Annotated in this window: 53 protein-coding genes (1 of these 53 only partly in view); 43 read left to right on the forward strand and 10 right to left on the reverse strand. The window is 64.7% G+C overall.

Features of this window, described 5'->3' with window-relative positions; translation table 11 throughout:
• Together ACW9J6_RS11985 and ACW9J6_RS11990 are read right to left on the reverse strand one after the other, a co-directional pair.
• Positions 1-690: the 5' end (the start) of an ATP-binding protein gene (locus ACW9J6_RS11985; RefSeq protein WP_457116697.1), read on the reverse strand. It extends 876 nt beyond the left edge of the window; 690 of the gene's 1,566 nt are visible here — the first part of the coding sequence; the start codon lies at positions 688-690; the stop codon falls past the left edge of the window.
• Positions 690-2,561 (reverse strand): PIN-like domain-containing protein, encoded by a 1,872-nt coding sequence (locus tag ACW9J6_RS11990; RefSeq protein ID WP_457116698.1) that lies wholly within the window; start codon positions 2,559-2,561, stop codon positions 690-692. The genes ACW9J6_RS11985 and ACW9J6_RS11990 overlap by 1 nt, the downstream gene beginning before the upstream one ends.
• 1,314 nt (positions 2,562-3,875) lie before the next feature.
• Between ACW9J6_RS11990 and ACW9J6_RS11995 the strand changes: the two genes are divergently transcribed.
• Both ACW9J6_RS11995 and ACW9J6_RS12000 read left to right on the forward strand, forming a co-directional pair.
• Entirely contained in the window at positions 3,876-5,522 is a 1,647-nt protein-coding gene (locus tag ACW9J6_RS11995; protein WP_457116699.1) for a radical SAM protein, read from the forward strand.
• Positions 5,522-7,027: an ATP-binding protein gene (locus ACW9J6_RS12000; RefSeq protein ID WP_457116700.1), complete on the forward strand. Its 1,506-nt coding sequence runs from the start codon at positions 5,522-5,524 to the stop codon at positions 7,025-7,027. The genes ACW9J6_RS11995 and ACW9J6_RS12000 overlap by 1 nt, the downstream gene beginning before the upstream one ends.
• Before the next feature lie 7 nt (positions 7,028-7,034).
• Here ACW9J6_RS12000 and ACW9J6_RS12005 read toward each other — a convergent pair whose 3' ends face one another.
• Positions 7,035-9,422 carry a DGQHR domain-containing protein gene (locus ACW9J6_RS12005; RefSeq protein WP_457116701.1) on the reverse strand — a complete coding sequence of 796 codons (2,388 nt, stop codon included), beginning with the start codon at positions 9,420-9,422 and terminating at the stop codon, positions 7,035-7,037.
• 1,780 nt (positions 9,423-11,202) lie between these two features.
• Here ACW9J6_RS12005 and ACW9J6_RS12010 point away from each other — a divergent pair.
• The 8 genes from ACW9J6_RS12010 (at position 11,203) to ACW9J6_RS12045 (ending at position 17,723) form a co-directional block, all read left to right on the forward strand.
• Positions 11,203-11,748 (forward strand): hypothetical protein, encoded by a 546-nt coding sequence (locus ACW9J6_RS12010; RefSeq protein ID WP_457116702.1) that lies wholly within the window; start codon positions 11,203-11,205, stop codon positions 11,746-11,748.
• 21 nt (positions 11,749-11,769) lie between these two features.
• Positions 11,770-12,141: a hypothetical protein gene (locus tag ACW9J6_RS12015; RefSeq protein ID WP_457116703.1), complete on the forward strand. Its 372-nt coding sequence runs from the start codon at positions 11,770-11,772 to the stop codon at positions 12,139-12,141.
• Positions 12,138-13,451: a terminase large subunit domain-containing protein gene (locus ACW9J6_RS12020; RefSeq protein ID WP_457116704.1), complete on the forward strand. Its 1,314-nt coding sequence runs from the start codon at positions 12,138-12,140 to the stop codon at positions 13,449-13,451. Before ACW9J6_RS12015 ends, ACW9J6_RS12020 begins: the two co-directional genes overlap by 4 nt.
• Complete coding sequence (locus ACW9J6_RS12025; protein ID WP_457116705.1) at positions 13,451-15,091, forward strand: DUF4055 domain-containing protein; 1,641 nt, start codon at positions 13,451-13,453, stop codon at positions 15,089-15,091. Before ACW9J6_RS12020 ends, ACW9J6_RS12025 begins: the two co-directional genes overlap by 1 nt.
• Entirely contained in the window at positions 15,088-16,071 is a 984-nt protein-coding gene (locus tag ACW9J6_RS12030) for a hypothetical protein (RefSeq protein WP_457116706.1), read from the forward strand. The genes ACW9J6_RS12025 and ACW9J6_RS12030 overlap by 4 nt, the downstream gene beginning before the upstream one ends.
• Before the next feature lie 111 nt (positions 16,072-16,182).
• The gene (locus tag ACW9J6_RS12035; RefSeq protein WP_457116707.1) at positions 16,183-17,271 is read left to right on the forward strand and encodes a minor capsid protein; all 1,089 of its coding nucleotides are present in this window, start codon (positions 16,183-16,185) and stop codon (positions 17,269-17,271) included.
• Entirely contained in the window at positions 17,268-17,486 is a 219-nt protein-coding gene (locus ACW9J6_RS12040; RefSeq protein ID WP_457116708.1) for a hypothetical protein, read from the forward strand. Before ACW9J6_RS12035 ends, ACW9J6_RS12040 begins: the two co-directional genes overlap by 4 nt.
• Positions 17,487-17,495: 9 nt before the next feature.
• Positions 17,496-17,723: a hypothetical protein gene (locus ACW9J6_RS12045; protein ID WP_457116709.1), complete on the forward strand. Its 228-nt coding sequence runs from the start codon at positions 17,496-17,498 to the stop codon at positions 17,721-17,723.
• Here ACW9J6_RS12045 and ACW9J6_RS12050 read toward each other — a convergent pair.
• Complete coding sequence (locus tag ACW9J6_RS12050; protein ID WP_457116710.1) at positions 17,720-17,929, reverse strand: hypothetical protein; 210 nt, start codon at positions 17,927-17,929, stop codon at positions 17,720-17,722. The genes ACW9J6_RS12045 and ACW9J6_RS12050 overlap by 4 nt on opposite strands.
• Positions 17,930-18,077: 148 nt before the next feature.
• On the opposite strand from ACW9J6_RS12050, the gene ACW9J6_RS12055 reads away from it, so the two are divergent.
• From ACW9J6_RS12055 to ACW9J6_RS12105, 11 genes are all read left to right on the forward strand, one after another.
• The gene (locus ACW9J6_RS12055; protein WP_457116711.1) at positions 18,078-18,953 is read left to right on the forward strand and encodes a hypothetical protein; all 876 of its coding nucleotides are present in this window, start codon (positions 18,078-18,080) and stop codon (positions 18,951-18,953) included.
• Positions 18,954-19,113: 160 nt separating this feature from the next.
• Positions 19,114-20,154, forward strand: a complete 1,041-nt coding sequence (locus ACW9J6_RS12060) for a hypothetical protein (RefSeq protein ID WP_457116712.1) — start codon at positions 19,114-19,116, stop codon at positions 20,152-20,154.
• Between the two features lie 58 nt (positions 20,155-20,212).
• Entirely contained in the window at positions 20,213-20,749 is a 537-nt protein-coding gene (locus tag ACW9J6_RS12065; RefSeq protein WP_457116713.1) for a hypothetical protein, read from the forward strand.
• 61 nt (positions 20,750-20,810) lie between these two features.
• Positions 20,811-21,329, forward strand: a complete 519-nt coding sequence (locus ACW9J6_RS12070) for a DnaT-like ssDNA-binding protein (RefSeq protein WP_457116714.1) — start codon at positions 20,811-20,813, stop codon at positions 21,327-21,329.
• A 7-nt stretch (positions 21,330-21,336) separates the two neighbouring features.
• Positions 21,337-21,729, forward strand: coding sequence for a hypothetical protein (locus ACW9J6_RS12075; protein ID WP_457116715.1), 393 nt, complete (start codon positions 21,337-21,339; stop codon positions 21,727-21,729).
• Positions 21,729-22,145, forward strand: coding sequence for an HK97 gp10 family phage protein (locus tag ACW9J6_RS12080; RefSeq protein WP_457116716.1), 417 nt, complete (start codon positions 21,729-21,731; stop codon positions 22,143-22,145). The genes ACW9J6_RS12075 and ACW9J6_RS12080 overlap by 1 nt, the downstream gene beginning before the upstream one ends.
• Positions 22,142-22,576 (forward strand): phage tail terminator-like protein, encoded by a 435-nt coding sequence (locus ACW9J6_RS12085; RefSeq protein WP_457116717.1) that lies wholly within the window; start codon positions 22,142-22,144, stop codon positions 22,574-22,576. The genes ACW9J6_RS12080 and ACW9J6_RS12085 overlap by 4 nt, the downstream gene beginning before the upstream one ends.
• 57 nt (positions 22,577-22,633) lie before the next feature.
• Entirely contained in the window at positions 22,634-23,128 is a 495-nt protein-coding gene (locus tag ACW9J6_RS12090) for a hypothetical protein (RefSeq protein ID WP_457116718.1), read from the forward strand.
• A gap of 14 nt (positions 23,129-23,142) precedes the next feature.
• Complete coding sequence (locus tag ACW9J6_RS12095; protein ID WP_457116719.1) at positions 23,143-23,472, forward strand: hypothetical protein; 330 nt, start codon at positions 23,143-23,145, stop codon at positions 23,470-23,472.
• Complete coding sequence (locus ACW9J6_RS12100; RefSeq protein ID WP_457116720.1) at positions 23,469-23,882, forward strand: hypothetical protein; 414 nt, start codon at positions 23,469-23,471, stop codon at positions 23,880-23,882. Before ACW9J6_RS12095 ends, ACW9J6_RS12100 begins: the two co-directional genes overlap by 4 nt.
• Positions 23,883-23,899: 17 nt before the next feature.
• On the forward strand, positions 23,900-24,178 hold the full coding sequence (locus tag ACW9J6_RS12105) for a phage tail assembly chaperone (protein WP_457116774.1): 279 nt from the start codon (positions 23,900-23,902) through the stop codon (positions 24,176-24,178).
• A 2-nt stretch (positions 24,179-24,180) separates the two neighbouring features.
• Here the strand turns inward: ACW9J6_RS12105 and ACW9J6_RS12110 are convergent, their stop codons facing one another.
• Together ACW9J6_RS12110 and ACW9J6_RS12115 are read right to left on the reverse strand one after the other, a co-directional pair.
• Positions 24,181-24,477 carry a helix-turn-helix domain-containing protein gene (locus tag ACW9J6_RS12110; protein WP_457116721.1) on the reverse strand — a complete coding sequence of 99 codons (297 nt, stop codon included), beginning with the start codon at positions 24,475-24,477 and terminating at the stop codon, positions 24,181-24,183.
• On the reverse strand, positions 24,477-24,851 hold the full coding sequence (locus ACW9J6_RS12115) for a type II toxin-antitoxin system RelE/ParE family toxin (protein WP_457116722.1): 375 nt from the start codon (positions 24,849-24,851) through the stop codon (positions 24,477-24,479). The genes ACW9J6_RS12110 and ACW9J6_RS12115 overlap by 1 nt, the downstream gene beginning before the upstream one ends.
• 570 nt (positions 24,852-25,421) lie before the next feature.
• Here ACW9J6_RS12115 and ACW9J6_RS12120 point away from each other — a divergent pair.
• The 18 genes from ACW9J6_RS12120 to ACW9J6_RS12205 all read left to right on the forward strand — a co-directional run bounded on the left by ACW9J6_RS12120 (position 25,422) and on the right by ACW9J6_RS12205 (position 45,398).
• Positions 25,422-28,985: a phage tail length tape measure family protein gene (locus ACW9J6_RS12120; RefSeq protein ID WP_457116723.1), complete on the forward strand. Its 3,564-nt coding sequence runs from the start codon at positions 25,422-25,424 to the stop codon at positions 28,983-28,985.
• A 21-nt stretch (positions 28,986-29,006) separates the two neighbouring features.
• Positions 29,007-29,282 carry a hypothetical protein gene (locus ACW9J6_RS12125; protein ID WP_457116724.1) on the forward strand — a complete coding sequence of 92 codons (276 nt, stop codon included), beginning with the start codon at positions 29,007-29,009 and terminating at the stop codon, positions 29,280-29,282.
• Positions 29,283-29,352: 70 nt separating this feature from the next.
• Complete coding sequence (locus ACW9J6_RS12130; RefSeq protein WP_457116725.1) at positions 29,353-29,703, forward strand: hypothetical protein; 351 nt, start codon at positions 29,353-29,355, stop codon at positions 29,701-29,703.
• A gap of 25 nt (positions 29,704-29,728) precedes the next feature.
• Positions 29,729-30,130 carry a hypothetical protein gene (locus ACW9J6_RS12135; RefSeq protein WP_457116726.1) on the forward strand — a complete coding sequence of 134 codons (402 nt, stop codon included), beginning with the start codon at positions 29,729-29,731 and terminating at the stop codon, positions 30,128-30,130.
• 10 nt (positions 30,131-30,140) lie between these two features.
• Positions 30,141-30,506: a phage tail protein gene (locus ACW9J6_RS12140; RefSeq protein WP_457116727.1), complete on the forward strand. Its 366-nt coding sequence runs from the start codon at positions 30,141-30,143 to the stop codon at positions 30,504-30,506.
• Positions 30,503-31,234 carry a phage minor tail protein L gene (locus tag ACW9J6_RS12145; RefSeq protein ID WP_457116728.1) on the forward strand — a complete coding sequence of 244 codons (732 nt, stop codon included), beginning with the start codon at positions 30,503-30,505 and terminating at the stop codon, positions 31,232-31,234. The genes ACW9J6_RS12140 and ACW9J6_RS12145 overlap by 4 nt, the downstream gene beginning before the upstream one ends.
• Entirely contained in the window at positions 31,212-32,054 is an 843-nt protein-coding gene (locus ACW9J6_RS12150; RefSeq protein WP_457116729.1) for an NlpC/P60 family protein, read from the forward strand. Before ACW9J6_RS12145 ends, ACW9J6_RS12150 begins: the two co-directional genes overlap by 23 nt.
• Complete coding sequence (locus tag ACW9J6_RS12155) at positions 32,038-32,613, forward strand: tail assembly protein (RefSeq protein WP_457116730.1); 576 nt, start codon at positions 32,038-32,040, stop codon at positions 32,611-32,613. The genes ACW9J6_RS12150 and ACW9J6_RS12155 overlap by 17 nt, the downstream gene beginning before the upstream one ends.
• A gap of 7 nt (positions 32,614-32,620) precedes the next feature.
• Complete coding sequence (gene gpJ, locus ACW9J6_RS12160; RefSeq protein ID WP_457116731.1) at positions 32,621-40,033, forward strand: TipJ family phage tail tip protein; 7,413 nt, start codon at positions 32,621-32,623, stop codon at positions 40,031-40,033.
• Between the two features lie 48 nt (positions 40,034-40,081).
• Positions 40,082-40,474, forward strand: a complete 393-nt coding sequence (locus tag ACW9J6_RS12165) for a hypothetical protein (protein ID WP_457116732.1) — start codon at positions 40,082-40,084, stop codon at positions 40,472-40,474.
• Positions 40,474-40,896: a hypothetical protein gene (locus ACW9J6_RS12170; RefSeq protein WP_457116733.1), complete on the forward strand. Its 423-nt coding sequence runs from the start codon at positions 40,474-40,476 to the stop codon at positions 40,894-40,896. Before ACW9J6_RS12165 ends, ACW9J6_RS12170 begins: the two co-directional genes overlap by 1 nt.
• A 4-nt stretch (positions 40,897-40,900) precedes the next feature.
• On the forward strand, positions 40,901-41,329 hold the full coding sequence (locus ACW9J6_RS12175; protein WP_457116734.1) for a hypothetical protein: 429 nt from the start codon (positions 40,901-40,903) through the stop codon (positions 41,327-41,329).
• 2 nt (positions 41,330-41,331) lie between these two features.
• Complete coding sequence (locus tag ACW9J6_RS12180; protein ID WP_457116735.1) at positions 41,332-42,078, forward strand: DUF4376 domain-containing protein; 747 nt, start codon at positions 41,332-41,334, stop codon at positions 42,076-42,078.
• Between the two features lie 55 nt (positions 42,079-42,133).
• On the forward strand, positions 42,134-42,934 hold the full coding sequence (locus ACW9J6_RS12185) for a glycoside hydrolase family 19 protein (protein WP_457116736.1): 801 nt from the start codon (positions 42,134-42,136) through the stop codon (positions 42,932-42,934).
• A gap of 86 nt (positions 42,935-43,020) precedes the next feature.
• On the forward strand, positions 43,021-43,584 hold the full coding sequence (locus ACW9J6_RS12190; RefSeq protein ID WP_457116737.1) for a 3TM-type holin: 564 nt from the start codon (positions 43,021-43,023) through the stop codon (positions 43,582-43,584).
• A gap of 22 nt (positions 43,585-43,606) precedes the next feature.
• Positions 43,607-44,113 carry a hypothetical protein gene (locus ACW9J6_RS12195; protein ID WP_457116738.1) on the forward strand — a complete coding sequence of 169 codons (507 nt, stop codon included), beginning with the start codon at positions 43,607-43,609 and terminating at the stop codon, positions 44,111-44,113.
• Positions 44,113-44,475 (forward strand): hypothetical protein, encoded by a 363-nt coding sequence (locus ACW9J6_RS12200; RefSeq protein ID WP_457116739.1) that lies wholly within the window; start codon positions 44,113-44,115, stop codon positions 44,473-44,475. The genes ACW9J6_RS12195 and ACW9J6_RS12200 overlap by 1 nt, the downstream gene beginning before the upstream one ends.
• A 62-nt stretch (positions 44,476-44,537) precedes the next feature.
• Positions 44,538-45,398, forward strand: a complete 861-nt coding sequence (locus ACW9J6_RS12205; protein WP_457116740.1) for an autoinducer binding domain-containing protein — start codon at positions 44,538-44,540, stop codon at positions 45,396-45,398.
• A gap of 292 nt (positions 45,399-45,690) precedes the next feature.
• Here ACW9J6_RS12205 and ACW9J6_RS12210 read toward each other — a convergent pair whose 3' ends face one another.
• Complete coding sequence (locus tag ACW9J6_RS12210; protein ID WP_457116741.1) at positions 45,691-46,665, reverse strand: ABC transporter substrate-binding protein; 975 nt, start codon at positions 46,663-46,665, stop codon at positions 45,691-45,693.
• 315 nt (positions 46,666-46,980) lie between these two features.
• Here ACW9J6_RS12210 and ACW9J6_RS12215 point away from each other — a divergent pair, with 315 nt between their 5' ends.
• From ACW9J6_RS12215 to ACW9J6_RS12225, 3 genes are all read left to right on the forward strand, one after another.
• The gene (locus tag ACW9J6_RS12215) at positions 46,981-47,163 is read left to right on the forward strand and encodes a hypothetical protein (protein ID WP_457116742.1); all 183 of its coding nucleotides are present in this window, start codon (positions 46,981-46,983) and stop codon (positions 47,161-47,163) included.
• A 1,200-nt stretch (positions 47,164-48,363) separates the two neighbouring features.
• Entirely contained in the window at positions 48,364-48,567 is a 204-nt protein-coding gene (locus ACW9J6_RS12220) for a hypothetical protein (protein ID WP_457116743.1), read from the forward strand.
• Positions 48,568-50,209: 1,642 nt separating this feature from the next.
• A complete protein-coding gene (locus ACW9J6_RS12225) occupies positions 50,210-50,833 on the forward strand; it encodes an acyl-homoserine-lactone synthase (protein WP_457116744.1) in 624 nt (207 codons plus the stop codon).
• A 625-nt stretch (positions 50,834-51,458) separates the two neighbouring features.
• Here the strand turns inward: ACW9J6_RS12225 and ACW9J6_RS12230 are convergent.
• Both ACW9J6_RS12230 and ACW9J6_RS12235 read right to left on the reverse strand, forming a co-directional pair.
• The gene (locus ACW9J6_RS12230) at positions 51,459-51,827 is read right to left on the reverse strand and encodes a hypothetical protein (protein ID WP_457116745.1); all 369 of its coding nucleotides are present in this window, start codon (positions 51,825-51,827) and stop codon (positions 51,459-51,461) included.
• A gap of 645 nt (positions 51,828-52,472) precedes the next feature.
• A complete protein-coding gene (locus ACW9J6_RS12235) occupies positions 52,473-52,727 on the reverse strand; it encodes a hypothetical protein (RefSeq protein ID WP_457116746.1) in 255 nt (84 codons plus the stop codon).
• 784 nt (positions 52,728-53,511) lie between these two features.
• Between ACW9J6_RS12235 and ACW9J6_RS12240 the strand changes: the two genes are divergently transcribed.
• On the forward strand, positions 53,512-55,125 hold the full coding sequence (locus ACW9J6_RS12240; protein ID WP_457116747.1) for a hypothetical protein: 1,614 nt from the start codon (positions 53,512-53,514) through the stop codon (positions 55,123-55,125).
• Positions 55,126-55,354: 229 nt separating this feature from the next.
• Here the strand turns inward: ACW9J6_RS12240 and ACW9J6_RS12245 are convergent, their stop codons facing one another.
• On the reverse strand, positions 55,355-56,221 hold the full coding sequence (locus ACW9J6_RS12245) for a hypothetical protein (protein WP_457116748.1): 867 nt from the start codon (positions 56,219-56,221) through the stop codon (positions 55,355-55,357).
• Positions 56,222-56,451: the final 230 nt, after the last annotated feature.

Consider the following 56,451-nt stretch of genomic DNA (forward strand, 5'->3'; position numbering starts at 1 on the left):
TGGAAAATTGTCACCGCGCGCGCGTTCCAAGATCGCGTCGCCGTGCGGGAATTCAGGGCTGTAAGGTAATGGCGAGACCTGGCTCACAAAGGTCTTCAAAGCTTCGCGACTCCTGCATTCGAGAGGGGGATTGAAGAAGCCTCGGAGACTCACTTCGAAAAAGTGGTGCATCGCATTCGGATCATCCTCATATTTAGCGGTAACGCAGCTCTCTAAGGTCTGCGCTGCGTCCGCTTCAGTTGACGCCTCGGGGGACATCTTCTCGCGCAATTTTCTTGCGTCGAACGTGACTACGGTCCTACGGGTCTGTCCCACAGCTTTCGTCGTGAAGCTCAGCGTGTCGCAGAAGACAATCCCGGCAAGCCGACCAATGCCGCGAAAGCCCGCGTTGCGCCGGTAATCTTTATTCGACGCGCCAACCGAAGCCAGAACTGACACGGCGTTCTCAGTGCGTAATCCACCGCCGTTGTCCCGTATCGTAAGGCCGTTCAGGTCATCATCGAGGACGATTTCGATCTTAGCCTCTGTGTCAGAGATCAGGTGGTCCGCGACTGCCTGGCGAAGCGAATCGAATCCATTCTGAATGTACTCGCGTATGGCGTTTCGAGACTCACCGTACATGCCAAGCGTGAGTGTTTCCAGAACGAAGGCGCCGAAGTGAGGTTTGAACGGTACGTTTTCAGTGGCCATCACTCCTCCTCGACGAGCTCGTCGTCCTCTTCATCTTCGTTACGATCGTCGTCAGCATCGTCAGCTGCTTCGTCGGTTAAATTTATCAGCGGAGGTGTGTGAGCCTCGGCTTGATCAAAGCGGCCAAGGTCGCGCAGACCCACTAGGTCCGGGATGAAGCGGAGGTCGTCGGCGTCCCCGCCTCGAATGTTGAGCGATGCGAACGGTAGGCCGTAGAAGCGCGAGACAACTCTCGCTAGATCACGAACCGTCGCTTTTGACGAACCAACGAGTTTCCGGAGCTGGTATTCCGGCCGAAGCTCGCCTTCGACGAGTAAGCCGTGCTGCTTGATGTAGATTTGGGTCAGGACGATCGGGTCCTGCTGCTGCTCGGCATTATGCTCGAATCGAGCTTCAAGCTCTTCGGGTTTGCCGCTCGGAATATAAAGTGCCGCGGACCGAAGCCGCTTGAGTTTGAATGCGAAACTTCGTAGCACGCAATACATTGCAGGGTCGGTTTGCCAATCAAAAATATCCTCAAGAAAGGGGCTTCTAGGTCGAGCAACAGGAGTTCCGTCGGTGAGGTAGGCGGAACAAAGGAAGCCCATATAGCTTGCTGCCGCAACGTCTGCTGTCATCTCATCAAGAAGGTTTAAAACCTTGTTCGTAGCGGCTACTACCGGACCGGTCTTCTCCCTAGCCTGATCGTGCAGCAGCCTCGTTAGGTTCGCTGCCTCATGCAAGCTCAACGGGGCGAGAGTATCGACCCCTAGTTTCTCGATGAAAGCGTCAATCTCTGGCGCGTCTTGGTCCAGGTCAGCCAGAAGTCCGGAAACGCGCTCGGCCGGGGTCGAGAGCGCTGCATCGAATAGGCGATTGGCGTCGGACAGGCCCAGCGTGGCCTGCTCGCGCCGCTTCTGCGCGCGCACGCTAATGGGACGGGGGGGAGGATCTACCCGTTCGAAATGTTCTGACTCGACAGAGATTGCGACCGCTGCAAGCCGCTCAAACCGCGGGCGACCGAATTTCCAGAGAAGCGCACCAAGATACAGCTCATCGAGGAGAAGAAGTTCGGCATTCGCTTCAGTCATAAGTTCGAAGGCGAGTGTTGGGTGGGGATCTGGTACCGGGAGCCACTTCGCTCGAACCCGCTTCCAGGCGAGGTCCAGCTCGGGTTCAGTGCCACCTACAAACCAATCCTCTTTGCGGTCGCGTGTCACCACGACAACCGCATCTGCACCTACGCTCTTCGCGTGCTTTACGACCTCCTGCCAGAATAGCAGATCTCCGTATCGATTGCTTCCTCTGAGTGGAGTGTCCTCTTTCGTTCGATCTAAGAAGCCTGGTGGAACGTCTTGCGTGTAACGAGCTGCTCCCACTGCACCTAGCGATGCCATAGACCTGAAAACAGTTCGGGCTTGGCAAGCGCGAGAATTCATCCAAGTGAGAACCTCAATCGCGCACTGCTCGTAATTCCATCGCTTTGCGGCGTCGCTCAGCTCCTTTAACGTTTCAAGGGCGTTGCCAAGTGAGTCCTGGTAGGCGGCCGCCGACTGGCCGGGGAGAAAAGGCTGATCGAAGTACTTGCGCGCCTCTTTCTGAAATTCCTTACCGGCAGCCGTCAGCTCGTCGGCCAGTTTCACCAGCTCCGAGCGAAGAGTGCCGTTGGCATGGTGACGGTAATATTCATGCATTGACCATAAGGGAACATGTGTGCGTTGATCAAGGGTATTTGCCCAATCCACGAACTGCGAGCGCGCTTGGCTTCCGACTCTAGTCAGCCACGTTAGGAATGATGTGTCGAAATATACGTGTGTGCTGCTTGCCGCGAGCAGACCGGCAGCACGCTTCGTAAATTCCTCTGGCGTTTCTGCCTTTGTTGTGATTCTCATTCACTCGTCTGCCCGACCTACAAGCGTCCATGTTGAAGTTGCCCGTGATCCGACCGGACACGATGCAAGCTGATTTTGAGCACAGATAAACTCGTGAGGCGAGCGCGTGCGCAGCCCTCGATGTGGATGGCGCTTGTCGTAGTCGGTGTTCCAAAGACCGTTCGCGCGAGCACGGTGGCGGCATTAAAGCAAGGCTGCATGCAGGGGTAGTCCCGTTTAAGCGTTTTCACGAAAGCCTCGTTCGCTCCGTTGCTCTCGGGAGAGCGGACAGGCGTAAGGCAAGTACGCGTGGTTCGCCCGCTTTCGCCACCTGCCCATCGGCTACGAGCATCGCACGGATATCGCGGGCATCTACGAGGGCTTCACCTCCTTCGCCGTTTGCCTCATCATCCCGCGCCAGATCAGACGGTTCGATAGGCACTCTTGTGCACGACCGGCCAGCTTGCCCCCGGGCTGGGTCGGCGCGATCCTTTCGGAATGCCCGACGACGACAGCTATCCGCCAGAGATCGTACGCGCTCTTGAAGGGGTGAGCCCGCCCGGGCGGCCGGCCAGCAACGTTGAGGACCGTGTCGTGATAGTCCGCCTGCGCGCAGACGGCGAACTGGTCGTCTCGTTGCCGGGATGCTTCCGCACGGTATCTTCGCGGCTCGGTCGAAGCAGGCCCGAGCCGCCGGGCAGTGGGTCGCCGCACTCGTCGAGGAGGCCCTGCAGGCGAGGTAGCGACCCGATGGCGGTGAGCACTGAGCAGCGCGCCGCCGACCGCGTCCCGCTAAAACGGCCCGGAGCGCGCTGGTCCGCCCCCCTAGCCTCTTCGACACGAAGCCTCTGCACCGCCTCACCCGGAGGACAGAGCGTTACCGAGGGGCTCCGGGTGCGATACCGGTACCTTGTCGTTGAGGGCTATCTCGAGAGGTCTTGGCACGCTGACGCCGTAGCCGCCTGACACCTCGGCCGGCGAGCCTGCCACCTACCGGAACCTGGGCAGCGACGGCGTGAAGGCGGCACACTGTAAAGTTCGCGTTGCCGCGGCAAGGGCCTGCCATCTAAGCCCCAATGTGGAACACCGGGAGAGTTTGGCGCCCCCTCCGCATCAAGGATTTTTTCCGAAACAGCCTCGATTGTGTCGCCAGCGGCACGACCGGCCAGGGAAGCCTTTGGCCTAGTTGGCCTGGGGTTGGTACGCACTTGAGCTTCGGCTTGCGGCGGTTTCTAAACGTTGGGGACAGGGCGCCGGACCGGCGCCTCGATGGAAGAGGTTCGGCTGGATCGGCACCGCGATTGAGCCTAAGGTGCCGCGTGGAGCGCTGATTGAATGCCAAACAAGAAAATTCTTCTCCTAGAGCCAGGGTACCGGAATAAGTACCCGCCGCTGGGTCTGATGAAGATTGCCCAGTATCATGGGCCGAATGGCAAGAAGGATCAAGTCCATTTCGTGAAGGGCGTCGACAGGTCGCTCATGATGACGGCCTGGGATCGCATATACATCACCACGCTGTTCTCGTTCGAGTTCAAGGCGATCGCGGAGACCGTTGATTTCGCGGTCGACCTCGTCCAGGGACAGACGCAACGGATCTTCGTCGGCGGCATCGCTGCATCCCTGATGCACGAGCGGTTCTTGGCCGAGCCGAGGTGGCGCGGAATCCGGTTCATCAAGGGCCTTCTAGATAGGGCGCCCGCCACCGCACTCGATCTCGACGCCTTCGACGGCGACTTCTACGCCGACGACACGGCGGGCAAGCCAATCGAGGACCTCATCCCCGATTACGACATCCTCGACCAGTCGAGCTACAAGTACCCGGTCCGCGACGCTTACTTCGCCTATGCGAGCCGCGGCTGCATCCGGAAGTGCCACTTCTGCGGTGTGCCGAAGCTGGAGGGGGCACAGCGGGACGCAACGCCGCTTACGGAGTTCGTCCGCGGGGTCGACGCACTATACGGGCCGAAGCGCGACCTCATCCTCATGGACAACAACGTTGTCGCCTCGGCGCGCTTCAAGGAGATCATCGCCGAGATCCGCGACCTGGGCTTCCTGCCGGGCGCGAAGCTCAAGCGAGAGGATGAGCGGGTCCCTTCCCAGCGGCGGGTTGACTTCAACCAAGGGGTCGATGCTCGCATCCTGAGCAAGGACAGGATGTACCTGCGCGAGCTGTCTTCGATCTGCCTCAGCCCCCTCAGGATCGCGTTCGATCACCTCGGTCTGAAGGATCCCTACGAGAAGGCTGTCCGATACGCGCATGAGTTCGGGTTGAACGACCTGTCGAACTACATGCTCTACAACTTCCACGACAGCCCGCAGGACCTGTTCGAGCGCATGTTCCTGAACGTGCGCCTAAACGAGGAACTCGGCATCCGGATTTACTCGTTCCCGATGCGATACCAGCCGACGAACCTGCCGGACCGGTCGCACATCGGAGCCAAGTGGAATCGGTACTACCTGCGCTCTGTCCAAACGGTGCTTCAGGCCACGCATGGCGTGGTCTCGGGGGAACCGGACTTCTATAAGGCTGCGTTCGGGGGCAGCCACGAGGCCTTCGAGGAGATCCTCTCCCGCCCCCACCACATGATCTTCAACCGTCACTACTACGAAAAGTACGAGGGCCAGGGCGAGTTCAACGAGTTCCAGGCCGCGTCCGCTAAGCTCTCGTCCTCGGAGCGCACGGAGCTTCTCACCTTCCTATCGGACCGCAACCCGGCGGAGTATGCCCGCGATCTGAGGGACCTTCCGCCAAACATCGCGCGCGTCGCACGCTTCTACCCGCCCCTTCCGAAGGACCGGGAACTTGCGATACGGCGAGTGCAGAAGTCGCGCCTGAAGAACGAGCCCGTGGTCGACATCCGCCTCACTATCGAGGAGGTCGTGGAGGACGCGGGCCTAGACGATGACGGCATCCTGCCGGCAGAGACCTCACCGCCCGAAACGACACGCCGCCGTCCGAGGCAGGCGAAGGAGGCCGCCTGATGAAGCCCAGCGTTGTTCAGGGGCGGGACCCCGCTCACACCCCGACGCGCGTCGAGGAGGACGTCGTCCGGATCGGGAAGGACGTCATAGAACTCATCACGTCCGGAATGTACGTCTCGCCGGTCACGATCTACCGCGAGTACCTTCAGAACAGCGCCGACGCCATCGACGCAGCCCGGAAGGTCGGGTTGCTGGCCCCCGATCAAAGGGGCGACGTCGTCATCAAGATCGACCACAGCACCCGCTCGGTCACCATCCGCGACGACGGTATCGGCATCGCTCCGAAGGAAGCCGTCCCGGTGCTTCTGGCCATCGGCGGCTCGCCCAAGCGCGGCTCGTCCGCGCGCGGCTTCCGGGGCGTCGGTCGCCTGTCCGGCCTCGCCTATTGCCGTGAGTTGGAGTTCCGCACGAAGGCCGCGGGCGAGACCTCGATTGTCTCGGTCACCTGGGACTGCCGGCTCCTCCGCAGCCGGCTCGCGGACGGGACGTTCGGGGGCGATCTGCAGCGGATCGTGGCCGACGCAGTCTCGATCCACTACGAGATGGCCTACGAGCCCGACGACCACTTCTTCGAGGTAGTCATGCGCGACGTCGCCCGGCATCGCCAGGACATGCTCCTGAACGAGAAGCTGATCGGGCAGTACCTCGGCCAGGTCGGTCCCGTGCCCTTCAATCCCGGCTTCTCATCGACAGAGATCGACGCGCACCTCGCGCGACATGGGGCTCGGGTCCCCCCTGTCAACCTCACGATTCAAGGAGAGCCGATCTACCGGCCCTATCTCGACGAGATGACGGTCCCGGGGACAACTGCCCCGCTCCGGATAGAGAACATCGAACTGCTGGAGTTTGCCGACGTCGACGGCGAGGTCGGAGCGGTCGGATGGCTCGGACACCACGAGTACACCCGAAGCATTCCGATCGGCCTCGGCGTGCGCGGTCTCCGTGGCCGGATCGGGGACGTCCAGATCGGCGAGGCCAATCTCTTCGAGGACGTCTTTAAGGAAACTCGGTTCAACGGCTGGACAATTGGCGAAATCCATGTCCTGGACCGCCGCATCGTTCCTAATGCCCGGCGTGATAACTTCGAGGTGACCCACCACTCCTATAACCTGCTCGCGCAGATCGGCCCGGTCACGTCGCAGATCGCTCACCGATGCCGCACGTCTTCCGTGTCCCGGAACGCGGCGCAGATCATCCGGAACGTGCTCGCCGAGGTCGACGCTCGCCTAGCTGAGGAAAGGCCCTTCGACCCGGCCGAGGCCTCACGGCTTCGCTCTTCGGTGTTGCGGGCGCAGGTCAAACTGAAGGGGATAGCGGAAGAAAACGACCGCGCGGATTTGGCCGCCGGGCTTGATCGAGCCGCCTCCGACTTGGGCGCGATTCGTCCTGCCGCCGGCGCGTCGGTGATCGCGCTCGACGAGGCCCTCGCGCTAATCACAAAGACGGTCACGAACAGAGAGCAAGCGAAGAAGCTGGCGGAGTTGTTCCGCCAGCTCTGCGGCTGACCGACCCTCACTCCGCCGCGGCCGAGGGCGCGGCGACCTCGTCGGGGGAGGGATCCGGGGCGGGCTCGCTGAGATAGCGCTTGCCCGTCACAAGCTTCTCACCCTCGCCGATGTGCTTCTTCACTAGGGCATAGACTTCCCGCACAAAATCGACGTCGACCTTGGAGAGTGGCCCCTTCTCGGCGTGGTGGGTAACCGTGCGGGCCTTATTCAGGCGTCCGAGCCAGCGGACCAGCGTCGCCTTCTTACCCTTCCCCATGAAGTTGTAGTGGTCCTTGAAAAGGTCCCAGTTCTCACCGTAGATCACGATATCGGAGTAGTTCGCGAACGTTAGGAATTGCCAGCGATCGTGCTCCCCTTGCTGGTCGTTGTAGCGAGCGTCACAGTCTTTTCGGATCGACGACGGCACGCCCTGTAGCCACCATTTATCCTTTGCCAAGCCGTACTTGGTTTGAAGACGTTCCAGCACATCATCGTAGATGATCTTGTTCATCTCATCGATCATGTCCTTGGCTTCCTTCGTGCCCTCCACATCGCGGCTCGCCATGTAGGCCACGACCTCAGGCAGTCGAAAATCGTCCTTTGCCTCGTGGATTAGGCTCATCATCTGGAAGCAGTTCTGGTCGACGCTCTGCAGCGAACTGCCGCGGTTGCGGAAGCGGCTGATGCTGCCCGCGTCGGCCGTCTTGAAGAAGTCAACGACCGGTTGGACGTAGGGCTCGACGAGCTCGATGATGTCCTGAGCGTCCAGGCTCTCGCAGTTGGTCCCTTCCTTGTGCTCCGCAAAGGCCATGAGCCTGCGGAGCATCTGCAGGAGCGCCCGGATGCCGTTGTTGGTGCAGAGGAACCCGCCCTTTGAATCCCCCAGCTCCCAGTGCGAGGGCAACTGGGAAGCAAACAGGTTCAGGTAAAGGGAGACAGTCTTAACAGCCTTCTCCATGGAGGCTTTCGGATCACCGGAAGCGTCGGAAAGGCGCCCCGCCTTGATGCTCGCGGTCTGCCGGTGGATAGTTCCCAGCAAAGACTGGTTGCCCATGCCGTCGGAGATCGACGGGAGCGAGAGGCACCTGAACGACGTCCGCTCCTGGCCGGTAGTGGCGATCCGCCCCTTGATCGGCGACCGTTTGTCCTTGTTCAGCTGAAGGGCGATCCGGGCGAGGAGGGCGTCGAGCTGCCGCTTGGGATCTGGATCCTCGATGTTCAGGCCGGATATGATCTCCTCGACGAGCGAGCGCTGGACCCGTACTTGCTGAGTGTTGATGTCGACGAACAGCTTGATCTCGTCCTTAATAGGTAGGTTCTCGTACGCCAAGACCGTGATGACTGACTTGTCGTTCTCAGGTTCGCGGCTGGCGTGCGCGTATCCGTAGAGCCTGTGCTGGCCGTCGATCACCCAAGCCGACCCATACTTGCCGGGTAGGGTCAGGATCCCAGTGGAAGTGTCGTCGAATTTTTCCTTGGGATCGAAGTTGAGCTTGCCATCGACCTTTAGGTTGATGACGATGTTGGTCGGAAATTTGCCGCCCTCATCGATGTAGGCGCCAATTGCCTTCAGCCGTGGGGCCTTCACCATTCGTTGGTAGGTTTCGAAGTCGTCGTTTGAAACCGCCGAACGATGGCTGATGTAGGATATCTTGAGAAGATCGTGCGGAGAGATTAGGAAATTGTAGAAGGTCGCCCCGCCCATGAACCCTTTGGTGGCTGGGACTTGCGTCCGAAGCCCTTCGACCTTTTCTCCAAAGAAGTATCTCCCAAGAAACTGATAGCGAGCAGCGTACTTCAGTAGTCCGGTAAGTTTTGCATAATATTCGAAGTCAGCATCATCGATGATTCCTATGTTGTTTTCGGTCGCACGGTCTCGGTCGGCCTTCCGCCAATCAACGTTCCGGGTAGCAATAGCAAATTTTACCTTTAGTTTCGGGTCTTTGCCGAATTGCTTGTGAACGGCATTGATGACCTCCTGCCGGAACCCGCAGATCTTGTCGATGAGTGCCTTGACCGACTTGGACCCCGCCTCCTTGGAGTGGGTGCATTCGACGATCAGCGCGGTCTCATCATCCTTAGCGAACACGTCCAACTGGCGCGCCGGGGCATTTGGTCCCGTCTGGATGAGGAACTGGCGCCCCTCGTTGAGAGTTTTGAAGCCCATCCGGTACAGCATGCACCAGATGTCGTCTTCGAGCTGGCGGTCAACAGGCTTTTTTTTGTAGAGGCGCACAGATCTCGCGTTTTCGCGAAGCACCTCCCAACCATCAGCCTTCTCGCCGGCGACCTTGAGCTCCAACGCTTCTGCGCTAGTTGCCCCGACAGTCTTCTCGTCGTACGCCTTGGACTTGAGATTATAAACTCTCTGCAGCTCCTCGCTATCGACGAGACCGACCAACACGTCCGGCATGAAACCACCTTTGTCCCCCCGACGCGACTCTCGCGTTCGCTTGGGCTGCAACCTTAGATGTAGAGCTTATCCGAGGTCGATGGCGCTACTCTGTAGCAGCATATCCACAACGATCATCGTTTCTGCAGAAAGGCAACTCGGCCCCCGCAATCCAGTCGCGTTGCTTGGTGCCGCGCCAGTTTGGGCTGTTTCCGTGCCGCGACCAGGGTTTCGGCAACCGACGCTGTCAGTGGCCCTTGCCTACCCGGGTAGCCCAGGGCGTCGTGGGCTCGCCACTCGCCCGGAGGGCCCCTGGAGTTGCCTCCGTCACCGGACACGAGGCATGTTGGGTTTGAGCACGGATGAACTCGCGGGGCGAGCGCTTGCCGAGCTCTCGGGGGAAGATGTTCGTTATATTCACCAATCCCGATGCCTAGGCACGCCAGCACGGTGTCGGCGTTGGGGCGAGGCTGCATGCGAGCGTAGTTGCGCTTCAGCGTCTTGACGAACGCTTCGCTCACTCCGTTGCTTTCGCGGCTGTACACGGGCGTGAACCAGGGCACGAGGCCCAGCGCTGCCGCGGAGGAGGGGTCTCGGCTGCCGTGTACGCTGAGCCGTTGTCGGCCAGCCACTGCACGGGATGGGGTGCGCGCAGGCCGCAAAAGCAGGCCTCCATGCAGGCCAGCATCAAGTCGCGCATCATTTGACCGCTGATCCCGCCCGGCGAGTCCCGCCCGGCAAGGCGACAAAGGTCAGGACCTTGCGGTCGTGGGTGTCGAAGGCAAAGGCCACTCGCACCACCTTGCCATTCAAGCACCTGATCTCCGGCGCGTCCGATGACCAGCGCTGATTAGAGCCGGGAGCGATCACACGGCCGTTGTGGGTGCGAACGGGCCGTTCGCCCGCGTGGAGCTGAGGCAGGAGGTTGTCCTTCCTCAGGAGGCGGAACACGCGCTTGTGGTTCAGCGCAGTCTAGCCAGTCCCGCGCCGCGTTCGGTTCAGGATCGCTTTTAGGCGCCGATAGCCGTAGGCAGGGCGCACGTCCGAGATGGCCCGGATGTCAGTCAGCGTTGCGCATCGTACTAGATATTCAGCAAAATTTCTAGTAATTGTCTTCCTATTACCTGAGACACGAGCGTGTAGACAGATATCTGCAATATAGTGACGGCTGATCGCAAGGGCCTTTTATTTCTGGCCGCCAGGAGCCACAGCGTTTGCGTCGTTATCCATGTCTGACCAGCTTGCCGCCTTAACCTCGGAGCCGGCCCATGATCCTTCATGTCTCGCCCTCGAACTGAGACCAAGATGTGAGTTGGTTCCATAGGTCGCCCTTATGCGAGTTGGCGGGATTGCTAGAATGGCATCGCCGACTTCGAATGAGCGCTGTCAGCGTGCTATCGTACATGTTCGTTGCGTCAGTCGCTTAATAGCGCTATGGTTGATTATGGACGCCCACACTGCGTGTGATCCGCGGTTCCCGCGTGCATCTCCAGTGTGGCCCAGGCCCGGAAGCCCCGTGCGCCGCGATGGGAGGACTGCGTCCGAAATTCTCGCTCATCGCGAGCGTCTCGGCGGCTATCTCTCGATGTGGTCGGTTCGCTGCCCATGCCTGTGATCAAGCCTGTTGGAGGGATCAGCTCGATCAAGGGAGCCGGACCCTTCCGCTGCGTCGCGTCAGGGCGTCCCCATCCAGAGAGCTTCTTCAGAATGACGAAGCCGGAACGCGTTAAGGCTCGGCCGCGCGCGACTCGTTCCAATGGGCCAGGGCCGGTTCATCCTAAGCTCTGATCGGAGACGCCGTATGCAGCATCCGGTCATCGATGTCCGCGAGGTGGCAATCGGCAAGAGCGGCACGCTTCGAACGCGCCGCGGTGCGCGGCTCGCTACGTCGGAACGGCAGTGGACGCGGGACCTGGTCGCCGCGCGTCCGCAATGGCTTGACCTGCTTGAGCTTCCCGTGGTGGTCCGTGCTGATCTGGAGTATCGCATCGCGCCAGCGGGTCTCCGCAACGCGCCCACCAGTCTCGGATTGCCCCGCATCGACGCGGTGTTGTGGCACGGGGACGATCATTGCTCCATCCTGGAGGCCAAGGTCACGTCGTCGCTGTCCGACATCATGGGGGGCGTCGGCCAACTGCTCTACTACCGAACGCTGCTCGGCCTCTGGCGCGGCATACACGTCGAAGCTCTGATCCTGGCGGCACCGTACCTGCCGCCCTTCGTGCTGGAGACGATCGCGCAGGCCAGTGCGCCCATCCGATACCTCAAGGCCACGGACGAAGAGTTCTCCGGCTTGGTGCCCGACAGCGAGCTGACCGAGGCTGAGCGCGCAGTTCGCCGGCTTTGAAAACAATCATAGGAATTCAGAATGGCCCGCGGTGGCAGGCGCGTGGGCGCTGGCCGCAAACCTGGCTCCGCGACGCGCAAGACGCGGGCGATCGCCGACCTCGCCAGCGCGAGCGGCCTGACGCCCTTGAGTGTGATGCTCGAGGCGATGCGCTTCCACCACGCCCTCGCCCGATCCGAGATCGCGAAGGGCGATGGGATGATGGCGAAGGTCGCGTCCGAAGCGATGGTGGCCGCGGCGTCTGTCGCGAAGGATGCTGCGCCGTACATGCACCCGCGGCTGGCACCGGTCCCGCCCCAGGGCTCCGAGACGGCCGACGACGTCGCCCGCAAGATCCGCGAGGCGCTCGCGCGAGCTAATGCGATCGAGGAAGGCGAGGGCGGGGACGCGTGAGCCTCCTGACGCCGCGGTGGTATCCGCTGCGGGCGCATCCTGAGCAGCGTCGGCTGATCACCTCGCCGGCACGGTTCTGCGTCGTGCCGGCGGGCCGGCGCTCCGGCAAGACAGAGCGCGCGAAGCGGAGTCTCGTCCGGCGGGCGATCCGCGAGACGGGGTACGCCGACGCGCGGTTCTTCCTGTCGGCGCCGACCCGGGATCAGGCAAAGGCGATCTTCTGGCAGGACCTGAAGGCGCTCCTGCCGCCCTGGCTCGTGCGCGATACCCGCGACGGCGAGCTGATGGTCCGGCTCGTCACCGGTACGGAGATCTGGGTCATCGGCCTCGACAAGCCGCAGCGCATGGAGGGCCGCTCCTGGAATGGCGGGGTCATCGACGAGGTCGCCAACGTCAAGCCGAGCGCGTGGCCGGAGAACATCCGACCAGCGCTGTCCGACCGCCGGGGCTGGTGCTGGCTCATCGGTGTGCCGGAGGGGCGGAACCACTACTACGACATGTGGAGGCGGGCGATCTCCGGCGAGGACCCCGAGTGGGCCGGCTTCACGTGGCCGTCCGCCGACATCCTCCCGCCGGAGGAGATCGCTTCCGCCCGCCGCGACCTCGACGAGCTGACCTTCCGCCAGGAGTACGAGGCCTCCTTCGTCAACTTCGAGGGCCGGGCCTACTACCCCTTCACCGAGGCCACGCACTGTCGGCGCCTCACCTACGACCCGACCCGCCCGATCGCGATCTGCCTCGACTTCAACGTGGACCCGGGCGTCGCGGTGATCTGCCAGGAGCAGCGGCTCCCGAACGGCCAACAGGGCACCGGCGTGATCGGGGAGGTGCACATCCCGCGCAACTCCAACACGCCCGCGGTCTGCAGTCGCTTGATCCTCGACTGGGGCCGTCACCAGGGGAGGGTGGTGCTCTACGGCGATGCCACGGGCGGCAGTCGCGGCACCGCGAAGGTGGCGGGCTCGGACTGGGACCTGGTCGCCACGGCGCTCCGGCCCGTCTTCCGCGACCGGCTCGTGGTGGCGGTGCCGCGGGCCAACCCGCCGGAGCGCGCCCGCATCAACGCCGTGAACACGCGACTCAAGGCCGGCGACGGCACCGTGCGGCTGATGGTTGACCCGGTCCACGCTCCTCACGTGGTCAAGGACCTCGAAGGCGTCCGCCTCCTCAAGGGCGGCTCGGGCGAGATCGACAAGAAGGCGGACCCGATGCTGTCTCACCTGTCGGACGCGCTCGGCTACATGGTCGCCGCCGAATTCCCGGTGGCGGATCGCACGACGCGCACCGGCGTGACGGTCGGGCTCTACTGATGGCGCTCGACACCCGGCACCCCGCCTACATCCAGCGGGCGCCCGATTGGGAGGTCATGGCCGACACCCACGCCGGCGAGCGCCGCGTGAAGGAGCGCGGCACGGTCTACCTGCCGGCGACTTCCGGCATGGTCGCAGCCGGCTTCTCGGGCGGATCCGGCCTGTTCACCGAGCCCGACGAACGCGGGCACGTGGAGATCGCGAGCGCGATCATCGCGGAGAACCCCGGGGCGGCGCAGTACCGGGCCTACCTCGCCCGCGCCGTCTTCCACGAGCTCGTGCAGGCCTCGGCCGAGGCGCTCGTCGGCATCATGCACGCCAAGCCGCCGACGATCCTGCTGCCGGATGTGCTGGAGCCGCTGCGGGAGGACGCCACCCAGGACCGCGAGAGCCTCGCGACCCTGCTGAGGCGGGTCAACGAGGAGCAGCTGCTGAAGGGCCGCATCGGCCTCCTCCTCGACGTCCGCGGCGAGCAGGGCCCGACCGCGCTGCCCTATCTCTCGACCTACGCGGCCGAGGCGATCCTGAACTGGGGCGTCGACCGGGTGGCGGAGCCTGGTCGGCTGCTGTTCGCCGTGCTCAACGAGACGGCGCAGGAGCTGCAGCCCGATCTCTCCTGGGAGGAGCAGACCCGGTACCTCGTCCTCGGCGATGTTCGCTTCGCCGCGGTGCGCGGGCTCGCGGAGGATGCGGGCGCGCTGCCGCCGGCCGGACCGGACCGGGGCTACGTGGCGGCCACCGCGACCGATGCCGATGCCGAAGCGCTGCCTTTCGCCGAGGTGCAGATCGCCGGCCGCGGCCTCCCCGAGATCCCCTTCGTGACGATTGGCGCGAAGGATCTGCAGTGGGATCCCGACCAGCCGCCGCTCTTGCGGGTCGCGCGCATGGCGCTGGCGATCTACCGCGGCGAGGCCGACTACCGCCATGCCCTGCACATGCAGGGCCAGGACACGCTGGTCACGATCGGCGCGAAGCAGGACACCGGCTACGCCGCGGCGGGCGAGGCCGTGAAGGGCCGTCCCCTGCTGCTCGGCGCGAACGGCCGCATCGACCTCGACATCGGCGGCGACGCCAAGTTCATCGGTGTCTCGGCGGCCGGGCTCGCCGCGCAGAAGGAGGCGATCGAGAACGACAAGCGCGCCGCCGCGGAGATGGGCGCGCAGATCCTCGATCGGGGCAAGGCCGCCGAGTCGGGCGACGCCCTCGATATTCGGGTGGCCGCCCGGACCGCGACCCTCACCACGGTGGCGCTCGCCGGCGCTCAGGGGCTGGAGCGCATCCTGAAGCTCGCTGCGGTCCTGAAGGGCGCGAACCCGGACGAGGTGAAGGTCACGCCCAACCTCGACTTCGGTGGCGCCGCGCTGACCGCGCAGGATCTCCTCTACGCCATGCAGGCGAAGAGCATGGGCGCGCCGTGGTCGATCAGGTCCATCCACGACTGGATGCGCACGAACGACCTCACGACGCGCTCCTTCGAGGAGGAGGAGGGCGAGATCGGCGAGGAGGGGCCGACGCCCGGCTCGGCGTTGGGCGGGGCCGGACATGGCATGGGCGCCGACGGCGGCGTCGATGTGACGGACCAGGATCTCGCCGACCTGTTCGCGCCCGAGCTGCTGCGGTCGGAGCCAAAGGCGACATGAGCGCCCGCCTGGCGCTGGGCCGCGGCCTCGCGTCGTTCGATGAGGATCTGCACCCTCGCGGGACGGGTGGGCTGTTCGCGAGCAAGGGCGGCGGCGACCACCGCCCGACGAAGACGACCGGGCTGACCGGCTCCGATGTCATCGAGGCGCTGCAGGGTTCGGCGCGCCGTCTGCACGGCCGCACGATCGGCGATGTGCTCGCCCGAGCCGACGACCCGCAAGCGCTGCTCCGCGCGCTGGCGCAGCGCTTCAAGGCGGGCGAGATCCAGTTCCGGGATGGCGGTGCCGGCGAGGCCCTCTCCACTCCGCACCTCGGCACGCCCTACACGGTCTCCCATGACGAGATCCACGACCCCGGTCGGCATGACACCGAGGAGTTCGAGGCGCATCTGGAGCGGCAGGCCGGCAAGGCGCGGTCGGACCAGATCGTGGTGTCCGCCGAGCTGCCGTTCGACAACCGCGGCCGTGTCGACCAGGCGGCACTCGTCGAGGATTTGCTGACCGATGCGCAGTCCGGTCGCAACCGGCCCTCGTTCATGCGGGGCGAACTCGGGCACGTCGAGGATAGCGCGCTCCGCGAGGCCCTGACCAAGCACGTCAAGACGCTGCGCAGCCTCACCGTCGAGGACCATGGCGGCGACACTTATATGGTCACGCTCGATCGGCCCGCGGACGCGCCCTACCACAAGGCTCGCGCGGCTGCCGAGAGGGCCTTCCGGGCGCAGGGGCTGTCCGAGCACGATATCGCCCGGGAGATGAACGGCACGGCCGAGCATGAGCGGGACTTGGTCCGCTCTCGCGCCGAGGCCGCTGCGGCGGAGAAGACCTACGCCGAGACGACGGAAAAGCTGCGCGAGTACTTTCCCGACGAAGTCGACATGCTGCCAAAGATGTCGCACCGCAATCGCTTCGTCATGCGCAGCCGGTTGCTGAAAGAGTACAAGAAGAAAACCGGCGTGGATCTCCCTTACGGGTATTAGGGTTGCGATGTCTGACTGCGTCGGCGGCTGGGGCGCGATCCCGGCCGTGTTCCTTGCGATCCTGTTCCTCGACGGCTCGTGGCTTGCGGGCGGCGGCGTGGGGCACGGCTGATGCCCACCGTCAACGAGCAGCTCGCGGACGCCCAGGTCAGCCACGCCATCGGCCTGCAGCGGCTCGGCAGCGGGATCCTGAAGCGGATCCTGGCGCTGCTGAACCGGACCGACGGCGACATCGAGGAGCAGATCCGGCGGCGCCTCGACGTCGTGGCGCCGGGCTCGTTCGGGGACGACTTCACCACCGAGCGGCTCAAGGCTCTCCTCGACGCGATCCGCGGCCTCAACGCCGCGGTCTACCAGCGAATCCAAGCGCTGCTGCTCAAGGAGGGGCTCGACCTCGCCGAGTACGAGGCGGAGTTCCAGGTCGGTGCGATCACCGATGCCCTGCCGATCCGCTTCGACATCGTCACGCCGACGGCCGAGCAGCTGCAGGCCATCGTGATGAAGCGGCCATTCCAGGGCCGGCTCCTTCGCGAGTGGGCGCAGAACCTGGAAGACGGCCGCTATGCCAAGGTGCGCGATGCCATCCAAATCGGGATGGTCGAGGGAGAGAGCGTCGACCAGATCGTGCGGCGCGTCCGCGGCACGGCGGCTATGGGCTACAAGGACGGCGTGCTGGAGATCAGCCGCCGCGACGCCGAGGCGGTGGTGCGGACCGCGGTCGCGCATATCGCCAACGGGGCGTCGGAGGTCACCTACGCGGCGAACTCCGACCTGATCGACAAGGTGAAGTGGTTGAGCACGCTCGACAGCCGCACGACGGCGGTGTGCCGCGCCCGCGACGGGAAGGTCTTCGAGGTCGGCAAGGGTCCGCGCCCGCCCGCGCACTGGAACTGCCGGAGCGTCATGGCGCCGGTTACGAAGTCCTGGCGTGACCTCGGCATCGACCTGGACGAGATCCCGGCCGGCACCCGGGCGAGCATGGATGGGCAGGTGCCGGCGGATCAGACCTACCAGGACTGGCTGCGCAAGAAGCCCGCGACATTCCAGAATGACGTGCTCGGCGTCACGAAGGGCAAGCTGTTCCGGGATGGCGGGCTGACTCTCGACCGGTTCGTGGACCGGAAGGGGAAGGAGTACACCATCGAGCAGTTGCGGCGGCGCGAGCGCGGGGCTTTCCGGCGGGCGGGGCTGGCGGCATGAGCGACTTGGCGTCGTTTCCGGGGCCGACCACGGCCGACATGTCGCCGGAGAAGGTGCTGGCGGCAGCCGTTGGCAAGATCAATCCCGCGATCGTCGTCGGCTTTGATCAAGGCGGGAAGCTCTACGTCGCTAGTTCGATCGGCGACAGCGACAGGGCCATCGCGCTGCTGGCACGAGCGCAGGTCTGGCTTTGCAATCAGGCCGACGCCGAATAGCCTCGCGGCATGGCTGACACCCGCCGCGCCGGAAAGCCCGAACGCCCGATCCAGCACCTCCAATGGGAGTGCCGGACCTGCGAGGCCATCGAAGGCGTGGCGAGCACCATGACGATGAAGGTGCGCAAGGGCGGGTTCGTCAGCCTGAAGTCGGGCCGCATGGTTGGCGGCACGTTCTTCGAGGTGTGCGCGATCTGCCTGGTGAAGGGCCGGACGACGATCGTGGCGAACGGCTAGACGCCGCTGAACGCGCTCACGTACTCCTCGCCATGCTCATCAAAGACCAGTGGCTTGGCGTCTTCCTGCGAGACCTTGGTGGCCTCTGCCAATATTTGTTCAACGTCGACTCTGTCGAGAATACCCTTCTCGGTGAGCTTCGCGAGCAGCCGAGAGAACATGGCGGACGTAATCTTGGCCGTCGCGTCGGCATTCGTCTGAGACATCTTCCGTCTCCTTGCCTGCCGAAGAAGTTAGGGCCCTCGGAGACGGCCGCCACCACCTGAATTCCGCGGTTCGAGCCGCGGTCACCGGCCGGCCACCATGAGGCGCGTCCGGCCCCTGCGCCATGGGGCGCAGCCATCGGAGTCCACCATGAAGATCAGGAAGACGTACGAGATCGAGGACGCGATCCCGTCCGAGGTCCGGGACTTTTACGAGGAGCGGGATGGCGCATGGCATCTCACGCTCGAAGTGGAGGGCTCGGCCAGCCAGGACGACGTGACCCGGCTGAATGGTGCGCTCACGAAGGAGCGCAACGACCACCGTGCCACGAAGGAGAAGCTCCGCGCCTTCGGCGACCTGGATCCGGCCCGCGCCCGCGAGATCGTGGACCGCGTCAGCGAACTCGGCGACTGGGACGAGGTGCAGGGCAAGCTGCACCGCCTCGACGACACCAACGGCGACCAGGGCGCGGCCGCGATCGAGCAGCGGGTGCAGAAGGAGATCGAGCGCCGCGAGAGCGCGATCAAGGCGCCGCTGGAGCGCGAGATCAAGCAGCTGCGGGAGCGCGCCGAGGGCGCGGAGCGCGAGCGTGACGAGACCCAAGGCACGCTGCGCGGGCGCACCATCGCCGACGAGGTCCGGGCGGCGGCAGCCCGCGCCAAGGTGATCGACAGCGCCCTGGACGATGTCCTGCTCTACGGGGACCGCATCTTCGAGATCGCCGAGGACGGCACGGTCCAGACCAAGGATGGCGTCGGGGTCACGCCCGGCCTGAAGCCGGAGGCGTGGCTCTCGGACATGAAGGAGCGCCGCCCCCACTGGTGGCCGACCTCACAGGGCGCCGGGAGCCAGGGCAACCGCGGCGGCACGGGCGGCGGGTCGAACCCCTTCTCGGCGGAAGGATGGAACATGACCGAGCAGGGCCGTCTCTTCCGGGAGGACCCGGCGAAGGCCGAGCGCCTCGCCAAGGCGGCCGGAACGACGGTCGGCGGGCCCAGACCTCCGGCGCGCACCCGCGCTGCCTGACACCTTCCGGGCGGCCATGGGGCCGCCACTCATCATCGCCGCCGACACCATGGGGTGATCGGCGCTCTTCTCCCCACCCCTGAACACGACCGGCCGGCCATGGGGTCCGGCTTGGCGGTGCTGACGGACCACACCCTCAAGCCTCCCTCAGGAGATCCCCATGACCACCGGTGTTCTTCGCCTCTCGGACGTCGTCGTCCCCGCGATCTTCGTCCCCATGGTCCGCCGCCTTTCCATCGAGAAGACGGCGCTCATCCAGTCCGGCGCCGCCGTGGCGGATCCGCTGCTGGACCGGTTCCTCGCGGGCGCGGGCCTGACCACGAACATGCCCCGGCTCAACCCGGTCGACACGACCGATGTCGAGAACGTCTCGTCGGATGATCCGACCGTTTTCTCGACCCCGAACAAGCCCGGCGAGGGCAACGAGATCGCGGTCCGGCTGTCGCGCAACAACTCGTGGTCCCAGATGGACCTCGTGCGCTCGCTGCTCGCCGACGATCCGCTTGCGGCACTCGCCGAGCAGGTCGCACTGTACTGGGCTGTGCGGCGCCAGCGCGCGATGATCGCGCACCTCAACGGGCTGTTCGCGAACAATGCAGCAGCAACCGACGCCTTCCACGTGCAGAACGATATGCTCGTCGATCTCTCGACGATCAACAACGGCGAATATTCGAAGGGCATCACCGATTTCCACGGCTCCGCCTTCATCGACGCCTTCGTGACCATGGGCGACAACATGGGCGGGATCGCGCTCGTCGCGATGCACTCCCTCGTCTACGGCACGGCGTTGAAGAACAACCTGATCCAGTTCCGCCTGGACTCGGACGCGAACCCGACGATCCCGACCTACATGGGCAAGGACGTCATCGTCGACGATGCGATGCCGAACCCGTCGGCCGGTGTCTTCGACACCTACCTCCTCGGGCGCGGCTCCATCCTCTTCGGCACTGCCGATCCCGACGTGCCGAACGAGGTGCTTCGCATCCCGGGCGCGGGCAACGGCGGCGGCCAGGAGGTCATGTGGTCCCGCATCGAGTGGGCGCACCACGTGCCGGGCACGTCCTACGTCGGCACCGCGCCGAGCGGCGGCCCGTCGAACACGGCGACCACGAACAATCTCGCGGCCGCGGCGTCCTGGCAGCGCGTCGCGCCCATGCGGAAGATGATCCCCATCGCCCGCCTGCGCACCCGCGAGTTCTGACGCGGCCCTGGGGCGCGGTCGCGCGCCCTCCCATCCCTCGCACCGACAGGAGGCCGGAATGGCCGACCATCCGAACACCGAGAGCCGCACCCCGAACGATACCGGCACCGAGCAGGCCCGCACGGCCTCGGGGGGCGATCCGGCGGCCAACGCCAGCGACGCGGAGGGCCGTGCCGAGCCTCGCACACACCTGCAGTCGCGGCGCCGCGCGGCTACCGACAGCACGGTTTCGCCGAAGTCCTCGACCCTGCAGAACCTCGACGCCGAGCTCCACGCGGATCTCACCCAGGACGTGCTGACCGCCAATCGCGAGCGGATGGTGGCCGAGATCCGGGCGTCGGGCGGCTCGGCGGTGGATCTGCAGCGCCTGCAGGATCTCCACCAGGCGGTGGTGGACGCGCAGGCCGAAGTCGATGCCGCGATCGCCAAGCGCAACGCGGCACGTGACGCTTACGACCGGGAGGCCGAGGCGCAGGCCGTCGGCGGGCACGCCACCCACGGCGAGCAGGTCACGGCCTACATCGCGGCACAGAACGAGCTGCGCGAGCGGCAGGCCAGGATGAACGCCGCGGCCGCGCAGAGGGCCGGCGCGTAACCGCCATGGCAATGCAGCGCGTCAGCCCTGCCGTCCCGATGCTGGTCGCAGCGTGATCCCCATGCCGCTCATCGTCGAGGATGGCTCGGGGCTGCCGTCGGCCGAGAGCTACGTCTCGGTCGCCGCCTCGGATGCGTACCACGCCGCCCGGGCGAACACCGGTTGGGCGGGAGACGACGCGATCAAGGAAGCCGCGCTGCGCCGGGCCACCGAGTTCCTCGACAGCCTGTTCGAGGGACGCTGGATCGGTCGGCCGGCGATCCGGGGGCAGGGGCTCTGCTGGCCCCGCCAGCGGGCCTACGACGCCGGTCTCACGCTCCTGCCGGCCAACATCGTACCGCGGGGCGTGATCCGCGCGACCTGTGAGGCCGCCCTGCGCGAGCTCCAGTCGCCGGGCTCGCTCCAGCCCGACGTCCATCCGGGCGAGCGGATCGTCTCAGAGACGGTCGGCCCGCTCTCCGTCGAGTATGGCGACCAGGGCGTGGGCGGCGATGTCCTGCCCGTGGTCACCATCGTCAACCGGCTCGTCGCGCCACTGCTGCGCTCCGTCGCGGGCGCCGGCCTCGTGCTGAGGGCCTGACCTCCTGATGCCCGGCACCTTCGATTACGGCCGCGCCCGCCGCTCCGCCGACCGCCTCATCGCACGCTTCGGTGGGCCGGGCGCGATCCTGCGCGCCAGCGACGCCGGCAGCGGCGAGGACATGACGAATGGCCGGTCCGCCGCCGCGGTCGCCGCAGCGGATCCGAGCGCCTACCCTTGCACGCTCGCGGTGATCGACTACGACGAGCGGGACCGCGACGGCACGCTCATCCGGCAGCAGGATCGCCGGGCGCTGATCGCAGCGGGTGGCCTCGCGATCGAGCCGACCGACGCGGACCAGCTGCGCGACGCGAGCGGCGACGTCTACGCCATCGTCACGATCAAGCCGCTGGCGCCCGCGGGTATGGTCGTGATGTACGACGTCCAGGTGCGGCGCTGATGGCCGACCGAACCTTCGCGCTCAACATCGCTGCCTTCGTCGAGAAGGTGCAGGCCCGGGCCGACCTCGTCGTCCGCAAGCTCGTCCTCGACATGGGCACACGCATCGTGATGCGCTCACCCGTCGACACCGGTCGCTTCCGCGCGAACTGGCGCTACGGCCTGGGGCAGATGGATCGAGCCGTCAGCGACGACGTCGATCCCTCCGGACAAGAGACCATCGGCCGGCTGACGGCCGAGGTCACGACCGCGCGCTTCGGTGACGTGATCTACCTGTCGAACTCGCTGCCCTACGCGCTCCGCCTCGAGAATGGCTGGTCGAAGCAGGCGCCCGCCGGCATGGTTGGGATCACCGTGGCGGAGTTCGAGGCGCTGGTCGATCGTGCGGCCGATGCCGCGAAGGCCGAGATCACGTGACGACGGCGATTTCGGCGATCCAGGCCGCCCTCTACGCGCACCTGAAGGCCGCGCCGCTGCCGAAGCCGATGCGGATCGCTCCGGAGGGCAGGAACTTCGATCCGAACGGGACAGCCTACCTGCGGCCGACGTTCCTGCCGGCTGAGCCGGTCGGCGCATCCATCCCGTTCGATGGCGCCGTGGACCACTCGGGCCTCTACCAGATCGATGTCTTCTGGCCAGAGAACCGGGGCATCGGAGACCCGCTGGCGGTCGTCGCCGCGCTCTGCACGCACTATCGCCCGGGCATCACCCTGGCAGCTAGAGAGCAGCGTGTGCTGATCCTTCGCCCACCCGCGGTGCAGCCGGCGCTTCAGGAGCCTGGCTGGCTGCAGATCCCGGTCCGCGTGACCTGGACCGCCTACGTCGACGAGCCCGCCGACGCTCTCTGATCCCTCCATCCCGGCCGCCCCGGGGCGGTCTTTCCGCGCGCCTGAAAGGATACCACGATGCCGAGCCGCTACCCCGTCGCGGGCTGCAAGTTCTACATGACCTCAGCCCCCATGGCCGAGCCCGACGAGACGCTTGACGCAACGGCCTTCGCCTCGGTGAGCTGGACCGAGGTCAAGAACTGGAAGGAGATGGGCACCTTCGGCGATGCCGCGCAGGTGATCACCGACCAGATCATCGGCGACGGGCGCGACCACAAGGCGCTCGGCACCAAGAACGCGGGCTCGATGCAGAACGTGTTCTCGAACGATCCCACCGATCCGGGGCAGCAGGCGCTTGCCGCGGCGGCTGGTACGAACGTGAACTACGGTTTCAAGATCGAGTTCAACGACAAGCCCGCGACCGGGTCATCGCCGAAGAACTCGCTGCGGTACTTCGTCGGCCTCGTCGCGACCGCGCCGGAGACCGGCGGGACCGCCAACACCATCCGCAACCTCAACGCCACGATCGAGATCAACTCGAAGATCGTGCGTGTGGCGGCGTCGGCGAGCTGATCGGAGGCTGACCCATGGACGAACAGCGCGAGAGCGGCGCGGACGCACCGCAGGACGGGACCGTCGCGCTGCCGCAGGACGGGCTCGCCGAGGTGGCCCTGCGCGACGAGCGCGGCGGCGAGATCGGCGTCACGCTGAAGGTTGGGCCCGCGCCCGATACTCCGGAGGCCGAGGACCCGACCGGCATCAAGACGCTCGCCGGGCGCATCCGCAGCTGGACGAAGCTCGTCGTCGACGGTGAGCCCTACCCGTTCTCGACGGCGCGCGCGCTCGCGCTCCTCCAGCGCTTTCCGCATTTCCATCGCCAGGTCGCCGAGGCGACTGCAGACCAGAGCCGCCAATGATCGACTTCGGCCTTGATGCCTACGACGACCTCCAGGCCGCGCAGGAGGCTGGCATCGACGTGCCCGTCTTCCGCCCGGGCACGGACGAGGTGATGTTCACGATCCGCGTGCACGGGCCCGACAGCGCGCAGCAGCGCCGGGCCGTGGAGCGAGGGCAGGAGGAGAGCGCCGCCCGCGGCGAGCAGCTCCCGCTCACCCGGGACGAGATCACGGCCCAGAGCTGCCTCTTCCTGGCCCGGTGCTGCTCGGGCTGGACGCACCCGTCGGTGTCGTTCACCGAGGAGGCCGCGGCCGAGATGTTCCGGCGCTACGGCGCCATCCGGCAGGCCGTGGACGCAGCGGCGGCCGCCCGCTCGCGTTTTATCAGGCGGTCGCCGACCGCCTCTGCCGCGCCGTCCGCGACGGTCTGAACAAGCGCCCGATTGCACTGCCCCCGGCCGGGGCTCACCTCTGGCGGTGGTTCTGGGACCTCTCCGCCCAGCGCACCGGCAGCGGGTTCGGGCCGAATCCGCTCCAGTTCTCCGAGATCTGCGCCTGGCAGGCCCTCGCGGGTGTGCGGATGAAGACTTGGGAACGCCGGAGCATCTTGAAGATGGATGAGACGTTCCTGGTCGAGCAGGGCCGACGGATCGAGACCGGGGCGAAGGACGAGGAGGCGCTCGGGCCGAACCTGACGCCGGAGATGATGGACAAGGCGTTCGGGTGAGATCAGGCCGCGACGCTCGATAGCGCCCGCTCGACCGCGTCAGGTTCCTTGTCGATGACGATGAGAAGGGTGCGGGCCGCCGGATCGGGGATGCGTCGCTTCTGCTCCCAATCCCGCACCGCGGCAGGTGACAGGCCGAACCGCTGCGCGAACCGCTCCTGCGAGAGGCCGGTCTTCTTGCGGATTGCGGCCACGTCGATCGGGGGAGGCGTGAAGACGCGTGCGGGAGCCATCTCGCCGCGGGCAATAGCCCTGGCCTCCTGTGCGCTCTTGAGAAGGCGCTCGCCAAGTTTCGTCATCATAGCCTCCGCTTCAAAGTTGCAAGTTTTGTCTTAACACCGCTACGATAGTCATCTGCCAGGCAAGACAATTCTGCAGCAAGGGCGTTGCGTTCCGCTTTCGTGAGGTTGTCCCGTTCGCCCTTGTCGATGAGGGCCAGGAGAAACAGGGGAACGTCGTCTCCACCGTAGTAGTGGATCGTCCGATAGCCGCCGCTCTTGCCTTTGCCCTTACCGGCGAACCGCACCTTGCGGGCGCCGCCAGTTCCGGCCATCACGGCGCCCGCCAGCGGGTTGGCCGAGAGCCAAGCCGCCATGGCGAGCACGTCCTCATCGGAGAGCCCGGCATCCGCCGCGTCGGCCTCGAAAGTGGGAGTGGTCAGGACGCCGTGCATGGCCGTTATGTACGGCATTGCCGTAGTCAGGTCAAGGTGAGTCTGTCCCGTCAGGCCTGGCCGCGGGCGCCGAACGGGAAGGCGAATGGGTCAATCCGACGCCCATGCCCGAGAGCGGACGCGTCAGGATGTTTCTCGCAGCGGCTGAAAATTTTATTGGTCGGAGACGGCAGGCGCACATCCTGCGCAGTAGCAGATACAGGGCGAGGCGGTGCGTTCCGGCTCGCTCATCGCGGGAACATCTGTCGGTCGCCGGCTTCTTCCATAAAATGACGTTGATTTTCGCACCATTCAAGCTTTCCAGTCATATTTACTTCAGCCAGGCGCCGTTTTCCTTCAGAAATTACCATCTTATACCACTTTTGAGGCGTCGTACTTTCTCGACCTATTGCAGCAAAAGCGTCCGCGAAGCGGTTCGCAAGCGCTTTGTTGGTGGGTATTTGGTCAGGGCAAAAATTTGCAATCGCGGTGAACCGGGATACCGACCTAGAGGCAGTATGCGCTTCTTGATCGCCAGATCTGCACGTCTCCGTCAGCAGCACGAGCCAGAACAGAGTTGCAACATACCTCATGACCGCTGACCTCGCCGTTCTCGGCCTCGAAATCGATTCTCGCCCTGCGGTAACCGCTTCGGAGGCGCTGGACAATCTTGCGCAGTCGAGCGCGTCGGCCGAGGGTGCGTCGCAGGCGATGCTCGCCGCGATGGATCGCCTCACGGGCGCGCTCAACACGAACACCGGCGCGATCCGCACCGCCGGCGCCGCCTACCGCGAGTTGGGCGGACAGGTCACGACGACCGGAACGAACCTCGACCAGTTCGTCACCCGCGGCGAGCGCGTGATCGGCGCGGTGAACGATCAGGCCCGCGCGGTCCGCGGCGCTGCGGATGCCTGGAAGGCGCTCGATCAGGCCGGGCGCTCGGCGGTGCAGAATTACGACCGCAACGCGCGCGCCAGCCAAGCACTGGGCAGCCTCAGCAGCACCGGCGGCGTGCCGGTGGCACCGCCACGGCCGTCGGGGTCCGGCGGCGAGGGCGAGGCCAGCCAGCGCTTCCGCGACATGCTGATGCGCGACGTCCTTTTCAACGTGAAGGATTTCGGTGAGCAGGTGCTTGCCGGCTCGTCGCCGATCCGGGCCGGCCTGCAGCAGGGGCCGCAGATCGCCGCGCTGATGTCGATGGGCGGCTTCGGCATCACGGATGTGCTGACCTCGCTGTCGAGCAAGGCCACCGCCGCCGCGGGCGCAATTGGCGTACTCGGCGCCGCCACCGGCGGATTTGCGGTCGCGGTCGGCCTCGCGGTCGCCGCGCAGCAGAGCTACTCGGCAACGCAGGTGCAACTCGCCCAGAACCTCTCGGGAGTTGGACGCGCCTCCGGCACCACCGCGCAGCAGATCAACGCCATCGCGGCGGCTTCGGCCTCGGCCGGCGGTGTTTCCGTGCGTCAAGCGCGCGAGATGGCCGGCGCCTTCGCGGCGACCGGCCAGATTGGCGCCGAGATGTATTCGGGCCTGATCCGCACGACCAAGGACTATGCGGCGACCACCGGCCAGGATCTCGCCACCGCGCAGCAGGAGGTCGCTCGCGCCTTCGCGGATCCCGCGAAGGGCGCCGAGATGCTGAACGCCCGACTTGGCTTCCTGAACGACACCAGCCTGACCACCGTCCAGCGTCTTTCTGCGCAGGGCGACCGGCTCGGCGCGCAGCGCGCCCTGTTCGACGCCTACGCCGGCAGCCTGACCAAGGCGACCGAACTCACGTCGGGCTGGGGGCACATCAGCGAGACCGTCGGCACCACCGTGTCGAACTTCTGGGATCGCATCGGCCGCGCCGCCGACAAGGCGCTGACCGGCGGCTCGCTCGACGAGCGCCTCGCCAAGGCGCGGCAGCGGCTTGCGGATGCCGAAGCCGCCGAGCAGTCCGGCAATCCGTTCTACTCGACGCGACATACAGAAGGGTTGCGGGCTGGCGTCAGCGCGCTCCAGGCGCAGGTCGACCAGCGCGAACGCCAAAGCCAGCAGGCGCGGGCGAACCTCAACAGCATCGACATCGGCAACCTGCCGCGCTCCATCGATCCGACGAGCGAGGCGCTGCGCGAGGCCGAGGACCGGGCGCAGAAGTTGCGGCGCGCGATTAGCGACCCGATCACCTTCGGGCTGACGCCGGCGACGCTGGCCGCCACCGAAGCGGCGATGGAGCGGATCGCGCGGCAGGCGATGTCGATGCGCCAGGACATCGAGAAGTTCGGCGACGCCGGCACGGCCGCGATGGTCCGGGCCGCCGAATTAGAGAACCGCACCGCGACCATGGCGCCGGCGGGGCGCGAGGCCGCGCAGCGCCAGGAGGCTTACCAGAACGCGCTCCGTGCCAAGGGCCTCGACCCCAACGCCACCCGAGCGGACGTGCTCGCGCGGTACAACGGGCAGCTGGCGAACGACAACCTTGATGCGCGGGACGCCCGCGCGATTGCGAATGCCCGCGACGAGGCGCTGAAAGCGGTCACCGAGCGCGAGAACCTGCAGAAGGTCCGCGACCTTGGTAATGACACGACCCGTCAACAGTCTTACCGTCAGACCAGCCGTTATTCGACGAACATCCGTGACGTGCCCGAGCAATATCGCGGCACTGTGTACGAAGCTGCAATCAGTCAGGGTCTTGAGCCCGACTTTCTCGCTTCGGTCTTCCGTCGAGAGAGTCGATTTCAGCCGGACATCATCAGCGGCCGTATCGTCAGCCCAGCAGGCGCGATTGGTCCGTTCCAGTTCATGCCGTCGACCGCCGCCGGCATGGGCGTCGATCCGCTCGACTTCACGAGTTCGGCCTTCGGTGCCGCACGCATGCTGCGAGAGCGTCTGAACGCGCGCAACGGCAATGAGGCGCTCGCGCTGGGCGACTGGAACTGGGGCCTGGGCAATGTCAATCGCGTCGGCGGAGACGTGACCCGGTTCCCCGCCGAGACGCGCGGCTTCATCGCGGAGGTTCTTCAGCAGCGACCGCAGGCGGCCGACATGGTCGCCGCCGAGCGCGAGCGCCAGACCAGCCTGCGGCAGGAAGCCGAGGCGCTGCGCCTCGCGAAGGAGGCCAACGGCCAGGATGCGGAAGGGCTGCGTGCCCGTACCGACGCGCAGCAGGCGATCATCCGTGAGCAGGGCAGGGGTGTCGAAGTCTCGCGGGAGTACGCGGCGACGTTGAGTGCCGAGGCCGCGGCGCGCGCGCGGATCGTCACCGAACAGCGCGTGCTCCAGTTCAGCACCGACAACGCCTTCGAACTGCGCCAGCTTGGACGCTCTGCCGACGAACAGGCGGCCTATGCACGGGCCCGCCAAGTCGTCGGAGACGACACCTCGCGCGATGCGCAGAGCGTCGCGCAGCAGGCCTTCCGCACGAACGAGCTGAAGGACGCGCGCACCACCTTCCAGGACACGACCAGCACCTTCATCACGACGCTCCTCCGAAGCGGAAGCGCGGCGCAGGCGGCCACCAGCGGGTTGCAGATGCTCGAAGAGAAGCTTTTGCGGTGGAGCATCGACCAGCTGGGTGCCGGGCTGTTCGGCGGCTCGGGTTCGTCTTCGGGCGGGCTCGGCGGATTGCTGGGGTCGTTGTTCTCCGGTTCGCGCGGCCTTCCGACGATGGCCCAGGGCGGCATGGGGCCGGATCTCCCTGCGGCTGCTAGCTCGGGCGGCTTCCTTTCCAGCCTCGCTGGCCTGTTCGGCTTCGCCGACGGCGGTCCCGTCTTCGGCCCCGGCGGCTCCCGAGAAGATCGCGTGCTGGCCCGGCTCTCGCCCGGTGAGTTCGTGGTCAGCGCGGCCGCTGCCTCGCGCAACCTCGGCCTGCTACACGCGATCAACAGCGGCGGCATGCGCGGTTACGCGGACGGCGGCTTGGTGGGGCAGGGCGCCTACCCGATGCCGCCGTCCGCGGCCTCGTCACCCGCCGCGGGCCAGACGGCCGGCCCCACCTTCATCGCCCACATCACAACGCAGTCCACCGGCGACGACGCCCAGGACCAGCGCAACGCGCAGGCGAACGCCCAGGCGTTCCGCCAGGAGTTCGATCGGATGTGGACCGCCCGGACGCAGAACGAGATGCGGCCCGGCGGGATGCTCCACGCCGCCGGGGCGAGGCGCGCTTCCTGAAACCACACCGACGAGACGCCGATGAACCGACGCTCCTATCTCGGCCTGCTCGCGGTTGCGCCTGTGGTGAGCTTTGCCGGACTCGCGATCCCGACGGCCCTGACGAAACGTCGTGCGGCTCGTGTGGCGTCGGGGAATGGGAGTTGCGCTGTCAGCGCCGACCAGATCGCCCGCAGTACCATCAGCGCCGACCAGATCGCGGCCAGAAGCATCTCCGTCGGCAAGATCTCGCCGCACGCGTTCGAGACCCGGATTGATCTGCCCGCGTCCGGGCAGGACCGCCTGATTGGGCGCTGAGCTTCGGCGCGTGACCGTGCCTTCCCGCCGCGGCCCCGGGCGTCGGGCTGCCCACGTCAAGGACCAGCCCATGAGCCGTCCGAACGGAAAGCCTCCGATCGACCGCACCGCCGAGACCGCTCACCCGGTGCCCCAGCCCCCGGTTCCGTCTGCCACCGCCCCGGCCGAGGCCGGCCCGTTGCCGGGCGGTGGCTTCGCGACGCCCACCGTCGAGAACGAACCGCCCTGCCTGTTCGTGGGCGGTTCCGGCATGAGCCAGGTCGACCTCCTCGAGATGGCGCTGATGTTCCTGCTGCAGATCTCCGGCTCGCCGGTCGTGGTCGAGAAGGGTGCGCTGCGCACGCAGGTGCTGTCGGCTGAGCGCGTCGCGCAGCTGAGCGACAGCGCCCGCCGCTTCGTGACCCCCGTGGGCGAGCATTGAGCCCCTCTACCCAGGAGACATCGTCATGACGAACCAGACCCTCGACATCGGGGTGAACCTCAATTCCGTGGTCCGCGGCCAGCCCGTCGCCATCTTCCGGCGCGGCTTCGACGCCTACGCCATGCGGGGCAAGCTGGTGCTCCACGGGACGGACGGTACGAGGGCAGAGGGCGCCATCGTCGCCTCCGAGGTCGGCCGGTTCTACGGGCTGTGCCAGCGCTTCATCGGCCAGAACATCTTCGCCGGTCCCGCCGCGGCGGCCACGCCCGGCTACTACGCGCCGGACGCCGCCCTGTTCGACGGTATCGAGGCGGCCGACACCGACGCGCGCGCACTGCATCCGATGGAGCCGTACACGGTGCTCCTCGTGATCCTCACGCACTCGTACGTCTCGACCGCGGCGATGTCTCAGGCCGCCTCGGGCTGAGGGCTGGCTCGTGGCCTACCCGGCCTTCCCGACGCTGGGGATCCGTCCCTACGGCCCGGTGACGCCCGGCTCCTCGAAGCCGGGCAAGGCCGCTGTGCTCACCGCGAGCTTCGGCGACCGGTATTCGCAGCGGACTGGGGACGGCATCAACCCGCTCGCCCGGGACTTCAACTATCGCTCGATCCTGCTGCCGGCCGATAAGATCCAGCGGCTCGAAGCATTTCTCGTCGAGCGGGCAGGCTACAAGCCGTTCACGTTCCAGGTTCCGTTCGAGCCGGCGCCGCGCCAGTTCATCTGCGACAGCTGGAACACCGACTATTCCGACGCGCTCTACAGCACGCTTACGGCGACATTCAGGGAGAACTTCGACCCGTGACCACGCCGAACACGGCGATCCTGCGCGCCGGCCAGAGCCTCACGCCTGGTGACCTCGTGGCCCTGTTCATCATCGATCTCTCGCCGCTCAATGTGAACCAGCAGTTCGCCTTCACGAGCGAGGCCGACAAGAACCGCGGCGTGATCCAGTTCCGCGGCATCCGCTACACGCCCCTCGACGTGAAGGCCGAGGGCTTCGCGTTCACGAACCAGGGCGCCATGCCCCAGCCGAAGATCTCGGTGTCGAACGCCACGCGGATGATGAGCTCTGCAGCCCTGCTCTACCAGGACCTCATCGGCGCCCGGCTCTACCGTACCCGCACCTATGCGCAATTTCTGGACGGGGCACCGCTGGCGGACCCGGAGGCGGCCTACGCCCAGGACGCCTACCGCTTCGAGCAGAAGATCGAGCACAGCAAGCGGCAGATCGTCTGGAGCCTGGCCTCGGACATGGACCAGGAGGGCCGGCAGCTGCCCGGCCGGACGATCATCCGCGAGATCTGCATGTGGCGGTACCGGCGCTGGGATCCTGCGGCGGGCGCCTTCAACTACGACCACGTCGAGTGCCCTTACACGGGCGACAAGGCGTTCGACCGCTTCGGCAATCCGACCACGTCGGACAAGGACGAACCGTCCCGCCACGTCAACACCTGCTGCAAGGTGCGCTTCGGCGCGCGGGCGCAGCTCCCCTTTGGAGGATTCCCAGGTGTCGCTCGCGTTCGCGCATGACGATGGGCTGAGCACCCGCTGGGCGCAGGCCGTGGACGCCCACAAGCGGCACGCCGCGGCCAGTTGGCCCGCGGAGGCCGGCGGGCTGATCCTGCCGGATGGCAACTACGCTCCCCTGCGCAACGTGGCGGGCGATCCGCTCACCGAGTTCGAGACCGACCCGGTCGAGGTGGCGGCGGTCAGCGGCCATGCCTACGCCGCGGTGCTGCACTCGCACTGCTCGATCGAGGATCCGCGCACGGGCCAGGTCACGCCTCCGCCGGCCTGCCCATCGGGCGAGGACATGCGTGCTCAGATGGACACCGCGGTTCCCTGGGGGATCACGCTCTGCGTCTCGGCCGGCTGCTCCGACCCGTTCTGGTTCGGCGATCAGGTGCCCCGCGCGCCGCTGCTCGGGCGCCCCTTCGTCCACGGCAAGTGGGACTGCTACTCGCTCGCCCGCGACTGGCATCGCGAGTTCGTCGGCATCGAGATCCCGGACGTCGCCCGGGAACCGGACTGGTGGAAGCCGCACGTCGACCGCCCGCCGCTCGACCTCTACGCCGACGGCTTCGCCCGAGCCGGCTTCGTGCGCGTGGGGACCGACGGGCGCCCGCGAGAGGCGGGCCCACTGCCCGGAGACTGCTTCCTCTGTCGTGTCCGATCCTCGGTGATGAACCACAGCGGGGTCTACCTCGGCGGCGGCCTGATCCTCCACCATCTGGCGCACCAGCTGTCCGGCCGCGACCCCGCCTCCGTCTGGCGCTCCAAGCTGTCCTTCCTGATCCGCCACCGCGACCTTCCCGACGATTGGAGGCCACCGGATGCTGCGCACGATTAGGCTCTACGGCTCGCTCGCCGAGCGGTTCGGCCCTTCCTTCCGACTGGACGTGCGCTCCCTCGCGGAGGCCTGCCATGCGCTGGGTTGCCAAATCCCGGGCTTCCGCGCGGCGATCGAGGAGGGCCGATTCCGGGTCACCTGCGGGACCGCCAGGCGGGCGCGCACGGCGGTCGACGTGACGCCGGACCTGATCACCTTCGGGCTGCCCGCCGGAGACCTCCACATCGTACCCGTGGTGCGGGCCCGGAAGTCGGGCGTGGGGGTCGGCAAGATCATCGTCGGCACCCTGATCGCGGCTGCGACGTGGTGGATGGGCGGACCCGGCTGGCTGATCGGGCTCGGGGCGAGCCTCGCGCTGTCGGGCGTCTCCACGATGCTCAGCCCGAAGCCTAAGGAGCAGAAGGAGCGCAAGTCCTACATGTTCCAGGGCGGCGACAACGTCAGCGAGGAGGGCATCCCGGTTCCCCTCTGCTTCGGCCTCTGCATGGCGAACCCCATCACGATCAGCGCCGGCGTCTCGGTCGCCAATACGACCGGCCGCGCGACGGGTCTCGGATAGCGACCAGATGGACGACCTGAGTGACAGCGGCCCCGTGTTCGGGCCGGACGCCGACGTGCGATCTCTGGAGAGGACGGCGCCGGGCGCGCCCGCGGCCATCCGCGGCCGCAAGGGCTCGTCGGGCTCCGGCAAGGCCGGTGGGTCGGCGTCCAGAGCGCCCGACACCCTGTTCTCGAACGCCACGGTCCGCCTCGTCGACCTGATCTCGGAGGGTGAGATCGAGGGCGTCGTGGGCGGCCTGCGGGGCGTCTACATGAACGACGTGCCGGTCCAGAACGCCGACGGCACCTACAACCAGAAGGGTCTGACGGCGGAGTTCCGCGTGGGGGCGCCGGACCAGCCGTACATGGCCGGCCACCCGGACGTGGAGACCCCGCAGAGCGTTGGGGCCACGGTCAGGAAAGCCACGCCGGTCACCACGGTGCTCTCCATCGGCGAGGCCGACCGCGTCCGGGTGATCATGGAGCTGCCGGCGCTATTCCTGGCCAAGTCCGACGGCAGCGTTCGCGAGAACACCGTCACGTTCCGGATCGAGGTCCGGTACTCCGGCGGTCCCTGGGTCAATCCGATCGGCGATGTCACGATCACCGGCAAGAATACCAGCCCGTTCTACTGCAATTACGAGTTCCCGCTGCCGGTCAACCCAGCCGGCGCGTCACCGCCATGGAGCGTGCGGGTCACCCGTCTGACCGATGACACGGAGGGCTTCAACAACAGTCAGAACAAGTGGACGAGCCAGAGCGACATCATCTTCTTCTCGCTCACCGCGGTGCAGGACAGTAAGTTCTCCTACCCGCACTCGGCAGTGGTGGGTCTCACCGCAGACTCGTCGCTGTTCGGCTCGTCGCTGCCGGCTCGCACCTACCTGGTGAAGGGCATAAAGTGCCAGGTTCCTGCGAACTACGATCCCGAAGCGCGGACCTACACCGGGATCTGGGACGGAACGTTCAAAGAAGCCTGGACCAACAACCCGGCCTGGGTCTTCCACGAAGTTTTGCGGAACAATCGCTTCGGCCTCGGCCAATTCATCGACCCGGCAACCGTCGACAAGTTCACGCTCTACAACATCGCGGCGTACTGCGACGTGATGGTGTCCGACGGCAAAGGCGGGCGGGAGCCGCGGTTCACATTCAACGGGCAGATCACCCAGCAGGCCGACGCCTTCGACCTGTTGCGACAGATCTCGGCCATCTTCCGGGGCATGGCGTTCTGGTCGACGGGCACCGTCACGGCGGTCCAGGACCGGCCCGACGACGTGCGCGCCCTGGTCACGCCGGCCAACGTGATCGACGGCCTGATCACCTACTCGTCGTCCGCCCGCAAGGCTCGGCACACCGTCGCTCTGGTCACGTGGAACGATCCCGACAACCTGTTCAAGCCGCAGATGGAGGTCGTTGTTCACGACGAGGGCGTGGCCCGCTACGGCTACAATGTCACCAAGGTGGACCTCCTTGGCTGCACCTCGCGCGGCCAGGCGCACCGCGAGGGTCTGTGGCGACTCCTCGTTGAGAACTACTGCACCCAGACGGTGAGCTATCAGGCGGGCCTTGACCACGCGGTGCGCCGGCCGGGCGACGTGATCGCGATTGCCGATCCGGCGATCTCGAACCTCGATCTTGGTGGTCGCCTCCTCGCCGGCTCGACCGCTCAGCTGCTGCACCTCGACCGTCCCGTAACGCTCAAGGGTGGGGTCCAGTACGAGATCTCGGTGGTGATGCCCGACGGCACGGTGGCCGAGCGGCAGATCACGACGGCGGCGGGCTTCGACATAACGCAGGTGGCGGTGGCACCTGCACTGCCCTCGGCGCCGGATCCCGCGGCGATGTGGCAGATCATCGGCGACGTCGTCCCGCAGTTGTTCCGTATTGTCTCCATCGGCGAGAGCCAGCCACACGTCTACGACGTGTCAGCGCTCGAATATGAACCCTCGATCTATGCCGCCGTGGACGACGGGGCCGCTTTCGCGCCACTTAACATCAGCGAGCTCCCCAACATCGTCTTGCCGCCGATGAACATTACCGTGCGGGAGTCAACCTACTTCGAGATCGGGTTGCCGCGGCAGTCGCTGCTTCTCAGCTGGACGGCCGGCCAGCCCTTCAACTCGGTGGCCTACCACGTCACCGCCGTGAAGCCGAACGGGACGCTGATCGCGTTGCCGAAGACGGCGAACACGTCCGTCGAGATCCTCGACGCGTCGAGCGGCGACTGGATGTTCGTGGTTCAGGCCGAGGGCCTTGGCGGTCGGGTGTCGAACGCAGTGACCCTCGCGTACACGGTCTCGGGCTGGATCGGCCTCTCCGGGCCGCAGATCACCGGCCTCGCGCTCAAAGGCGGCGGCACCACCTTTTCCGGCACCGCGCCTACCCTCACCTGGGGGCTAACGTGGCCGGACGGGGTCGCCCCCTACCCGGTGCGCTACGTGGTTCGGGCCTTCGACCCGGTCACGAACGCGCTCCTCCGCCAGGAGATTGTGGCGCAGGCCTCGTACACCTACTCGTTCGAGCGGAACGTGGCGGACGGAGGGCCGCGGCGCACGATCAAGTTCGCTGTGGCGGCGGTCGATGCGATTGGGCGCGAAGGCTTGTCGGCCGCGGTCACGGTAACCAACCCGCCCCCGGCCGCGATCACACCGACCCTGATATGGACGACTGCCTCGGTCGTCGTCTCCTTCGCGCAGCCCCTGGACACCGACTTTGCCGGGGTCCTCGTGTGGATGTCGAAGGTGTCGGGCTTCCAGCCCAGCGCCGCCACGGTCGCTGTCGACACATCCTCGAACCCAATCTTTATCCCGGGCGAGACCAACGTCACCTACTACATAAGGGTGGCGGGTTACGATACTTTCGGGAAGGACCCGACGCAGCTCAACATCGGACCCGAGGTGAGCATCACCACCTCGGATTGGCTGATCGACACCCAAGCACCGGATCGGCCGCAGGGTCTCGCGCTGACAACCACCCTTACGGTCACCGCGACCGGGGTTGCCCTCGCGTCGATTGCCGCGACCTGGAATGGTGTCACAAGCAAGAACTTGGCCCGCTATCAGTTCGAACTGGCCGAGGGCGATGGCAAGGCGGCCGACACATCGTGGATCCGCCGCGAGGTCGACGCAGCCCAGCCGCGGGTGACGTGGGACGGCCTGAAGCCCGGCGTCGTCTATGCCGGGCGGACACGGTCGCTCAACATGTGGGGCTACTGGTCGGCGTGGTCGGACATAAAGACGATCCGTGCGGCCCTGAACACGGCCAAGCCCGGGGCGATCACCGGCTTCGCGGTCAGCGCGGCGCTCCAGTCGGCATCCCTCTCCTGGGTCAACCCCGGCGACCTCGACCTTGAGGCCGTCGAGGTCTGGACCGGGACCTCCTCTCCGGCGACGCGCATGGCCGTGGTCGCGGCGCCCGCGGCCTTCTACGTGGACGCAACCCTGGGGACCGCCGGCACCGCCACCTACTGGATCCGCCCGGTCAACTCCTCTGCCACCGTCGGCGACTACGTCGGCCCGAAGACCGCAACCTCCATCCAGCTCACGGGCGCGGCGCTGGCCGCGGGCGTGATCGACGCCACCAAGCTCGCCGCCTCGATCGTGCCTCCGACCGCGGTGTCCACCCTGCCGGACGCCTCGAAGTGGACGGGGTCGAAGCTCGTCCTGAACGGCGCGGACAGCAAGCTCTACCGGCTGAGCGGCGGCGCCTGGGTCTCGGCGGCGGACCCGGTCGATGTCAATTCCACCATCGCCGCCGCCAAGATCAAGGCGGCCCAGATCACCGATCAGCTCACGGACGCCCAGATCGCCGGGCTGTCAGCCGCCAAGGTCGCCGGCACCCTGTCCGATAGCCAGCTCGCCGGCATCTCGGCGTCCAAGCTGGTCGGGCAGGTGGTCTCGGCCCAGATCGCTGCTCTCGACGCCTCGAAGATTGCTGGTCAGCTCAGCGACAACCAGATCACCGGGCTGTCGGCCGCTAAGCTCGCCGGTCAGATCACCTCGACGCAGATTACGGACAGCGCGATCTCGACGCCGAAGCTCGCGGCGGGCGCCGTAGTCGCGAGCACGATCGCGGCGGGCGCTATCACGGCCTCCAAGCTCCAGGTCGCGAGCGCGAACGTCGCCTACAATGGCGACCTGTCCCAGGGCACGAAGGGCTGGGCCTGCACCTACGCCTCCAACTCCGCGTCTCCGGGGAATTTCGCGGCGGGCTCCGATGGGATCTACCGCCCGGCCGGCATGCCCGCCTTGGGTTGCCTCTTCTGGGGCACGTGGGCCGGCACAGATTATTTTGAGGTCGCGAATACCCGCGTCGGCCCCACCGGCGTCTCCAGCCCCTACCCTGTCCTGACCGGGCAGCGGATCGAGGCGTCCGCCTGGGTAGGCTCGCACCGCTGCAAAGCTGCGATGGGCCTGCGCTTCGCGGACGCCTCGGGAGCGATCGTTGCCGAGGTGTGGAGCCCCACCATCACCAACCGGCAGCCGGCCGGCACCTCGCCCAACAATCCCGACGACCGGCTCGGGGTGATCGCCACCGTGCCGGCCAAGGCGGTGTCCGTGACGCCGATCTTCCGCGCCACCGGCACCGGGGACGCCACTCCGGTTCTGATCGTCTCTGCCCTGATGATCGCGACCCCCGCACCGGGTCAGACGGAGCTGAGCCCCTACGTGCCGGCCGGTGTGACGACCATCGACGGGAGCAACATCTTCACGGGGTCAGTTGGCGCGGACAAGATCGTCGCGAAGTCGATCACCGCAGGGCAACTCGCCGCGGGCGCGGTCACAGCCAACGAGATCGCCGCCAACACCATCGTCGCCGGCAACATCGCGGCCGGCGCGATCACGGCGACCCAGATCGCCGCTCAGACGATCGTCGCCGGCAACATCGCGGCGGGCGCGGTCACGGCCAGCAAGCTGGCCATCAGCTCGGCCAACTACGCCTTCAACGGTGACTTGTCCCAGGGCACCAAGGGCTGGAGCAATGCCTACAACTCCAAGGGCGCCACGATCGCCAACTTCGATGTGGGTGTTGAGGCTCAGTGGCGCCCGGCCGGAATGCAAGCGCTGAGGGCGGGCTTTCAGGGCACCTGGACCGGTAAGGACTTCTTCGAGGTTTGGCAGGGCAGATTGGCGGCCTCTGGCGCATCCAGCGCCTACCCGTGTCTCCCAGGACAGCGGGTCGAGGCATCGATCTGGCTCGGCGCCCATCGATGCAGCGCGGCACTGGTCCTCCGCTTCATCGATGCCACGAACGCCGCCGTTGGAGACTTCGTCAGTCCCACCTTCACCGATCACGCGCCAAACGGCACCCCTCCGAACAACCCGGCTGACCGGGTCGGCGTGATTGCCACGGCTCCGGCCACCGCTGTGGCCTACTATCTGATAGTCCGTGCCGCAGGAACCGGCGAGAGCAGCCCCTATTTGTTCGTCGCGGCATTGATGATCGCGACTCCAGCCGCGGGTCAGACAGAGCTTAGTCCCTACGTTGACCCAGGCGTTACGACGATCGATGGCGCCAATATCTTTACTGGATCCATCTCCGCAGATCGGCTCGTGGCTCGCTCGGTCACAGCGATGCAGATCCAGGCCGGGACCATCACCGGCAACGAGATCGCGGTAAACAGCATCACGGCGGACAAGCTCGTCGCAAACTCGATCACCGCGGGGCAGATCGCGGCCGGCGCCATTGGTGTGGATCAGCTCGCTGCCGGCGCGATCACCGCCGACAAACTCGGCATCGGCCTCAACACGGGCAATCTACTGTTCAACTCGGATTTTCAGACCAATATTGCGGGGGTCGCCTACAACTGGATCTCGGACAATCGCTCCGACATAACCACGCTCGGTTGGGACAACTATTGGTGCCCTAATGGCATGGGCGCCGTCTGTGTGCATCGGACGGGCCTGGACGGTGCCAGCGGCCCGGTCATCGACATTCGTCTTGAGCGGCGCACCGCCTCGGGCTGGGACAAGCGCTACCCCGTCGTAGCGGGGCAGTGGTATGAGTTCTCCGCTTACGTCTCGATCCACCGCTGCGGCGCGCAGCCGATCCTCGCGTGGCAAAGTCAGGACGGCGGCGACCTCGGCGCTACATACGGCACCTACATCACCGAACCGGGGGGTACCCGGGGCTCCCTGGCCGGCATGGCGCGGGTCTATGTGATTGCCCAGGCTCCGGCCAACTCGGCCAGCGTGGTCCCGCTGCTGCGCACGGCCCTCAACGGTGGATCGAACATCTACACGTTTTGGACTGGCCTCTACTTGGCGAAGGCGGTCCCGAACCAGCGGACGCCCTCAGACTGGGCACCTGGGGCCAATACGGTCATCGACGGCGGCCAGATCGCGACGCAGTCGATCATAGCGGCCAGCATCGCGGTCGGGACCCTGACCGGCGATCGGCTCGCGGCCAACACCATCACCGGCAACCAAGTCGCCGCGCAGACACTGAGCGGGTGGCACATCCAGGCCAACTCAATCTCCGCGGACAAGATCCAGGTCGGAGGCGGGCAGTCACTGACCTCATGGCTCTACGGCCCCGACACCACCAAGATCAACGGTGGTGCCATCGCCGCAAACAGCATCTCCGCCAACAGCCTGAAGATCGGAGCCCGCGGCCTCGTTATATCCGGCATCGAATTCACGGCGGACAAGAACAGCGGGAGGGTCTCTTGGTCGGGCGGAACGGTCGGCTGGACGGATGATTGGGGAAATCCGGTTTCAACCAATGTCGATAGCGGCTACGTTGATTGGAAGGGTTGGTTGACGATTGTCTGGATCAAGGGGCGCAAATATCTAGACTGGGCTAACGACAGTAACGGTGGATGGCAGCGGGATTATGCCAACCCCGACGCGGTGCCGATGGCCTTCTACTCGGGCTGGACGGGATTGAACGTGCTCAAGGGGGGGAGCACGGTCGACGGAGCCCGCATCATCACCGGCTCGGTCAGCACCGCCCAGCTTGCCGCCGCCGCCGTGCAGGCCGACAAGATCGCGGCCGGAGCCATCCAGGCCCAGCATATCGGGGCCGGGCAGGTGACGGCCGACAAGATCTCGGGTGGTACGATCTCAGGCGGCAACATCTACGTCGGCGACGGCCGGCTACGCCTGGAGTCCAGCGGCGGCCAGTCGCGCATGATCGTCGGTGCCGGCGCAAACATGTGGGTGGCGCGGATCGTGCTCGGCAACCTCGACCCCTGGACCAACAACTCCGGCCGCTGGGGCCTGATGATATGGAACGAGGCCGGAAATCTCATCCTCAACACGGACGGGGTCAACGGCCAGGGCATCTGGGCAAACTCGATCACGGCCGACAAGCTCAACGTCGGCGCCCTGTCCGCCGTCACTGCAAACCTCGGCGCGGTCACGGCGGGCGTCGCGCAGTCGGGCGACGGCAAGTTCGTGATCGACTTCAATGGCAAGTTCCTCTCGATCTCGGACTGAGCCCTGGTCACGCGCGTCATCATCGGAAGCCACCCGAATATCGGGCACGTGGGGCTCTTCGTCTCGAAGCCCGGGGTCGAGGCGACCACGGCTGACCGCACCGACCGCAGCCAATTCCTGATCTCGACGGATTTCACCGACCGCCGCCCATTCCGGATCCTCACCGCGGGCCAGACCAACACCAACACGGCGATCAACCTTCCGGGCTCGGTCAGCTCGCTCGGGGGCGAGCCGCTCCTCGTCTACCGGCCGATGACGGACTCAACCAGCGAGCGCGCGCAGAAGCTCTACGGCGTCAGCAATGATGGGAGCGGAAACGCCTACTCCGGGAGCGAGTTCTATAATCGACTAATCGACGGCAATCCTGCCTACTTCATCGTCTACGTCAACGGAAGCCAGAGTTCTACGGTCCTCATCAAATACATGGTCCTGCTGTTCTGATGGCTGAGCGGATCCGCCTGACCCCGACCGTCGTGAAGGTGTCGAAGCCGGGCTTCGACGTGAACTCGGCGCGCGACGCCGACCTCCTGCTGTCGCTGGGGCTGCGGACCGGGCAGATCATCCAGCGCGGCTATGCGCCCGCCCCGACCCCGACCTCGTCCAGCTCGCAGACGGGCCGCGCGATCTGGAACATGACCATCGGCTTCCCGGCGCAGGCGACCACGCCGGACTTCTGGTTCGGCCTCGACCACGGCGGCTCCGATGTCGGCAACGTCGTCAATTCCTGGGCGCCCGTGGTCGCCGTGACCCTGGGGTTGAGCAGCGTGGCCCTTCGCATCGACACCCTCAACGGGACGCAGGCCGGTCCGCCCGGCTTCTCCGGCCTGATCTACGCGATCTTCCGAAAGCGCATCACGGGGTAGGCCCATGTATTTCGGCCTCAACGGTCCCGACTTCATCCGAGTGCAGCGCAATGCGCAGTCGCCGATCGGTGATGCGCTTGACCCTGATGTTCTCTTCTCAGGAACATACGACGATGGTCAGGTTTATTTCTATCAACTTGCCGTGTCGGTAGCGTCGAACAGTTCACAGAACTATGAAGTACAATTCGGACGTAATTTCGCGAACGTGCCGCTAGTGATCGGCTGCCTGAAGACCTCGCAGAGTCTCGTTCAGAACGGTGCGACACAATTCAATTCCGGAGAGTACCTAGCTCCTTGCAGGTATACTTACAATCGTTATGGCACAGGCCGTATCGTGAATTGGGGCTTCGAGTTCACTGCCTATAAGGACAGGCTTGCCGTGACGGTCAACGGTCTCTCTGGCACCTGCACCTTTTTTGTTTTGGATGTCTGACGATGACCACGCTCATCACCTACGACCCCGTCTTTCGCAATCTCACCGGCACCTGCGCAACGACGCAGCCCGACGAGGTCGCCACCGCGATGCGCGCAGCCGGCGCGGCCCTGATCGCCCACGAGGGTCCGATGCCGGGCTCCTTCGAGGCGCTCTACGTGGACGCGGACGGCAAGCTCCGGCTCCGAAAGCCGCTCCCCGACGCCATCCGGCTGGCCGACCTGACGGTGGACGCCGCCTACACGGTCCCCACCTTCCCGGACCTCCCGGAGGCCGGTGTGGTCGAGCCGCCGGCCGGGACCGTGCTGCCGACCGGAGTGACCTCGCAGGTGCGGATCCGCGCGCCGCGCTACCTCGACCACGTCTACCACGTCCACGTCTGGACGCCGGCCGACGAGAAGGCCTCGCTCCTGGCGTGGGCTGCCAACCGGCGATGGGAGCTGGAGCAGCTCGGAGCCCCCTGGCAGGGCCACCGGGTCGCCACGGACGACCGCTCCAAGATCCTGCTGATGGGCTCCGTGATGGCGGCGCAGGTCACCGGGGCGAGCTGGAGCACCGTCTGGGAATTCGTCGGTGGCGAGGGCGTGCGGGTCACGGGGGCGGATGTGACCGCGATGTCACTGGCCGTCCAGGACTACGTCAACCGGCTCTTCGTGATCTACGACGGCATCAAGGGCCAGATCGCCTCGGGCGGGATCACGACCACCGACGCGATCAAGGCCGCGTTTCTTGCCGGCCTTGCCGGCTGATCCCCCGAGGACCGCGGCAGCCTGATCGCGGCGGCTCGTCTCCCATGAGGAATCCATGACCGTGCTGCTCAATGCAGCGGCGTTTTTCGACGCCGTTCGCGCCTCTGTGTTCGCCGGCTCCCTCACTCAGTGCCAGGTGGACGGCATCAACCGGCTGCTCGCGGCCTTCACGCTCTACGGTTCCGGAGACCGCCGACATCTCGCCTATGGGCTCGCCACGAGCCGTTGGGAAACGGGCGCGCGGATGATGCCGGTTCGCGAGGGCTTCGCGAAGTCCGACGCTGAGGCGCGGGCCGCGGTGGCGCGGCTGTTCGCGGCTGGCCGGATCCGCTCGAATTACGCGCTGCCGAACAAGGCTGGGCTGTCGTTCTACGGCCGCGGCGACGTGCAGCTGACCCACGAGACCAACTACATCACGATGGAGGCGCTGCTCGGGTTGCCGCTCGCCACCAATCCAGACCTCGCCCTCGATCCGGCCGTGTCGGCCCGCATCATGTGGGAAGGCCTCCTTCGCGGCCTCTCGAACCGCGGCGACTTCACGGGCAAGTCCCTGGAGGACTTCATCCACGGAAGCACCTGCGACTACGTCGGCGCGCGGCGGACCGTGAACGGCACCGACCACGCCGAGGACATCGCGCGGTTCGCGCGCGCCTTCGAGGCGGCGCTGATCGCCGGCGGCATGCCGGCCCAGGTGGCGACTGTGTCGGCGCTGACCGCTGGCGCGAGGCCGATCCCGGAGAGCGTGGTGCCTCGCCCGCCGGTCGCGCCGGTCGGCACCGCCCCGGTGGCCGGCGGCCTCTTCAGCGGCGTGCTGGCGCGCCTGCGGGCGAAGTGGCCGGCCGCGCCCAGCGCCTGACTTAACCCCTTGGCGCTTCCGGGCGGTTCGACCCGCGCCGGCTTGGCTCGCCGCGCAATCCCTCCCACCGAACGAGGATCTGAATCATGGCCGGCGGCATCATCGGCGGCGCGATCGCGAGCGCCGTTTCGGGCGGGATCAGTGCGGTCCTGCCGGACATCACCTCGACCCTCAAGATCGTGCTGGAGCGGGTAATCCCCGATCCGGCGGCGCGCGACGCGGCCGCTCAGCAGATCGCGCAGATGATGGCCGACCGCGAGAAGGCGATCTTGGATGTCGTCGCCAAAGAAAGCGAGCAGCAGGCCGCGATCAACCTGCAGGAGGCGCAGAGTCCGTCCTGGTTCGTCGCCGGCTGGCGACCTGCCTGCGGCTGGATCTGCACGCTCGGGTTCGCCTACTCGTTCATCGTCGCCCCGATCGTCACTTGGGCTACCGCGATCGTCGGGGCGGCCCTCGGCATCGCGTTTCCGCCGCCGCCCACGCTCGACAACAGCTCGCTCCTGACCCTGCTCGGCGGCCTGCTCGGCCTGGGCACCCTGCGCATGGCCGAGAAGATCAACGGCGTGGGAACGGCGAACCTCACGGCCCCGCTGCCTGGTGCCCTATCGCTGCCGGCGCCGCGCCCGGCCCTGACCATCGCCCGGCGCTGACCTCGACGAGCGGAGAATCCCGATGCTGCTCCCGATCGCGCGCCGCACGGCCTCGCACCCCGCCGGGCCCTACAGCTCGCATCGCCTGTTCGAATGGGCGATGGCCGTGATGATGCTCTCCATCGCCCTGACGCTCGCGCTGCCGGGCGATACCATGGAGAGGGCTTCGCTCAAGCCGATCGCCGATCTCGGGTTGGGCGAGAGCAGCATGGCGACGTTCTTCGGCATCGCGGGCGTGCTGCGGATCATCGCGCTCTACTTCAACGGCTACCTCAACAACGGCTTGGTCAGGCCCAACGGGGCCAATATCCGGGCTATCTGCGCCGGCTTTGGCGCGCTGATCATGGGGCAACTCACCCTCGCACTGGTGGTGGATGCCTTCTCGTCGGAGGCCCCCTCGTTTGTGATTCCGGTGTTCGGCACACTCGCAGTCTTCGAAGCCGTGAGCTGCTACGTCGCGCGTGTCGATGCCGTCGATCGCCGGACGCGGCTGGGCGAGGCTCTGGCCGCTCTGGAGCAGGCACGCTGATGGAGCAACTGATCGCCCTTCTGCCGCTCCTCGCCACCATGCCGGCGCTGCAGGTGATCGTTGCCGGCATCACGGCCGTGGTCTGTGTCGCGATGGTGCTGCGCGCCAATCGCGACAAGCTCGATGCGCCGCCGCCGGCTCCTGGCGGGCCTGGTGACGCGCTGCTGCATTTTCAGGGGCCGGTTGCCCTTCTCGACATCCAACGCGAGATCCGGGACGTGCTCCGCCAGTGCGCGGACCATCAGGACCGCATCGCGGAGCACACACGGGGCATCCATGACGAGGCCCGGCGCCAGACTGAGATCCTCGACCGCATCGATCGTGAGCAGGCGGTGCAGGGGAGAGCGGGGAGGGAGCATTGAGCCGGTCGGGATTGTATAGGCGCGGTAAGACCTCGGTACGCCGCGGATCGGCCAACGATGCGTTGCAAGGCATCGACCTCCTGCACGATCGAGTTGAATTGATTCGCGATTTCCGTGTTCGTTCTTCCACTGGCGAAACAAATCTGGTTTCGTTCTTCGGCGATGACAAGCGTTTAGAGAGCCGCGGAACCATGTCACGGAAGTCTCTCGACCTTACTCTGTCGTATCTGAGAGCGCTCGATCGCACCAGAAGCGCGAATGATGTCGTCCTTCTTCTGCTTGATGTTCTAAAGTCCTATGGAGTCGAGTTCGCCTTGGCCGGCATCCTTCCAGATCGGACGGCATCAGCAAGAATTCAGCTCTCGCATGCGCTCATAAATCATATACCAGTGGAATGGACGAAAAGATATCTTTCTCGTAATTACATAGCGCATGATCCAACAATCCACTATTTATCGAAATCTCAAGATCCATTTTTATGGTCTGATATATTAGATATATGTGGGAAGAAAGATGTCGAGGCGAGGGTGTTGCAGGAGGCGAGCGAATTCGGTATTCGCTCCGGCATCACGATCCCACTGCTGACGCTCGAAGGGTGCCTCGCCGGAGCAAGCTTCTCGGGCCGCTACTTCGACGTTGAGCCAGAACAAGTGGGCGTCTTGCAGCTCATAGCGACCTACGCGTTCGCACGACTGCTCCTGCTCCAAGGGAGCGCCCCAAGGGCACCGGTTCGTCTCACGGAGCGCGAGCGCGAGGTGCTCCAATGGTCGGCTGAGGGCAAGACCGCGTGGGAGATCGGGGAGATCCTTGCCATCTCCGGCAAGGGCGTCGAGTACCATCTCGCGTCCTCGCGCGCTAAGCTCGGCGCCCTGAATGGCGTGCAAGCGGTCGCCGCGGCGCTCAGGCTTGGCCTCATTCACTAGGGTCAAAACTCAATCAGCTTGGCCGCGTGAAGGGCTGCTGAGGGTGGATCTCTGCCCTTCGTGGAGACGCGCCTACAGGGCAGGAATGCGCTCTGCTGGGACGCTTGGGATCGTCGTTGCTCCCTCGGTCTTGGTGCGATCCGATGAGGTGATCAGGTGAACAGACGATATGCCTTGGCCGACCTCAAGGCCGCGGCTGCAGCGTGATCCGCTCCAGCGCGTGCACAGAATTCGCGCCCACGCACGTTCGGCATCCTCGTGGTTGATCGCAGTAGCTTCGGCCTGGAAAACGTCACTCGATGATTTCGTCAGCCTGAGCAAGCACCGTCGGTGGAGGGGTGATGTTTAGTGCTCTTGCAGTTGCAAGGTTTATGCATAATTCGAAGCGCATTGGCTGTTCGACAGGCATGTCGGCGGGCTGCTCGCCCTTGAGTATGCGGTCGACGAAGTAGGGCACGCGGCGCGCAATTCCGCGCTGGTCTGTCCCGTAGGAAAGGAGCGCTCCAGCCACCGACAGTTCCCGCACCCAAGAGCAAATCGGCAATCCTCGGGCCAACGCGAGTTTCGCGATCTTGTCCTTACCGAGATAGAAGAGACTCTCGCCGTTGATCACAACAGCTTGCATACCTTGATCTGACATCTGCGAAAAGGCACTGTCGATTCCGTCAATATTTTTGACCTGATAAGCCGTCGCCCTCATCCCAAGTCGAGCAGCAGCGGCGTTCGATTCCTCTATATAAGAGGTCGATATTCTATTGGCGGGATTTACAAGTATCGCAACTTCCGACAACGAGGGAATGACACGCTTCAAATATTCGACCCGCTTGGCAGCCAGACCCACGCCGAAATTTGTCAATCCCGTTGCGTTACCGCCTGGCCGCCTAATGCTTGTGACAAGATTGATCCCAATTGGATCGGAAACATACATGAAAACAATAGGTATTGTGGAAGTGGCACGCTTTACATAAGGAGCAGCTCCACCGACTCCGACAATGACATCCGGTGAAAGCGCAACAAACTCGGCCGCCATGGATTTGAAAAGATCTGGTGTTTCGTTAGGAAAACGGTGCTCCAGTACAATACTGTCCTTTGAATATCCGAGCGCCTCGAAACCCTCCAACAGAGCATCGAAAAACGGCGCTTCCTCGTGCGCATTACCGGCATGCCAAAGGATGCCGATTCTGGGAACACGCCGATTCCCTTGCGCCAGCACCGGCCATGTACCTGCGCCTGCAATCAGCGTCAGGACGGCGCGGCGGTTCATCATGTTTCGTGATCGAAGCTTCATCGCGCGTCCCACCAGAACCATTGATATGGTAGCATAAACCCGCAAACGCAAATGGCGGAAGAGGTGATCGACTTGCCTGATTGCCAGCCTGACCCCTTACATTCAGGATCAGTTCCTGCAGTTGAATGCGGGCCTGGCAGGACCAGCTGAGGTTGGCATTCGACGTCACCTCGGTCCATTGTGGCCGCCGCAAGCAGATCTCACCAACTTCAGACCTGCTTTCCTCGAAGATAGGCCGGACGTCCCCCAGCCTATGGCCGCAACCACACCGTACTCCGATCAATCAGGAGCGACATGCACCCCGCGCAGGCCCGCGCGCTCAATCGCGCGCGCGATTGTCCCGTCGCGCTTCGCCTGCGCCACAAACTGCGTCAGAAGCGCCATAGCGGCCGGATCGCGATGCGCACGCTGGGCGTGGGCGCGGTATTGGCCGTTGCTGTGCTGACCTACTACACGGTCACCCAGCTGGGCGCGTGAGCGTGATCTCACTGGCAGGCGGATCTGACGGGCTCAATCGCAGCGTAATCAGCGGGACCTACGTCTCTACCTTTGAGCCCCCGCAATTCCCGCCGAGCCTACGCCGCCAGGGCCGCGAGATCCCGCCACCGACGTTCGGCTGGCTGCGCAGGAACAAATGTCGCTAACCCTGATCCTCTGCTCGTATTCTGTAATAGGTTTGAATAGCGATCCAAAACGCTTTGCGATCAGAATAGGTAAAATTTGCCAAAACAGCGTTCAAATCTGCCAGATCCGCCCGCGCGAAGGCTTGCCGATCAGGGGCAGAGATTTTGGTTACGCTTGCCATAACGCTCATCCTCTCCCGAGGAGAACGTGCGGAAGCGGACATCGGTCCCAGGTGCACGGGCATGACGGCTGGGATATGGGCGGATCCGGCCCGCCGCCGCCGGATTACCGCGTGGTCGGGCGGGACGTCCCGTGGCCGGATATGGCCCCGAAGGCTGATGCTGCGTCGACCGGTGGGCCCGATCAGGACGGCGAGCCTCCCTGGTAGGCCGCCGGGCGATCTGGACGCACGATGCCTGCGTTTGCCATCGTACAGTAGGTTATTTCGGGGCGGGTGTGGGAGCGGCCCGTGGAGGTGCCGCGTCACGCCTCAGTGCGATGGAACACCGCCAGTGCGAGACGCAGGCGGTACGCACCAAGCACCCTCTCTGAACACAGGAGACGATGATGCCCGCGTCTACCGCCGACCTAACTCGGGCCGACCACCTGACCGATCATGATCTGGATCGGGTTGTTGGCGGAGCGATACTTGGTTCAAGCAATGAAACGTCAATGTTTGCAATGCAGAATGTGGTATCGCAACGGGCTACACTAAATCAGATGCTTGCTAACATGATTTCTTCAATGAACAGTGCAACCAATTCGGTAGTCGGAAATATAAGATAGTCTTCTTCGGGCGGCGGCTCATTAGGTTATGACCGCAAGTAGGAGGGGCGTGCTGCAAAAACAGCGTTCGGGCCGCAGATGGTGACCGGCTGTCCCGCTTTCAGGCTCGTTCGCGACGAAAAATCCAATGGTGTCCGGCCAGCCCCTGCCTTCCCAGACTTGACCTCTCGGATGATGGAGGCGTGTCGAACCGCACAGACCTGAGAAGCGGGAAGGATAGCTTGCAGCCCATACAGCGACCGAGCTGTTCGATCCTGGAGCGGTACCATGAAGCTCTTCAGCCAGACAAAAGATGCGATCTCCCAGTCTGACCGGATGCCGAAGGTAGAAGCACTGTCAGACGTTGATCTTGATGCTGTCAGCGGCGGCATCATCATCGTAGGCGGCATCACCAACCGCGAGCTGACCGTCAGCAGCTCTCCCTCGTGGCTCTCGGCCTTCAGCTCGATAAGCAAGATCTTTCAAGGCTAACGAGCGATATTCTCGCCGTCAGCTCAGGTGTTGAGACGGCTTCCGTGAAATCTCAGCCTTAACCACGGCCCGAGCCCTTGCTTCGAAATCCTGAACGCGTTCGCCCGAGCCGTTCGGCCAAGCGGACGCTCGCAACTCGTCGTATGACGTCCGCGCATGTCCTGCCGGTCTCTCCGCGCCCCGCTTCCGCGGAGGTGCCGCGCCACCCTCAAGTGGCTATGACCGACCTGCGACCCTGCCCTCCGGCAGCTTGAGCTGGCTTCCGCTTCCCTGAATTCACAGAACTAGCCCTATCAGTAGGCGTGCCCTGCACGGATCTGCACCCTCCCCCCTTTAGCAGGGCGGGTGCCGTCTGCGGGCTCCTGGCGACCCGCGCCATCCCGGCCGGCAGGAGAGAGCTGCGGCCCTTCGCGAGGTGGAGCCAGGCGCGCCACTCTTCGGACGCGAGGCGCACCACGTTCGGGAGGTTGCGCCAGCCGGTGACGCGCCGCTCCTCGATCTCGACCAGCCCGAGCCGGCGCGCCTCCCGCAGCGCGTTGCGCACCACCGTCTCGCAGACGCCCGCGAGGGCCGCGACGTGCCCGACGGCGAGGCGGCAGTCCCCGCGCCGGCAGACCTCGGACGCAACCACGGCAAGAACGGCGACCTCTCCGGGCGTGAACCGGGCCGCGAGGGCCGGAAGAAGCCGCCCGGAAGCTATCCAGCGGCGGCGGCGGTCACAAGCTCGCGTCCGTGCGCGGCCGGCCGCCCACGGGTTTCCTGGAGGCTCCTGAGGGCACTGGCGGGGCGGCCACGACCTTCCGGGCCTCGATCAGGGCAGACAGGCTCTCGGCCTCCGCCTCGGACACGGCACCGGCCCCGTAGGCTTTCCAGAGCACGGCGGACACGTCGGGGAGCTTCTGCGGCTCCCACAGCTCTAACCCTGGGAAGGGTGAAGCCGTTGGCTTTTCCGGGGTTCACTGCTGCGGCGGTGGTTCTCCTGGGACGGCTCGGCAGGGGTGGCGGACGCCTTACCGGGGCATTCGGCATGAAGCGGCGCGGTTCGTCAAACTGAAGGGCGGAGTTCCGGAAGCGTGCGGAGCCCCGTCACCGCGAACGGCGGCAGCGGGGCGCAGCCTGAAAGGCGGACCGGAGTGGCTGCTGGACAGACCGCAGGTACCGGCAGATCGTCACTCACCATGCCCGATGATGGAAGCCTCCGTGGACCCATTCTCATTCTGCTGTTCGTCGCGCTCCTGGCGATCCTGATCGGCGGGGCGGCCGTGCTGCTCGGCTACGGTCGTTATCAGTTTCAGCATCACGAGAACAAGGCAGTCTCCGTTCCACCCCGGAGGTCACTGCCGAGTGGTCAATTGGGTCAGTCGTCTGGTGCGTCGGCACACTGGTGCGCCTTAGCCTCGTCGGCCGCCTTGCCCCGAATCTAAACCATGATCCGGGCCAGCAGTGGCGGCACCTCTTGTCCCGTACTCCACCAAGAGCTGGCTAGGCTCAAAACCCAATCAGTGTGACGGTGTGACTGGCCGCTGAGGGTGGAAAGCAGCCCCCCACATGGCCACGCTGATTGGGTTTTGACCCTAGGGAATTCCCGAGTACACCGGCGGTCCGCAGGCATGGGACACACGCTCTCGAAAGGAGCGCGCCCATGATCCACGTCGTCGATGCGAGCACGATCCACCGTTATGCGGCTGAGATGGAGGCGGTGTGGCGCCTCCGGCACCGGATCTTTGTGGAAGGGAAGGGCTGGCAGGCGCTGGCCCGCCCTGATGGCAGGGAAATCGACCAGTTCGACACCTCCTATGCCGTGCATTTCCTGCTGCTGCATCAGGGCGCGTTGATCGGCTACAGCCGCCTACTGCCGACGACCAAGCCGCACCTCCTCTCGGAAGTGTTCCCGCATCTCTGCGAGCGCGAGCGCCCCGTAGGCCCCCACGTATGGGAGTGGACACGCCAGGCCGTGGCGCCCGAGCACCGTGCGGTCGGAAGCCGGAAGCCCGTCCCGTTGGAGCTGATGACCGGGATCGTGGAGTGGGGCCTGGCCCACGGCGTATCGTCCATCGTGGCGCAGCTCCCGGTGCTCTACCTCACCCCGCTGCTCCAGTGCCGCTTCAAGGCCGAACCCCTCGGGCATCCCACCGTCATCGACCGGGAGCGAATCGTTGCCGTCGAGGCGAAGTTCGACGAGGCGACGCTCCGCCATCTCCGCGAGGTCCGCGGCGACGAGACGTCGGCTCTGGCCCCCGCGCCCGAGCGTCGTCATGCGGCATGAGCGGCTCACTCCTCCGGCGCCAGCCGAGATCGCAGCGATGCTGCCGCCGATCGTCGATGCGATCCTACTTCTCGTCGATCAGCTCGACGTGCTCGTACCGTTGGCTTGCGAGGCTCCGATCCTGCCAGAGGACACTGCCGACCGCTTGTCCGACGCAGGGCACGCTGCGATCGACCATTCACGGACGCTCATGGCCGAGGCCTGCCGGAGGAAGCGGGAAGGGGCGGCGCAAGAATCATCCGCTCATACCAGTGAAGGGGTCAGAATGGATTCGGCACGTTCTGCGGAGCTGAGTGCTCACGTTGTGGCGGTGATGGTCGCTCGGGACGCTTCGCGGATCCCTGTCCCCCAGGCCACGCGTTGACCATCTCCGCCTTGCAGCGCGTCTCCGGCGGCGTCCCGCAGGTTCTGGCGAGGGCCCGCCAGGACACGCATTGGCCGCTCGGGGCGCGGTAGCCGGGACCGCCTCTGCAGCCGCAGCCGGAGCAGGCTTGCGCCTGCGTCCGCTGCGAGTCGACTGACAGAATGATCAGCGACGCGAGAGGAAATAGCAAACCGTTGCGGATACGCATGGAATGAGTCGGCAGAACGCTGACGATCATTCTAAATGCCAGCTCCTAAATGATCAGCTCTTCAGGCGCTTGTTGCATTCCGAGTAGTAGCCCCCTCCCTTTTGAATCCACTTCAGCCCGGCATTGCCGGCTCCTCCGCCGGCCTTGTTGGCGTTGTACTGATCAAGGCATGTCTTCTGTCGAGCCTTGCCGGCCGACTCGCTCGCGTACTTCGGCGAGATCGCAGTCGGGAATACCGCGCCTGCGGGAGTCGCCTCTGCCGGCTTCTGAGCTGGCGCGGGGGTAGGCTTTGCCGGGGCGGTGGTCGCCGGCTTTGCGCCCGGCGTGAAAGGGTTCGGGGTTGCTCGTCCGGCTGGAGCTTGGGCAAGGGCCGGTCCGACGAGCAGGACGAGAGCGGAGAGCGTCGACGTGATCAGGCGCATGGCGGTGGGCCTCGATGAGCGACCACAGCCTACGCGATCGCGGTGAACGCCGGATCCTCCGGCCGAGCCGCTTTCCACACGATCGATGCGGCAGGCCGCCGATCGCAGCTGCTCGATGGCGATGAACCAGAGCCTCCCGAGGAGGGCAGCTGTGAGGTTGCTCTGGTGTGCAGTCACGCTTGTCGAATGCGCAGGGTGGAGAGGACAGAGTGAGCCGTCCTCAGTCCGCGTGAGGCTTGCGTCGTCCTGGAGCTCTGGTCGGTCACGTTTCGTCCACTGCCGGTCTCCATCCATCCGGCCACGGCAAGTCCCGCCCGATCACCAGACGCTTCGGCGGCGCGTGCCCGGCTGGTCCGGCGCTCCAGCCAGTCTCGGCGCGGAGGCGCGCGTAGATCCCCAGCACGTCGCGCATGACGCCGATGTCGCGAGAGCCGCAGCGCGAGCAGCGCAGGCAGAGGGCTATGTCGGGAAACGGGAGGTCGTTCGGGAAGCGGTCGGTGCCGATGATCGCGCCGTGGCCACACCCTGGGGCTTGGCAGTAGACCGCAGCGGTAGTGTCGCCCTGCGCCCTGCATAGCCCGATCGTCGGCGGCGGGATCTCGCGGCCCGCGGCGTCATAGGCGCGGCGGGGATTGCGGCGCGGCATCAGCCGCCGGCGAGCAGCTCGCCGAAGTCGTCCGGCACTTCGCCGAACCGCCCAAGGATCACCACGCCCTCCAGCTCACCCGTTTCGTTGTCGGCGGTGATCTGGAGCGCAGCCGCGCCCGGCTTGCGGGTCGCGATCGCCTCGGCGCGCTTCAAGGCTCCCGTGCCGGTCGGGGCGACGTCCCGGGCACCGGGCACCAGGCGCTTGCGGCGCACCTCGAAGATCTGGATCAGGTAGGTGGTCGCGCTCGCCATAGTTGCCTCCGAGCGGGTTTCGGCTCCCGCATGTTCTTCCTTCGTTCTAGCACCGCGAGGAGCCCGAGTCTCCGCTCGCGACCTGCGGGCGCTCGCCTCCTGGAGCGGGACCCTACCGCTGCCGATGAGCCGGCGTCGCGCGTTGAGAAAATTCTCGCGCTCCCGAAGGCGGCCTAGCACACGCTAATGAGGAGCGGTCGATCCGGCTGAAGGCGTGGGGCGCACTACTAGCCCTCTAGCCACTCTTCAGCAGGCCTGGCGCTTCCGATGCGCGTCAGTGCGTAGGCGCCAGGGCGCGGTGGAGAGCAGGTTCGCAGTTGTTTCGCGGCTACCGGGCGCGCTCACGTTGCGCGGTAGGGTGGATCATCGGTTGCTGCTCGCCCGAGAAAGTGCGGTAACTCGACGCTGTCCTGCTTCTGACGGAACATACAAGAGTATCTACGGTATGACATGAGATTTGGGTTGACAAGGCATACGACCGCCGTAGAACGCAGACGGCTCAATTCTGGCATTCTCAGTCATGTTTCGGAAATTGCGTGAGTTAATTTACAGGTTCCGACTCGGGTCATCCCTCGTACAACCTATAGACGACGCAGTAGAAAATATTCCGAATTCTAATATTCGATTTTGTATCTGCCTTAGCGGGCAACTTCGCTCTCCGAGTGTCGCTCTTAATAGGCTAAAAACAGCATGTGAAAATCACCATGCAACTATTATTGTATCAACCTGGTCCAATATCGGCCGACGTATCGACGGTACTGTTAGCGCATCTCAAGCAAATCGTATGTTTGAGCCGAACGTGGTTAGCGCGATTACATGGTCATGGTTTGGTGATTATCTTCAGTCATTCTTACCTCATCTATACAGTGAAATCGAAAAAGATATTAAGTTCGGAAATAGCAAACACAACACGAGCGTCGATATTAAGAATCTGATTAGGCATTATCTGCCAGATGCCATAATAGATATTGAGGATCAAGAAATTTTAGACCTATCGTTCGATAGTTCGAAAATCGACCCAAATTCTATGCGCATGCTTTACAAAATATGGAGAGTTAACGAAATAAAAAAGTCGCTTGAGCGCAAACAGGGTTTCAAGTTTGACTTCGTAATCCGTATGAGAACAGATTTCCTTTTAAATAAAATTGACGAACTTACGATCTCTACAATCTGCGACGACCGTAATGTCTTCGTTGACAGCATCATGAATGGTGAGCAATGGTCAGGCGATAGCCTTGCCATTGGTAAATCGCATGTGATCGATTATTACAGCGGTATTTTCGGCAAACTCGTATTAGACCGAGGAAACTGGGACTATATTCACAGGGAGCTTGCGCGCCATCTTCATGAATCCGGAATCCAATACCGGCGATATCCTTACCACGATTATATTGCACCAGATAAAAAATCGAATGCAGCTGATGTTGTGAAGGCACTATTAATTCAGCGATCAGAAGGTAAAAATTGGTCGCCTGACCACGAAATTAGTCTTGCTTCTTTGCAAATACAGACATGTTTAGAGAATGGCGATTTGTCTACAGCTGAATCAAAACTTGAAGAGATCTTGTCTAGTGATACGATAAGCGTGTCATCGAAGGATTCCTTGTTTTTTGTTATTGGAGAAATGGCCGCGATAAAGAAATCATACATTCAATCATTTAAATTTTACGTACTTTCGATCGCGGCACGCTATAAAGATCCCATTGGTGAGCAGTGGAACGTCCTACTCAAAGCAGCTAAAGTTGCCTCTGAGCTATCCTATTTCCTAACGCTGGAAAACGTAGAAGCACTCGCGGACCAGATCATTGATTGCTCCTTAGAAGGCATTTTAACGGATCGAAACGTAGTCAATATTTTCAGATCGATGACATTAGGAAGATACGATGTTGAGAAAACTATTTATAAAATGTTGGCGTGTAAGTTTTTTTTAGATAACTATGTCAGAGAATTCGTTGAAAAATCTCGTGGGTCGGAGGCGGTGTCAGAATTAGCGCTCTCAATTTCATATATGGAAGCTGATGAACAGGAGGACAAATATCGCCTTGCCGAACATCATAAAAATAGCGGGCATTATTTACAGGCATACTATATTCAAAGGGCGGCTATAAATCTCGATGAATCGCGTGCTGATGCGAAACGTCAATTTGCAGAAATATGTGCGTACCTAGGTAAATGGAGCGAAGCTCATCAAGCAGCTGTGGGCGCTTTCGACATCCACTCAACTGTTGAGCATGCGATAGTGTTAGCCGCGACATCACTTGTTTCGAAGGACGATCAGAATTTTTTGCGCGCTATGAAACTTGTGCCGAGCGATCCTGCCGATTATGTCGAACAAATTGCGTTTCCAAATTTACACTTACTGTGGAATGACGCGTTCTTAAGGCGGGAAAATTTATGATTAAACAAATCGTCACACGAAACCCCAGGATCACAACCAATCAGCTTGATCATATAAATGGCCGACGAGGGTGGGAAGCGGTCCCAAGCTCCGGCGCCGAAGCCGGACTTTCGGGGTGAAAGCGGGTCACAAACTCTTCGGCACGAGCTTGGCCGATGTCATCGCGGCTGAGATCCGCTTCAAGATGTGCACCGGCCAACGGGTTGTTGTCACGCACAAGCGCGTTGGCTCAATTCAGCGAGAACGCGTTCAGGCCCTTGTAGGTGCTCGGAGTAAATCGGTTGGTTGCGACGGGACCGAGTCCGAAGGCGGCGTGCATGTACTCGTCGATCCACTGCAAGGCCGCTGCTGCGGCGATCGCACAATCGTGGTCGGTCTTGTTACGGAATTTCGTCCCCGACAGCGTTCCTTCGTGCACCAGGTCGTTGCGCATGTTGCGAAAGTCGGTGCTCACCGGCGCGAGGTTAAAGCGGTTCGCAGCGTAGTCGATCCGCTGCGAGAAGTATTGTAAAGGGGTGCCGGCCGCTGCGGCGGCCTGCTTAGCGGTCGCCGCGATGATTTCCAGCAGGGTGGCTGTGCTCAGGCAGAGGTCCTCCATGGACCAGCAGGCAAGGCCGTCCAGCAGGTGATGAATCATAATGCGCGACTTCTCGGTTTGAGAAGTCGTGGGATAGCTTCTCACGAAGGCCTCGACTCGATCACGGAACTCCGCCTCGTTAGTAACTGCTGCGCCCACGCTCGTGATCGCGCGCGGGCGCGGGAAATGGGGGCCGAGCTGGAGGAAGCTGGCCTCCGACATGGGGTGTGCCCTGGTCGTCGCCACGCTCATGCCCGTCAGATACGTCGCGGCGAGGCAGATGGGCAGCAGCTCCTCTAATGCTGCGTCCATCGCGGCGGCCCTGCTGCCGGACACATGCAAATGGGTCTCAATCGTGTAGGTCTCCGCGATCTGGTTGCTCTGGATGGCCATCTTAGCCTTCGCAAAATCCGGCTCCTGATGAAGCTCCCACTTGCCGGATGGCGTCGTCAGCGTTAGTTGCTGGGGATCGTTTGGAATGAGCAGATTGCAGAGCCGAAAACCTAGGAAGACAGTCATACACGGTTTCTCCCGATAGCCGTTGGGAGAATGATGTACAGCAATCTTTCCGGAAGGAAACACCGGAGCTGGCATCGAAGCAGACTTCACGAACGTCTGCCTTGGATCCAGGCTGTGTGAAAACACAGCGGCGTCGTAGGACGGCAGCCTAATTTGCGCGCCTCTAGGAACGCTGTGGAAGTATAAAATAGGAATATTTTGGCGTCACGCGGATGATCGCCGCAAGATGG

The organism is Methylobacterium sp. JK268, from assembly GCF_054052225.1.

Excerpts from the sequence above, each read along its gene's own strand:
- ACW9J6_RS12200 (WP_457116739.1), top strand. The coding sequence starts at position 44,113 with ATGGAGCAACTGATCGCCCTTCTGCCGCTCCTCGCCACCATGCCGGCG.
- ACW9J6_RS12000 (WP_457116700.1), top strand. The coding sequence starts at position 5,522 with ATGAAGCCCAGCGTTGTTCAGGGGCGGGACCCCGCTCACACCCCGACG.
- ACW9J6_RS12215 (WP_457116742.1), top strand. The coding sequence starts at position 46,981 with ATGCACCCCGCGCAGGCCCGCGCGCTCAATCGCGCGCGCGATTGTCCC.
- ACW9J6_RS12230 (WP_457116745.1), bottom strand. The coding sequence starts at position 51,827 with ATGCGCCTGATCACGTCGACGCTCTCCGCTCTCGTCCTGCTCGTCGGA.
- ACW9J6_RS12055 (WP_457116711.1), top strand. The coding sequence starts at position 18,078 with ATGAAGATCAGGAAGACGTACGAGATCGAGGACGCGATCCCGTCCGAG.
- ACW9J6_RS12010 (WP_457116702.1), top strand. The coding sequence starts at position 11,203 with ATGCAGCATCCGGTCATCGATGTCCGCGAGGTGGCAATCGGCAAGAGC.
- ACW9J6_RS11995 (WP_457116699.1), top strand. The coding sequence starts at position 3,876 with ATGCCAAACAAGAAAATTCTTCTCCTAGAGCCAGGGTACCGGAATAAG.
- ACW9J6_RS12065 (WP_457116713.1), top strand. The coding sequence starts at position 20,213 with ATGGCCGACCATCCGAACACCGAGAGCCGCACCCCGAACGATACCGGC.
- ACW9J6_RS12005 (WP_457116701.1), bottom strand. The coding sequence starts at position 9,422 with ATGCCGGACGTGTTGGTCGGTCTCGTCGATAGCGAGGAGCTGCAGAGA.
- ACW9J6_RS12040 (WP_457116708.1), top strand. The coding sequence starts at position 17,268 with ATGAGCGACTTGGCGTCGTTTCCGGGGCCGACCACGGCCGACATGTCG.
- ACW9J6_RS12115 (WP_457116722.1), bottom strand. The coding sequence starts at position 24,851 with ATGCACGGCGTCCTGACCACTCCCACTTTCGAGGCCGACGCGGCGGAT.
- ACW9J6_RS12190 (WP_457116737.1), top strand. The coding sequence starts at position 43,021 with ATGGCCGGCGGCATCATCGGCGGCGCGATCGCGAGCGCCGTTTCGGGC.
- ACW9J6_RS12195 (WP_457116738.1), top strand. The coding sequence starts at position 43,607 with ATGCTGCTCCCGATCGCGCGCCGCACGGCCTCGCACCCCGCCGGGCCC.
- ACW9J6_RS11990 (WP_457116698.1), bottom strand. The coding sequence starts at position 2,561 with ATGAGAATCACAACAAAGGCAGAAACGCCAGAGGAATTTACGAAGCGT.
- ACW9J6_RS12235 (WP_457116746.1), bottom strand. The coding sequence starts at position 52,727 with ATGGCGAGCGCGACCACCTACCTGATCCAGATCTTCGAGGTGCGCCGC.
- ACW9J6_RS12080 (WP_457116716.1), top strand. The coding sequence starts at position 21,729 with ATGGCCGACCGAACCTTCGCGCTCAACATCGCTGCCTTCGTCGAGAAG.
- ACW9J6_RS12110 (WP_457116721.1), bottom strand. The coding sequence starts at position 24,477 with ATGACGAAACTTGGCGAGCGCCTTCTCAAGAGCGCACAGGAGGCCAGG.
- ACW9J6_RS12130 (WP_457116725.1), top strand. The coding sequence starts at position 29,353 with ATGAGCCGTCCGAACGGAAAGCCTCCGATCGACCGCACCGCCGAGACC.
- ACW9J6_RS12175 (WP_457116734.1), top strand. The coding sequence starts at position 40,901 with ATGTATTTCGGCCTCAACGGTCCCGACTTCATCCGAGTGCAGCGCAAT.
- ACW9J6_RS12045 (WP_457116709.1), top strand. The coding sequence starts at position 17,496 with ATGGCTGACACCCGCCGCGCCGGAAAGCCCGAACGCCCGATCCAGCAC.
- ACW9J6_RS12185 (WP_457116736.1), top strand. The coding sequence starts at position 42,134 with ATGACCGTGCTGCTCAATGCAGCGGCGTTTTTCGACGCCGTTCGCGCC.
- ACW9J6_RS12060 (WP_457116712.1), top strand. The coding sequence starts at position 19,114 with ATGACCACCGGTGTTCTTCGCCTCTCGGACGTCGTCGTCCCCGCGATC.
- ACW9J6_RS12070 (WP_457116714.1), top strand. The coding sequence starts at position 20,811 with ATGCCGCTCATCGTCGAGGATGGCTCGGGGCTGCCGTCGGCCGAGAGC.
- ACW9J6_RS12180 (WP_457116735.1), top strand. The coding sequence starts at position 41,332 with ATGACCACGCTCATCACCTACGACCCCGTCTTTCGCAATCTCACCGGC.
- ACW9J6_RS12095 (WP_457116719.1), top strand. The coding sequence starts at position 23,143 with ATGGACGAACAGCGCGAGAGCGGCGCGGACGCACCGCAGGACGGGACC.
- ACW9J6_RS12245 (WP_457116748.1), bottom strand. The coding sequence starts at position 56,221 with ATGACTGTCTTCCTAGGTTTTCGGCTCTGCAATCTGCTCATTCCAAAC.
- ACW9J6_RS12210 (WP_457116741.1), bottom strand. The coding sequence starts at position 46,665 with ATGATGAACCGCCGCGCCGTCCTGACGCTGATTGCAGGCGCAGGTACA.
- ACW9J6_RS12225 (WP_457116744.1), top strand. The coding sequence starts at position 50,210 with ATGATCCACGTCGTCGATGCGAGCACGATCCACCGTTATGCGGCTGAG.
- ACW9J6_RS12075 (WP_457116715.1), top strand. The coding sequence starts at position 21,337 with ATGCCCGGCACCTTCGATTACGGCCGCGCCCGCCGCTCCGCCGACCGC.
- ACW9J6_RS12125 (WP_457116724.1), top strand. The coding sequence starts at position 29,007 with ATGAACCGACGCTCCTATCTCGGCCTGCTCGCGGTTGCGCCTGTGGTG.
- ACW9J6_RS12030 (WP_457116706.1), top strand. The coding sequence starts at position 15,088 with ATGAGCGCCCGCCTGGCGCTGGGCCGCGGCCTCGCGTCGTTCGATGAG.
- ACW9J6_RS12135 (WP_457116726.1), top strand. The coding sequence starts at position 29,729 with ATGACGAACCAGACCCTCGACATCGGGGTGAACCTCAATTCCGTGGTC.
- ACW9J6_RS12155 (WP_457116730.1), top strand. The coding sequence starts at position 32,038 with ATGCTGCGCACGATTAGGCTCTACGGCTCGCTCGCCGAGCGGTTCGGC.
- ACW9J6_RS12035 (WP_457116707.1), top strand. The coding sequence starts at position 16,183 with ATGCCCACCGTCAACGAGCAGCTCGCGGACGCCCAGGTCAGCCACGCC.
- ACW9J6_RS12240 (WP_457116747.1), top strand. The coding sequence starts at position 53,512 with ATGTTTGAGCCGAACGTGGTTAGCGCGATTACATGGTCATGGTTTGGT.
- gpJ (WP_457116731.1), top strand. The coding sequence starts at position 32,621 with ATGGACGACCTGAGTGACAGCGGCCCCGTGTTCGGGCCGGACGCCGAC.
- ACW9J6_RS12120 (WP_457116723.1), top strand. The coding sequence starts at position 25,422 with ATGACCGCTGACCTCGCCGTTCTCGGCCTCGAAATCGATTCTCGCCCT.
- ACW9J6_RS12220 (WP_457116743.1), top strand. The coding sequence starts at position 48,364 with ATGAAGCTCTTCAGCCAGACAAAAGATGCGATCTCCCAGTCTGACCGG.
- ACW9J6_RS12090 (WP_457116718.1), top strand. The coding sequence starts at position 22,634 with ATGCCGAGCCGCTACCCCGTCGCGGGCTGCAAGTTCTACATGACCTCA.
- ACW9J6_RS12100 (WP_457116720.1), top strand. The coding sequence starts at position 23,469 with ATGATCGACTTCGGCCTTGATGCCTACGACGACCTCCAGGCCGCGCAG.
- ACW9J6_RS12015 (WP_457116703.1), top strand. The coding sequence starts at position 11,770 with ATGGCCCGCGGTGGCAGGCGCGTGGGCGCTGGCCGCAAACCTGGCTCC.
- ACW9J6_RS12025 (WP_457116705.1), top strand. The coding sequence starts at position 13,451 with ATGGCGCTCGACACCCGGCACCCCGCCTACATCCAGCGGGCGCCCGAT.
- ACW9J6_RS12050 (WP_457116710.1), bottom strand. The coding sequence starts at position 17,929 with ATGTCTCAGACGAATGCCGACGCGACGGCCAAGATTACGTCCGCCATG.
- ACW9J6_RS12170 (WP_457116733.1), top strand. The coding sequence starts at position 40,474 with ATGGCTGAGCGGATCCGCCTGACCCCGACCGTCGTGAAGGTGTCGAAG.